48 protein-coding genes and 6 pseudogenes (2 of these 54 running past the window's edge) are annotated in these 57,671 nt (G+C 70.9%); 32 read left to right on the top strand and 22 right to left on the bottom strand.

Going from position 1 to position 57,671, the window contains the following annotated elements; all coding sequences use genetic code 11:
• Positions 1-992 carry the 5' portion of a PP2C family protein-serine/threonine phosphatase gene (locus IF88_RS45840; protein ID WP_051837874.1) on the bottom strand. The gene continues 127 nt to the left of window position 1, outside the view, so 992 of the gene's 1,119 nt are visible here — the first part of the coding sequence; it begins with the start codon at positions 990-992; its stop codon lies off the left edge, out of view.
• Positions 993-1,488: 496 nt separating this feature from the next.
• Between IF88_RS45840 and IF88_RS0130835 the strand changes: the two genes are divergently transcribed.
• The 4 genes from IF88_RS0130835 to IF88_RS48470 all read left to right on the top strand — a co-directional run bounded on the left by IF88_RS0130835 (position 1,489) and on the right by IF88_RS48470 (position 6,262).
• Positions 1,489-3,393: an ATP-binding cassette domain-containing protein gene (locus IF88_RS0130835; protein WP_030719785.1), complete on the top strand. Its 1,905-nt coding sequence runs from the start codon at positions 1,489-1,491 to the stop codon at positions 3,391-3,393.
• Positions 3,394-3,510: 117 nt separating this feature from the next.
• The gene (locus IF88_RS0130830; RefSeq protein WP_030719782.1) at positions 3,511-4,467 is read left to right on the top strand and encodes a GlxA family transcriptional regulator; all 957 of its coding nucleotides are present in this window, start codon (positions 3,511-3,513) and stop codon (positions 4,465-4,467) included.
• A 123-nt stretch (positions 4,468-4,590) separates the two neighbouring features.
• The gene (gene gap / locus IF88_RS0130825) at positions 4,591-5,589 is read left to right on the top strand and encodes a type I glyceraldehyde-3-phosphate dehydrogenase (RefSeq protein ID WP_030719779.1); all 999 of its coding nucleotides are present in this window, start codon (positions 4,591-4,593) and stop codon (positions 5,587-5,589) included.
• Positions 5,590-5,791: 202 nt separating this feature from the next.
• Positions 5,792-6,262 (top strand): hypothetical protein, encoded by a 471-nt coding sequence (locus IF88_RS48470; protein WP_030719776.1) that lies wholly within the window; start codon positions 5,792-5,794, stop codon positions 6,260-6,262.
• Between the two features lie 90 nt (positions 6,263-6,352).
• On the opposite strand, the gene IF88_RS0130815 is transcribed toward IF88_RS48470, so the two are convergent.
• On the bottom strand, positions 6,353-7,927 hold the full coding sequence (locus IF88_RS0130815) for a glutamate synthase subunit beta (RefSeq protein WP_030719774.1): 1,575 nt from the start codon (positions 7,925-7,927) through the stop codon (positions 6,353-6,355).
• Positions 7,928-8,132: 205 nt separating this feature from the next.
• On the opposite strand from IF88_RS0130815, the gene IF88_RS0130810 reads away from it, so the two are divergent.
• The 4 genes from IF88_RS0130810 to IF88_RS0130795 all read left to right on the top strand — a co-directional run bounded on the left by IF88_RS0130810 (position 8,133) and on the right by IF88_RS0130795 (position 11,816).
• Positions 8,133-8,666 (top strand): AAA family ATPase, encoded by a 534-nt coding sequence (locus tag IF88_RS0130810; protein WP_030719772.1) that lies wholly within the window; start codon positions 8,133-8,135, stop codon positions 8,664-8,666.
• A gap of 599 nt (positions 8,667-9,265) precedes the next feature.
• Positions 9,266-10,144 (top strand): MetQ/NlpA family ABC transporter substrate-binding protein, encoded by an 879-nt coding sequence (locus IF88_RS0130805; RefSeq protein WP_051837852.1) that lies wholly within the window; start codon positions 9,266-9,268, stop codon positions 10,142-10,144.
• Complete coding sequence (locus tag IF88_RS0130800) at positions 10,141-11,157, top strand: methionine ABC transporter ATP-binding protein (RefSeq protein WP_051837850.1); 1,017 nt, start codon at positions 10,141-10,143, stop codon at positions 11,155-11,157. Before IF88_RS0130805 ends, IF88_RS0130800 begins: the two co-directional genes overlap by 4 nt.
• Positions 11,154-11,816: a methionine ABC transporter permease gene (locus IF88_RS0130795; RefSeq protein WP_030719764.1), complete on the top strand. Its 663-nt coding sequence runs from the start codon at positions 11,154-11,156 to the stop codon at positions 11,814-11,816. The genes IF88_RS0130800 and IF88_RS0130795 overlap by 4 nt, the downstream gene beginning before the upstream one ends.
• Before the next feature lie 58 nt (positions 11,817-11,874).
• Here IF88_RS0130795 and IF88_RS0130790 read toward each other — a convergent pair whose 3' ends face one another.
• Positions 11,875-12,900, bottom strand: a complete 1,026-nt coding sequence (locus IF88_RS0130790) for a phytase (RefSeq protein WP_037807626.1) — start codon at positions 12,898-12,900, stop codon at positions 11,875-11,877.
• A 282-nt stretch (positions 12,901-13,182) separates the two neighbouring features.
• Between IF88_RS0130790 and IF88_RS0130785 the strand changes: the two genes are divergently transcribed.
• On the top strand, positions 13,183-13,497 hold the full coding sequence (locus IF88_RS0130785) for a VOC family protein (RefSeq protein WP_030719760.1): 315 nt from the start codon (positions 13,183-13,185) through the stop codon (positions 13,495-13,497).
• Between the two features lie 292 nt (positions 13,498-13,789).
• Here IF88_RS0130785 and IF88_RS0130780 read toward each other — a convergent pair whose 3' ends face one another.
• Entirely contained in the window at positions 13,790-14,581 is a 792-nt protein-coding gene (locus IF88_RS0130780) for an ABC transporter ATP-binding protein (RefSeq protein WP_078893250.1), read from the bottom strand.
• 218 nt (positions 14,582-14,799) lie between these two features.
• On the opposite strand from IF88_RS0130780, the gene IF88_RS0130775 reads away from it, so the two are divergent.
• From IF88_RS0130775 to IF88_RS0130765, 3 genes are all read left to right on the top strand, one after another.
• Positions 14,800-18,126: an FtsX-like permease family protein gene (locus IF88_RS0130775; RefSeq protein WP_051837848.1), complete on the top strand. Its 3,327-nt coding sequence runs from the start codon at positions 14,800-14,802 to the stop codon at positions 18,124-18,126.
• Between the two features lie 101 nt (positions 18,127-18,227).
• A complete protein-coding gene (locus tag IF88_RS0130770; RefSeq protein ID WP_051837844.1) occupies positions 18,228-21,026 on the top strand; it encodes a hypothetical protein in 2,799 nt (932 codons plus the stop codon).
• Positions 21,023-21,979, top strand: a complete 957-nt coding sequence (locus tag IF88_RS0130765) for an ABC transporter ATP-binding protein (protein WP_030719748.1) — start codon at positions 21,023-21,025, stop codon at positions 21,977-21,979. The genes IF88_RS0130770 and IF88_RS0130765 overlap by 4 nt, the downstream gene beginning before the upstream one ends.
• Before the next feature lie 14 nt (positions 21,980-21,993).
• Here the strand turns inward: IF88_RS0130765 and IF88_RS0130760 are convergent, their stop codons facing one another.
• Positions 21,994-22,548 (bottom strand): YbaK/EbsC family protein, encoded by a 555-nt coding sequence (locus IF88_RS0130760; RefSeq protein WP_030719745.1) that lies wholly within the window; start codon positions 22,546-22,548, stop codon positions 21,994-21,996.
• Positions 22,549-22,711: 163 nt separating this feature from the next.
• Here IF88_RS0130760 and rox point away from each other — a divergent pair, with 163 nt between their 5' ends.
• Positions 22,712-24,223 carry a rifampin monooxygenase gene (rox, locus tag IF88_RS0130755; protein WP_030719742.1) on the top strand — a complete coding sequence of 504 codons (1,512 nt, stop codon included), beginning with the start codon at positions 22,712-22,714 and terminating at the stop codon, positions 24,221-24,223.
• A 43-nt stretch (positions 24,224-24,266) separates the two neighbouring features.
• Here rox and IF88_RS0130750 read toward each other — a convergent pair whose 3' ends face one another.
• Both IF88_RS0130750 and IF88_RS0130745 read right to left on the bottom strand, forming a co-directional pair.
• Positions 24,267-25,457 (bottom strand): anhydro-N-acetylmuramic acid kinase, encoded by a 1,191-nt coding sequence (locus IF88_RS0130750; protein ID WP_051837840.1) that lies wholly within the window; start codon positions 25,455-25,457, stop codon positions 24,267-24,269.
• Entirely contained in the window at positions 25,454-26,779 is a 1,326-nt protein-coding gene (locus IF88_RS0130745; protein WP_030719738.1) for an MFS transporter, read from the bottom strand. Before IF88_RS0130745 ends, IF88_RS0130750 begins: the two co-directional genes overlap by 4 nt.
• Before the next feature lie 414 nt (positions 26,780-27,193).
• On the opposite strand from IF88_RS0130745, the gene IF88_RS0130740 reads away from it, so the two are divergent.
• On the top strand, positions 27,194-27,604 hold the full coding sequence (locus IF88_RS0130740; RefSeq protein WP_030719736.1) for a C40 family peptidase: 411 nt from the start codon (positions 27,194-27,196) through the stop codon (positions 27,602-27,604).
• A 70-nt stretch (positions 27,605-27,674) separates the two neighbouring features.
• Here the strand turns inward: IF88_RS0130740 and IF88_RS0130735 are convergent, their stop codons facing one another.
• Entirely contained in the window at positions 27,675-27,911 is a 237-nt protein-coding gene (locus IF88_RS0130735; protein ID WP_030719735.1) for a hypothetical protein, read from the bottom strand.
• Positions 27,912-28,096: 185 nt separating this feature from the next.
• Here IF88_RS0130735 and IF88_RS0130730 point away from each other — a divergent pair, with 185 nt between their 5' ends.
• The 4 genes from IF88_RS0130730 (at position 28,097) to IF88_RS46835 (ending at position 32,132) form a co-directional block, all read left to right on the top strand.
• Positions 28,097-28,372, top strand: coding sequence for a DUF6355 family natural product biosynthesis protein (locus IF88_RS0130730; RefSeq protein WP_030719732.1), 276 nt, complete (start codon positions 28,097-28,099; stop codon positions 28,370-28,372).
• A gap of 120 nt (positions 28,373-28,492) precedes the next feature.
• Positions 28,493-29,368 carry a YwqG family protein gene (locus IF88_RS0130725; RefSeq protein WP_030719730.1) on the top strand — a complete coding sequence of 292 codons (876 nt, stop codon included), beginning with the start codon at positions 28,493-28,495 and terminating at the stop codon, positions 29,366-29,368.
• 442 nt (positions 29,369-29,810) lie between these two features.
• On the top strand, positions 29,811-30,050 hold the full coding sequence (locus IF88_RS0130720; protein WP_030719728.1) for a hypothetical protein: 240 nt from the start codon (positions 29,811-29,813) through the stop codon (positions 30,048-30,050).
• A gap of 1,419 nt (positions 30,051-31,469) precedes the next feature.
• Positions 31,470-32,132, top strand: a complete 663-nt coding sequence (locus IF88_RS46835) for a hypothetical protein (RefSeq protein ID WP_158754677.1) — start codon at positions 31,470-31,472, stop codon at positions 32,130-32,132.
• Here IF88_RS46835 and IF88_RS44390 read toward each other — a convergent pair.
• Positions 32,078-32,937, bottom strand: a protein-coding gene (locus IF88_RS44390; RefSeq protein WP_420711013.1) for an IS5 family transposase whose coding sequence is annotated in 2 segments (ribosomal slippage) — positions 32,078-32,571 and positions 32,571-32,937 — 861 coding nt in all. Because the reading frame shifts where the segments join, the coding sequence is not laid out codon by codon here. The genes IF88_RS46835 and IF88_RS44390 overlap by 55 nt on opposite strands.
• 84 nt (positions 32,938-33,021) lie before the next feature.
• Here IF88_RS44390 and IF88_RS0130705 point away from each other — a divergent pair.
• Entirely contained in the window at positions 33,022-33,837 is an 816-nt protein-coding gene (locus IF88_RS0130705; protein ID WP_030719720.1) for a hypothetical protein, read from the top strand.
• A gap of 198 nt (positions 33,838-34,035) precedes the next feature.
• Here the strand turns inward: IF88_RS0130705 and mobF are convergent.
• Positions 34,036-34,841, bottom strand: a pseudogene (gene mobF / locus IF88_RS41125) (MobF family relaxase); the annotation flags it as partial.
• On the opposite strand from mobF, the pseudogene IF88_RS44385 reads away from it, so the two are divergent.
• Both IF88_RS44385 and IF88_RS44380 read left to right on the top strand, forming a co-directional pair.
• A pseudogene (locus IF88_RS44385) lies at positions 34,749-35,382 on the top strand (IS5 family transposase); the annotation flags it as partial. The pseudogenes mobF and IF88_RS44385 overlap by 93 nt on opposite strands.
• A 65-nt stretch (positions 35,383-35,447) precedes the next feature.
• Complete coding sequence (locus tag IF88_RS44380) at positions 35,448-35,801, top strand: ribosomal protein L7/L12 (protein WP_267884538.1); 354 nt, start codon at positions 35,448-35,450, stop codon at positions 35,799-35,801.
• Positions 35,802-35,916: 115 nt separating this feature from the next.
• Here IF88_RS44380 and IF88_RS0130690 read toward each other — a convergent pair whose 3' ends face one another.
• Entirely contained in the window at positions 35,917-37,056 is a 1,140-nt protein-coding gene (locus IF88_RS0130690; RefSeq protein ID WP_030719717.1) for a PucR family transcriptional regulator, read from the bottom strand.
• Positions 37,057-37,143: 87 nt separating this feature from the next.
• Between IF88_RS0130690 and IF88_RS0130685 the strand changes: the two genes are divergently transcribed.
• A complete protein-coding gene (locus IF88_RS0130685; protein ID WP_030719714.1) occupies positions 37,144-38,199 on the top strand; it encodes a ferredoxin reductase in 1,056 nt (351 codons plus the stop codon).
• A gap of 7 nt (positions 38,200-38,206) precedes the next feature.
• Positions 38,207-39,325 carry a fatty acid desaturase family protein gene (locus IF88_RS0130680; protein WP_030719712.1) on the top strand — a complete coding sequence of 373 codons (1,119 nt, stop codon included), beginning with the start codon at positions 38,207-38,209 and terminating at the stop codon, positions 39,323-39,325.
• A 1,158-nt stretch (positions 39,326-40,483) separates the two neighbouring features.
• On the opposite strand, the pseudogene IF88_RS48455 reads toward IF88_RS0130680, so the two are convergent.
• Positions 40,484-40,791: pseudogene (locus tag IF88_RS48455) on the bottom strand (Imm21 family immunity protein).
• 844 nt (positions 40,792-41,635) lie between these two features.
• On the opposite strand from IF88_RS48455, the gene IF88_RS0130665 reads away from it, so the two are divergent.
• A complete protein-coding gene (locus tag IF88_RS0130665; protein WP_030719710.1) occupies positions 41,636-42,112 on the top strand; it encodes a cupin domain-containing protein in 477 nt (158 codons plus the stop codon).
• 234 nt (positions 42,113-42,346) lie between these two features.
• Here the strand turns inward: IF88_RS0130665 and IF88_RS47430 are convergent.
• Positions 42,347-42,892, bottom strand: a pseudogene (locus IF88_RS47430) (IS5/IS1182 family transposase); the annotation flags it as partial.
• A 289-nt stretch (positions 42,893-43,181) separates the two neighbouring features.
• Between IF88_RS47430 and IF88_RS0130660 the strand changes: the two are divergent.
• Entirely contained in the window at positions 43,182-43,547 is a 366-nt protein-coding gene (locus IF88_RS0130660; protein WP_234323756.1) for a peptidase inhibitor family I36 protein, read from the top strand.
• A gap of 951 nt (positions 43,548-44,498) precedes the next feature.
• Here IF88_RS0130660 and IF88_RS0130655 read toward each other — a convergent pair.
• Positions 44,499-45,266, bottom strand: coding sequence for a 2OG-Fe dioxygenase family protein (locus tag IF88_RS0130655; RefSeq protein ID WP_030719706.1), 768 nt, complete (start codon positions 45,264-45,266; stop codon positions 44,499-44,501).
• A 664-nt stretch (positions 45,267-45,930) separates the two neighbouring features.
• On the opposite strand from IF88_RS0130655, the gene IF88_RS0130650 reads away from it, so the two are divergent.
• Positions 45,931-46,215 carry a hypothetical protein gene (locus IF88_RS0130650; RefSeq protein WP_030719704.1) on the top strand — a complete coding sequence of 95 codons (285 nt, stop codon included), beginning with the start codon at positions 45,931-45,933 and terminating at the stop codon, positions 46,213-46,215.
• Positions 46,212-46,916 carry a restriction endonuclease gene (locus IF88_RS0130645; protein ID WP_030719701.1) on the top strand — a complete coding sequence of 235 codons (705 nt, stop codon included), beginning with the start codon at positions 46,212-46,214 and terminating at the stop codon, positions 46,914-46,916. Before IF88_RS0130650 ends, IF88_RS0130645 begins: the two co-directional genes overlap by 4 nt.
• Before the next feature lie 133 nt (positions 46,917-47,049).
• Here the strand turns inward: IF88_RS0130645 and IF88_RS41110 are convergent.
• Positions 47,050-47,749 (bottom strand): annotated as a pseudogene (locus IF88_RS41110) (HNH endonuclease family protein).
• A gap of 207 nt (positions 47,750-47,956) precedes the next feature.
• On the opposite strand from IF88_RS41110, the gene IF88_RS46830 reads away from it, so the two are divergent.
• The gene (locus tag IF88_RS46830; protein WP_158754675.1) at positions 47,957-48,109 is read left to right on the top strand and encodes a hypothetical protein; all 153 of its coding nucleotides are present in this window, start codon (positions 47,957-47,959) and stop codon (positions 48,107-48,109) included.
• A 7-nt stretch (positions 48,110-48,116) separates the two neighbouring features.
• On the opposite strand, the gene IF88_RS0130630 is transcribed toward IF88_RS46830, so the two are convergent.
• On the bottom strand, positions 48,117-49,595 hold the full coding sequence (locus tag IF88_RS0130630; RefSeq protein WP_030719700.1) for an MFS transporter: 1,479 nt from the start codon (positions 49,593-49,595) through the stop codon (positions 48,117-48,119).
• A gap of 871 nt (positions 49,596-50,466) precedes the next feature.
• Positions 50,467-50,856, bottom strand: coding sequence for a TSUP family transporter (locus IF88_RS0130625; protein ID WP_234323755.1), 390 nt, complete (start codon positions 50,854-50,856; stop codon positions 50,467-50,469).
• Between the two features lie 306 nt (positions 50,857-51,162).
• On the opposite strand from IF88_RS0130625, the gene IF88_RS0130620 reads away from it, so the two are divergent.
• A complete protein-coding gene (locus IF88_RS0130620) occupies positions 51,163-51,354 on the top strand; it encodes a hypothetical protein (RefSeq protein WP_030719698.1) in 192 nt (63 codons plus the stop codon).
• 423 nt (positions 51,355-51,777) lie between these two features.
• Positions 51,778-52,758 (top strand): GNAT family N-acetyltransferase, encoded by a 981-nt coding sequence (locus IF88_RS0130615; protein WP_051837838.1) that lies wholly within the window; start codon positions 51,778-51,780, stop codon positions 52,756-52,758.
• On the opposite strand, the gene IF88_RS0130610 is transcribed toward IF88_RS0130615, so the two are convergent.
• The 4 genes and pseudogenes from IF88_RS0130610 to IF88_RS0130595 form a co-directional block, all read right to left on the bottom strand.
• The gene (locus tag IF88_RS0130610) at positions 52,734-53,036 is read right to left on the bottom strand and encodes a hypothetical protein (protein WP_030719691.1); all 303 of its coding nucleotides are present in this window, start codon (positions 53,034-53,036) and stop codon (positions 52,734-52,736) included. The genes IF88_RS0130615 and IF88_RS0130610 overlap by 25 nt on opposite strands.
• A 267-nt stretch (positions 53,037-53,303) precedes the next feature.
• On the bottom strand, positions 53,304-53,666 hold the full coding sequence (locus IF88_RS0130605) for a DUF6193 family natural product biosynthesis protein (protein ID WP_030719688.1): 363 nt from the start codon (positions 53,664-53,666) through the stop codon (positions 53,304-53,306).
• 85 nt (positions 53,667-53,751) lie between these two features.
• Positions 53,752-54,030 (bottom strand): annotated as a pseudogene (locus IF88_RS41105) (IS5/IS1182 family transposase); the annotation flags it as partial.
• 25 nt (positions 54,031-54,055) lie between these two features.
• A complete protein-coding gene (locus IF88_RS0130595) occupies positions 54,056-54,412 on the bottom strand; it encodes a hypothetical protein (protein WP_234323754.1) in 357 nt (118 codons plus the stop codon).
• Between the two features lie 262 nt (positions 54,413-54,674).
• Here IF88_RS0130595 and IF88_RS0130590 point away from each other — a divergent pair, with 262 nt between their 5' ends.
• Positions 54,675-55,229, top strand: coding sequence for a hypothetical protein (locus IF88_RS0130590; RefSeq protein WP_158754673.1), 555 nt, complete (start codon positions 54,675-54,677; stop codon positions 55,227-55,229).
• A gap of 394 nt (positions 55,230-55,623) precedes the next feature.
• Here the strand turns inward: IF88_RS0130590 and IF88_RS0130585 are convergent, their stop codons facing one another.
• Positions 55,624-56,118: a hypothetical protein gene (locus IF88_RS0130585; RefSeq protein WP_158754671.1), complete on the bottom strand. Its 495-nt coding sequence runs from the start codon at positions 56,116-56,118 to the stop codon at positions 55,624-55,626.
• Between the two features lie 578 nt (positions 56,119-56,696).
• On the opposite strand from IF88_RS0130585, the gene IF88_RS0130580 reads away from it, so the two are divergent.
• Positions 56,697-57,671 carry the 5' portion of a hypothetical protein gene (locus IF88_RS0130580; RefSeq protein WP_030719673.1) on the top strand. The gene runs 69 nt beyond the window's last position, so 975 of the gene's 1,044 nt are visible here — the first part of the coding sequence; the start codon lies at positions 56,697-56,699; the stop codon falls past the right edge of the window.

Here is a 57,671-nt window from a genome sequence, read left to right as displayed (position 1 = left end):
TCCAGGAACGCCGACCGCGTGTGGTCGCGCATGCTCACCATGGCCTCGGGGAGGTCGAAGAAGACGTTGTCGCCGTCCCGGGCCTCGATGACCCCGTCGGTGCAGAGCAGCAGCCGGTCACCCGGCGCGAAGGGGTAGCGGTCCGTCCGCCCGGGAGGTCCGCTGATGAACTCCTCGAGACCGAGCGGCGGCAGGGGGAGGGTGGGCATCAAGGAGACGACCGTGCCGTTGCTCAGCAGCAGCGGCGGCGGATGGCCCCGGTTGATCACCTCGACGTGCGGACCGTCCGAGACCTGGGCCACGATCGCGGTGACGAACGCCTCCAGGAGCGCGTCCTCACCTTCGGCCGAGCTCTCGCTGGCGCCCGCGACGGCGGCGTCCCGCCGCAGGGCGGCCCCGCAGTGGTTGACGACCTCCACCAGGTCGTCCTCGTAGTGCACCGACTCCCGGAACGCGCCCAGCACGACCGCGGCGGCCCGTACGGCGGGCAGTCCCTTGCCCCGGACGTCCCCGACGATCATCCGGATCCCGTACCGGGTCTGGACCAGGTCGTACAGGTCGCCGCCGATGAGCGCGCCCGTCTCGGCCGCCAGGTACATGCTTGCCGCCCCTACGGGGCCCAGTCGGTCCGGGACGGGCCGCAGCAGGGCCTCCTGCGCCGCGACGGCGATCCGGCGGACCTGGTTGAGCTCGCTCTCCCGGCGCGTGCGCGCGGCGCCGCTCGTCATGACGCTCGCCGCAGCGACCAGGGACAAGGCGAGGAAGTTGGTATAGACCTGCTGGCCACCCCAGGCGTTGTTGTGGGTGGCGGTGGTCACGCTGACCGCGACGGCCACCGCCGTCGCCACGAGCGTGCCCTTGGGGCCCATCGTCACCGCGGCCAGGGCGGGTGTCGCGACCAGCATCGGACCGGTGTAGACGACGTGGAGCGGCGTGAGCTCGATGAAGAGCACCAGCAAGGCGATCGCGAAGGGAACGCACTCCGCAATCACGAAAAGGACCTGGTGGTGACCGCCGGCTCCCGGCCCGGGGGCGAGCGCAAGGGCGCTCTCATGAGTACAGCCTGCCTTGCCCGGACGCGTGGCCGCCACCCGGTCGCCGGTCACCGGCTCCCCCGGCCGGGCGGCCACGCGGGGGCCCGTTCGTCCCCGGGCCGCAGGTACTCCGCGCAGGCGCGGGCCGCGTCGGAGCCCGCAAGCGATTTCCGAAGACCCGACCCCCGCACCGGCCGGTTCCAGCCAACCTGCGCTGCACCGCGCTCCGGGAGCCCGGCGGCACCCGGACACGATCAGCGGCCGTGCCAAGGGCGCCGCCACCGCGAGGTCGGCCAGATCCCGCTGCTCCGGCCGACGGCCTGCGCTGTACTCACTCCCCCAGTTGCAGCGACCCCGCGACGGCCCCTCCGCACACTGCGGCCCCGGGCCTCCTCGCCATGCGCGGGTGCAGCCGAACTGGCCTCCACAGCAACCCGGTTGAAGGAGAATGAGCATGTCCGAGCAGCAGGCCGAGGAAGAGAAGACCGTCACCCCACCCGCTCCACCCGCACCACCCGCGCCCCCGGAGTTCACGTACACCTGGGGCCAGCACAACGAGACCATGGAGGCGCTGTCGCTCGGCCACATGGCCCGCCGCGTCCCGTCCGCCCTACGGCAGACCGCGCGGCTCGCCCTCGCCGTCAACCGCACCGCCTTCCACGTCCTGGTCGCCGCCCAGATCCTCGGCGGGATCTGCACGGCGGCAGCGCTCGCCGCGATCTCCCGGGCGATGGTCCCGCTCCTGGCCGGCGACGGCGTCCAGGAACGCGTCGCGGCCGCCGCCTGGCCCCTGGTCGTCGCCGGTGCGATGACCGCCCTCGGCGCGCTGGCCTCCATCGCCTCCGGCAGCGCCGCCCGCCGCCTCAACCCCGGCATGGCCACCCTCGCCGACCTCGCCATGGTCGACGCCCACATGGACGTGGAGCTCGCCGCCTACGACGCCCCCGACTTCACCGAGCGCTCGGAGGCCGCCGAGACCGGCTCCGCCCGCTCCGCCATGCTCCTCCAGGACGCCCTCGGCTTCACCGGCGGCATGATCGACATGATCGCGGTCGCGTCCGTCCTCGCCGTGGTCCACCCCGTACTGCTGCCGCTGCTCCTGCTGTCGGTGGTCCCCCGCGGCCTGGGCTCCGTCTACGCCGCCCGCCTCGACTACCGCCTCCACAACCAGACGGTCGCCTCCCGCAACATCAAGCACATGATGCGCTGGCACCTGACCACCCCGAAGCTCGCCGACGAGCTGCGCGGCAACAGCATGCGGCCCTACGCCCACCACTGGTACGCGGCGGTCTGCGAGCGCATCGACTCCAAGATGGTCAGCTCCGCGCCCCGCTACCTCGTCGTCTACCTGATCGCCGCCACCGCGTCCGGGGTCTTCGTCGTGGCGACGTACGGGGTGCTCGCCGGGCTCGTCGTCGGCGGCTACATGGCCATCGCCGCCGCCGGCACGGCCATCGTCGCCATGCGCACCTCCACCGCCGCCCTGTCGCAGCTCGTCGTCTACGGGGCGGCCATGTTCCAGCACGCGCTCTACCTCGGCGACTACACCACCTTCGTCAAGGAGGCCGCCGACAAGTCCGGCCCGCGCGGCCCGCAGGTGATGGAGAACGCCCCGGAGAAGATCCGGCTGGAGGAAGCCTCCTACACCTACCCCGGCAAGGACGCCCCCGCCCTCGGCCCCGTCACGCTGACGCTGGCCCGCGGTGAGGTGGTCGCCGTCATCGGCGAGAACGGCGCCGGCAAGTCCACCCTCATCCGCCTGCTGACCTCACTGACCGCCCCGACCTCCGGCACCGTCTCCTGGGACGGCGTGCCCACCTCCGACGCGGACCAGCGCTCCGCCTGGGCGCACGTCGGCCTGGTCACCCAGTCCTACGGGTACTGGCCGTTCTCCGCGCGGGAGAACATCACCCTCGGCCAGCCGGACCCACGCGGCGAGGAGGCCGTGTGGGAGGCGCTGGACGCCGTGGGCATGCGCACGACCGTCGAGGAGTTCCCCAACGGGCTGGACACGCTGCTGGCCCGTTCGGTCTGGGGTGGCCACGAGCCCTCGGGCGGCCAGTGGCAGCGACTGGCCTGCGGCCGCGCCTTCCACCGCAAGCCGGGCCTGCTGGTCATGGACGAACCGACGAGCGCCATGGATCCCCGCGGGGAGCACATGGTCTTCTCCGGCCTGCGGGACATGAAGGAGGACCGGATCACGGTGATCGTCACGCACCGGATGGAGAACTGCCGCCTCGCCGACCGCATCGTCGTCCTCGACGGCGGCCGCATCGTGGAACAAGGCCCCTTCGACCAGCTGGTGTCCCTGAACGGCGGCCGCTTCCGCGAGCTGTACGAACTCTCCCAAGACCGCTGACGACATGAGGCGCTGCGGAGCCCGCCGGGTCACGGTGCGCTCCGCAGCACCCTGCCCGACCGCCGAGGGCGGTGGCGGCACGGGGTCCGGGATCCGGCGCCGCGTACCCTCGAGCCCGTGCCAGCCTCCCGTCTCCACCGTGTCGCCGTCCTCGTCCTCGAGGGCGCCAAGCCGCTCGACGTCGGCATCCCCGCGCAGGTCTTCACGACCCGGGCGAGCATGCCGTACGAGGTGCGGGTGTGCGGGGCGGCGCCGGGGCTCGTGGCCGGCGGGGACGGCCTGGCGTACCACGTGACGCACGGGCTGGAGGCCCTCGCGTGGGCCGACATCGTGTTCGTCCCCGGTTACCGCTTCCCGGACCGCGACGATCCGCCGCGGGCCGTCATCGACGCGCTGATCGCCGCTCACGAGCGGGGCGCGCGGCTCGCCGCCATCTCGACGGGCGCGTTCGCGCTCGCCGCCACGGGCCTGCTCGACGGCAGGCGCGCCACGACCCACTGGCACTACGCCCGTGCGCTCGCGGCGAAGCATCCGCTGGTCAGGGTCGACGAGAACGTCCTCTTCGTCGACGAGGGCAGCGTGCTGACCTCGGCCGGCGCCGCCTCCGGCATCGACCTGTGCCTGCACATCCTGCGGGGCGACATCGGCGTGTCCGCCTCCAACCACGCGGCCCGGCGCCTGGTCGCGGCCCCCTACCGCAGCGGCGGCCAGGCGCAGTACGTACCGCGCAGCGTGCCCGAGCCGCTCGGCGAGCGGTTCGCGGCCACACGCGAGTGGGCGCTGCACCGGCTGGGCGAGCCGCTCACGCTCGAATCACTGGCCCGGCACGCCGGGGTCTCGCCCCGCACGTTCTCGCGACGCTTCGCGGAGGACACCGGGTACACACCGATGCAGTGGGTGATGCGCGCCCGCGTCGACGTGGCGCGCGAGCTGCTCGAACGCTCGCAGCGCGGCATCGAGCAGATCGCCGCCGACGTGGGTCTCGGCACCGGAGCGAACCTGCGCCTGCACTTCCAGCGCATCCTCGGCACCACCCCGACCGAGTACCGGCGCACCTTCACCCAGGGCGAATAGCGCGTCGCCCGGCGACGGGCTCGCCACCGCCGTGGCGGGATCCTTTTGAACCATGGCGATCACGCCGCTGTCGCGGGCGCGCGCGGAACGCGAATCTGGTGGCGAACGAAAGGGACATCGCTCATGACTCGCATTGCCATCAACGGATTCGGCCGCATCGGGCGCAACGTGCTGCGCGCGCTCCTCGAGCGCGACAGCGACCTCGAGGTCGTCGCCGTCAACGACCTGACAGAGCCCGCCACCCTCGCACGACTGCTCGCGTACGACACCACCTCCGGCCGGCTCGGCCGCCCGGTGACCGTCGACGGGGACGTCCTCGTCGTCGACGGGCGCCGCATCAAGGTGCTCGCCGAGCGGGAGCCGGCGCAGCTGCCGTGGGCCGAGCTCGGTGTCGACATCGTGCTCGAGGCCACCGGCCGCTTCACCTCCGCCGAGGCCGCCCGCGCCCACGTCAAGGCGGGTGCGCGGAAGGTGCTCGTCAGCGCGCCGTCCGACGGCGCCGACGTCACCCTGGCGTTCGGGGTCAACTCCGACACCTACGACCCGGCGCTGCACACCATCGTCTCGAACGCCTCGTGCACGACCAACGCGCTCGCGCCGCTGGCCGCCGTACTGGATGACCTCGCCGGCATCGAGCACGGCTTCATGACGACGGTGCACGCCTACACGCAGGAGCAGAACCTGCAGGACGGCCCGCACCGCGACCCGCGCCGTGCCCGCGCCGCCGGTGTCAACATCGTGCCGACGTCGACCGGTGCCGCGAAGGCCATCGGCCTGGTGCTGCCGCAGCTCGACGGGAAGCTCTCGGGCGACTCGATCCGCGTGCCGGTCCCGGTGGGCTCGATCGTCGAGCTCAACACGACCGTGGCCCGCGACGTGACGCGCGAGGAGATCCTGGAGGCGTACCGCGCCGCCGCGGAGGGTCCGCTGGCCGGAGTGCTCGAGTACTCGGACGACCCGCTGGTGTCCTCCGACATCACGGGCAACCCCGCCTCGTCGATCTTCGACTCGGAGCTGACCCGCGTCGACGGCCGCCACGTCAAGGTGGTCGCCTGGTACGACAACGAGTGGGGCTTCTCGAACCGTGTGATCGACACCCTCACCCTCCTCGCGACCCGCTGAGCCGGCAGTACACACCCGTGGAGCTCCGGCCGGCCGCACGCGGCCGGCCGGAGGGGCGCCCGGGCCCGTTAGCGGGGTGCCCGGGCTCGGTAGCGGGGTGCCCGGCGGACGTCAAGCCACGGGATTCAGGGACGTGACCGTGCGGGGCGGGCCGGGGCCTACTGGATGTTCCCCCTCCACACCTCGAAACCCGGGAGCTTCCATGACTCACCTCTTCCGCACCCCTCGCTTCTTCGCCCTGGCCGCCTCGACCGCCGTGGTCGTGGCCGGCGCCGTGGTCCCCACCAGCGCGTTCGCCGCCGTCCCGGCGACCCCGCAGGCCGCTGTGGCCGATGACCGCGTCGTGGCCCCCGATGATCAGGGCGGCAGCGACAACAAGAGCAACCTGTTGCTCGTCCAACCCGGCGGGAAGTCCGTCTTCGGCGACGACGTCGACACGGGAGCGGGCACTGACGGGGGCGTCCGCTTCGAACCGCCCAAGAGCCATACCTGGGTCTGTGTCGCCGCCCCCTGCGAAGACCCGTGGGCCAAGCCCGCCCCGGAGACCCCCCGTGTCCCTGACTTCCCCGGTGTCCCGGACACCCCCTCCGTCCCTGACATCCCGGGCTTCCCCGGTGTTCCCGGCTTCCCGGGTGTCCCCGACATCCCCGGCCTGCCCCACTCCGCGACCTGACGATCCCCAACGCGTGACGCCGGCACGACGGTTCGCCGCGACGCGGGGCCGCCACCCATCCGGTGGCGGCCCCGTACCGCGTGCGCGTCGCTAGAACTCCCCGTAGCGCATGCGCCCTAGCGCCGTCATCGGCCGGTCGTGGGCGGCGACCGGAGCCGGGAGGCACGTGGAGCCGGTCAGGTAGCGGTCCACGGCCGCGGCGACCGCCCGGCCCTCGGCGATGGCCCACACCACCAGCGACTGGCCGCGGCCCGCGTCGCCGGCGACGAACACTCCCGGCGCCCTCGCGCCACCCGCCGCGAAGCCTGCGTCCCGCGCGAAGTTGCCGCGCTCGTCGAGCTCCAGCCCCAGCTGCTCGCGCAGGCCGCCGGCCCGCTCGGGGCCCGAGAAGCCGAGGGCCAGCAGTACCAGGCCGGTCGGTATGACGTGCTCGGTGCCGGCCAGGGGGCTGCGGGCCCCCGGCTCGACGGCGGTCAGGTGCAGCGCCCGAACCCGGCCCGAAGCGTCCCCCTCGAAGCGCAGGGTGGCGGAGGAGAACAGCCGCGGATCGCGGCCCTCGCACCCGCGCGCCTCCTCGTGGGCGTGGGAGATCCGGTACGTCTTCGGGTACACCGGCCAGGGCTCACCCTCGCTCCGGTCCGGGCCGGGCTCGGGGTTGATGTCGAGCTGGACCACGGAGATCGCGCCCTGCCGCAGGGCGGTCCCGAGGCAGTCGGAGCCGGTGTCGCCGCCGCCCACGATGACGACGTGCCGGCCCTCGGCGGTGACGGGCGACACGGCGTAGTCGCCCTCCTGCACCCGGTTGGCGCAGGTCAGGTACTCCATGGCCTGGTGGATGCCGCGCAGTGCGCGGCCGGGTACCGGTAGTTCCCGACGCTCGCCGGCACCGATCGCGACGACGACGGCGTCGCAACGGTCGCGCAGCTCGGCGGCGCTGGTGCCGGCCGCCCCGCCGCTGCCCTCTGCCGCGCCGGGGCGCACCGCGGCGCCCGCCGCGGGGCCGGTCGCGCCGCCGATGTCCGCGCCCGTGACGAACACCGTGCCCTCGGCCCGCATCTGCTCGATCCGGCGGTCCAGGTGGATCTTCTCCATCTTGAACTCGGGAATGCCGTAGCGCAGCAGCCCGCCGATCCGGTCGGCCCGTTCGTGGACCGTGACGGAGTGCCCGGCCCGGGTCAGCTGCTGCGCCGCCGCGAGTCCGGCCGGTCCGGAACCGATGACGGCCACCGTCTTGCCGCTCTGCCTCTCCGGCGGCCTCGGGATGAGGTAGCCGCGCCGCAGGCCCTCGTCCGCGATCGCCTGCTCGACGTTCTTGATGGTCACCGGGTCGGCGTTGATCGTGAGGACGCAGGCGTCCTCGCAGGGGGCCGGGCAGAGCCGGCCGGTGACCTCCGGGAAGTTGTTGGTCGCGTGGAGCCGCTCGTACGCCGCGCGCCAGTCGCCGTGGGCGGCGTACGCGTTCCACTCCGGTATGAGGTTTCCCAGGGGACAGCCGGTGTGACAGAACGGGATGCCGCAGTCCATGCAGCGGTCGGCCTGCCGGGAGACGAGCGGCAGCAACGCCTGGCCGGCGTAGACCTCGCGCCAGTCGCCCAGCCGTTCCTCGACGGGACGGGCCGGGACGGCCTCGCGGGGGATCCTCAGGAAGCCGAACGGATCGGTCACGCGCCGCCTCCCTGGATCGCTCGCGGCGGGGGCGCGGCGCGGGCGGCGCACCATGCTCCTCGTACGCGCATTATGTGGCGGTTCGACCAGGTTACGCCCCCTTCCCGGGAGTGCTCCGGGTGAACAGAACGGGGTGAACGGGCGGGTGCGGAACGTGACGACCGGCCCGTGCGCGGCGGCGCGGGCGGGTAGCGTTGCGCGGGTGATGGTGGGCACCTCGGACACCCGGCTGGTGGTGCTGCGCGGGAACAGCGCCTCGGGCAAGTCATCGGTCGCGGCCGGCCTGCGCGAACGGTTCGGCCGCGGCCTGGCCCTGGTCGGCCAGGACGCCATGCGCCGTGTCGTCCTGCGCGAACGCGACCGACCGGACGGCGGGAACATCGGCCTGATCGACACGGTCGCGCGGTACTCCCTCGACGCCGGCTACCACGTGGTCGTCGAGGGCATCCTCTACGCCGACCACTACGGCGCCATGCTCGCCCGGCTGCGCGCCGATCACCGCGGCCCGGCCCACGGCTACTACCTGGACGTGCCGTTCGAGGTGACGCTCGCCCGGCACGCGACGAAGCCGATCGCGGACGAGGTCTCCGAGGCCGAACTGTGTTCCTGGTACCGGCCGCTCGACCTGCTGCCCGGCGGGGTCGAGACGGTCATCGGCGCGGCGAGCGGACTCGACGCCACCGTCGGACGCATCCTGCGCGACACCGGCCTGGCCGGCCTGCCCGCGCGGGAGGAGTGACGGGGCGGGCGGGGGGTCGCGCGCGGCCGGCCCCGTCTCCGCGGCCGCCGGGGTCGGCCGCGCAGCAGGGCGCAGACGAAGTCCTCTTGGACCTCGCAGACCTGTGCGAGCAGGTCGGGGTTGACGTCCAGGGAGGTCTGCGTGCTGATCGAGAAGGTCAGTGAGCGCCGACCGTCGGCCGTGGCCGCCGCCAACTGTGTGTAGCCGGGCGTGTTGCCGGTGTGGCCGTAGACCGTTCCGCAGCCGTGGTGTAGCGGTAGACGGCCAGGCCCGCCTCGGTGCGGCCAAGGCCGGGGGGCTGGGACAGTGCGCCGGGGATGAAGGTGAACTGCTGCCGGCGGGTGCGCTCCGAGCCGGCCGCTCTCCACGTCGGCCACCCCCGCCCGGTAGACCTTCGTGCGGTCGCCGTCGCGCAGGACGGCGATGACGCGGGGGGCTCGTCGGGGCGCTCCACGAGCCGCCCTGCGGATACCCCACCGACACCCTTCCATTCATTGCAGATTCATGAATAGAACCTCGCATTCGAAGGGCGCGAGACGAGTTCGATCTACGATCCATTCATCGCTCGTTCGACTCTTCCTCTGCACATGGATCACACAATGATTTCTGCACTCCCGCGCCGGCGTACCCTGCTCGCCGCATCCACCGCCACCGCCCTCGCGCTCCTCGTGTCCGGCTGCGGCGTCGGCGGCGGGGACGCCCACCGCATCCGGGTCGGCGTCTCCGGCGATTCCCCGGAATGGGACGTCCTCGCCAAGGAGGCCAAGAAGGAGGGCCTGACCGTGGAGACGGTCGTGTTCGACGACTACTCGCTGCCCAACAAGGCCCTCAGCGCGGGCGACATCGAGCTCAACGCCTTCCAGCACCTGGTCTTCCTCGCGCAGTCGAACGCCGAGAACAAGACCGACATCGCCCCCATCGCCGCGACCACCGTGGTCCCCCTCGGTCTCTACTCCGGCAAGCACAAGCAGCTCGCGGACCTTCCCGCCCGGGCCGAGATCGCCCTGCCCAACGACCCCGCCAACCAGGGCCGCGGACTGCGCGTACTGGAGCAGGCGAAGCTCATCGAGCTGCGGAAGGACGCCGGGCTCTTCGCCACGCCCGACGACATCACCGCCAACCCCAAGCACGTCAAGCTCACGCCGGTCAACGCCCAGCAGACCCCCCGTACCCTCAAGGACACGGACGCCGCGATCATCAACGACGGCGTCGCCGAGCTCGCCGGCATAGCCGCCGACACCGCGCTGTTCAAGGACGACCCCGCCGCCCCGCAGTCCGTCCCGTACCTGAACGTCATCGCGGCCCGCTCGAACCAGAAGGACAACGCGGACTACCGGAAGATCGTCGAGCTGTACGCCTCCCAGGCCGTACAGGACGAGGTCCGCCGCACCAGCAACGGCACCGCGCACCACGTCGAGCTTCCCGCCGCCGACCTCCAGGCCGAGGTCGCCCGCATCCAGAAGCAGCTGAAGCGATGACCGCAGCCGTGGAACTGCGCGACGTCCGCAAGGAGTTCCCGGGCGGGGCGCGCGCCGTCGACGGAGTCACCCTCTCCGTAGAGGCGGGCACCGTGTTCGGGGTCGTCGGCCACAGCGGTGCGGGCAAGTCCACCCTGCTGCGCCTGGTCAACGGCCTGGAGGAGCCGACCTCGGGCAGCGTCCTGCTCGACGGGCAGGACCTCTCCGCCCTCGGCGAGCGCCGTCTGCGCCCCGTCCGGCGCGACATCGGCATGATCTTCCAGCAGTTCAACCTCTTCCGCTCGCGCACCGTCCTGGGCAACGTGCTCTACCCGCTGCGCCTCGCCGGAATGGACCGCGCGGCGGCCCAGGCCCGCGCCGAGGAGACGCTGGAGTTCGTCGGCCTCGCCGGGCACGGAAAGCGCTACCCGGAGCAGCTCTCGGGCGGCCAGCGCCAGCGCGTCGGCATCGCCCGCGCGCTCGCCACCCGTCCGAAGGTCCTCCTGTGCGACGAGGCGACCTCCGCCCTCGACCCGCAGACCACGGGCGAGGTGCTGGCCCTGCTGAGCCGCGTCAACCGCGAGCTGGGCGTCACGATCCTCCTCATCACCCACGAGATGGAGGTCGTACGGACCCTGTGCGACCGCGTCGCGGTCATGGAGGACGGCAAGGTCGTCGAGAGCGGCGAGGTGTACGAGGTCTTCGCGCGGCCCCGCCACGCGACAACCTCCGCCTTCGTCCGCTCCGCCCGCCACAGCGAGCCGGACGAAGCACTCCTGGAACGGCTGCGCGCCCGCCACCCCGGCCGGCTGATCACGCTGCCCGTCGCCGACGGCAGCGCCTCCCTGGACGGCCTGTCGGAGCTCCTGCACGTCCACGGCGTCGAGTTCACGTTCGTCCACGGAGGCATCGCCGAGGTACGGGGACGTCCCCTGGGCAGCGTGACCCTGGAACTGCGCGGTGAAGCGGCCGCGGTCGACGCCGTCGCCGCCGCGCTCTGCGTCCCGTACCTCGCGGAAGCGGGTGCCCGGTGAAGGCCGACTGGAGCACGTTCTGGCCCAAGGTCCTCGACGCCACCGGCGAGACCGTCTACATGGTGCTCATCACCCTGGCACTGTCGACCGTCAGCGGACTGGCGGTGGGGCTCACCCTGTACGCCACCCGCAAGGGCGGCGTCCTGCCCAACCGGATCGTGCACACGGTCCTGGGCCTGCTCATCAACATCATCCGGCCCGTCCCCTTCATCATCGCGATCGTCGCGCTCGCCCCCGTCACGCGCGGGGTGGTCGGCACGATGATCGGGACGAACGCCGCGATCTTCCCGATGACGGTCGTCGCGACGTTCGGGGTGGCCCGCATCGTGGAGTCCAACCTGCTGTCCGTCGAACCCGGTGTGATCGAGGCGGCGCGCTCCATGGGCGCGAGCCCGCTGCGGATCCTGCTCACGGTCCTCGTCCCCGAGGCCCTCGGACCGCTCGTGCTCGGCCTGACCTTCATGCTCGTCGCGCTGATCGACTTCTCGGCGGTGGCCGGCACGGTCGGCGGAGGAGGCGTCGGCAACCTGGCGATGACCTACGGCTACCTGCGTTTCGACACCTCGGTGATGGTGGTGACGGTGCTCGTGCTGATCGCGCTGGTCCAGTCGGCGCAGCTGCTCGGCAACGTGGTGTCCCGCAAGGTGCTCCGCCGCTGACACCCTGCGCGGGCACGGCCCGGAAGGGCGCCGGCGGGACCGCCGGCGCCCGGGGCGATCAGCCGAACTGGGCGGTGATGCGCTGGAGCGGGACGAACTTGAAGTTCTGGTTGCCGCTGGTGCCGGGGGCGCCGTTGGAGCCGTCCTGGCAGATGAAGACGCCCTCGGGGAAGGCGGGCCCGAGGTTGGCCGCGGTGGCGTCGATGCCGTCGGTGTCCTCGCAGTCGTCGGCCGCGGTGCCGTTGGAGACGGAGAAGCGGCCGAGGTAGGCGCGGGTGGTGCGGTCGTACACGGTGAAGTCGTTGCTGCCCTGGGAGGACACGTAGATGCGGTTCCCGGCGGCGGTGACGCCCTCGGTGTCGGCGGTGATGTGGCCGCCGGAGCCGGTGGAGTCGAGCTTGGTGCGGCTGGTGCCGGCGGTGGGCTCGGCTCCGTACACCCAGACGCCGACGTCCTCTTCTCCGAGGTAGAGCTTGCCGGTGGTCTCGTCGGCGTAGCAGCCCTCGACCGCGGAGCCCGCGTCCCACAGGCGGACGGAGGTCGCCGTCACGGAGTCGCCCTTGACGGCGAGTTCCCACTGCTCGACGCGGCCGGAGGTGGAGTTGGGGAAGGCGTAGAGCTTGCCCGAGGCCGGGGAGGTGTAGAGGCAGATGCCGTGCGCGGTGACCTCGGTGGGCACGTCCTTCAGCCGCTTGAGCTGGCGGGTCGCGGGGTCGATGCGGTAGATGTGCATGGCGCCGTTGCCGTCGGCGGCCTCGTCGTCCGCCGAGACCACGATGTTGCCGCGCAGGTCGACGTTGTTGCCGTAGTCGCCGGTGATCCGCTGGATGCGGGCGCCGGTCATGTCGTAGACCTCCAGCGCGCCCTTCTTGTCCGTGGCGACGACCACCGATTTGGCGGGGTCGGTCGGGTGGACCCAGATGGCGGGGTCGTCGGCGGCGTCGCCGCCGTGCGAGACCGGGGTGGTCTCCACGGTGGCCGTGACGGATACGGCCGCGGCGTGGGCCGAAGCGGCCGGCAGGGCCAGTGTGGCCAGGACGGCGGCGGGCAGGGCGGCCGTGCGGACGGAAAGGGCGAAGGACACCGGATTCCCCTCGGTCGGGTGAAGGACAGGAGGAGGGTAGAGAGGCCCGGCGAGCGGTGCGTGAACGGCAGTTGAACCGGCTGCGGCCTTGTCGCCGGGCCGGGCGGGCACCGCGGGACGAACCCTCGGGCGCCTGAGGCTCCGAGCGGTAACTATGCTGGCAAGGCTCGGACATCGCACCCACGGCAGCGCCGCCGGACCGACAACGCGCCCCGTCCGTACGGCTCTTGCCGCATCAGCCCGAAGCCGATTCCCCTCGACGCCAGGACCCTCAGGAGCCCCGTGAGCGACCCGATCGGCATCCGCGCGACCCTCCTGGTCCTCTACTCGCCCCGGCTCGAGGAGTGCCGGCGCTTCTACGAGGACCTGGGTCTGCGCTTCGCGAGCGAGCAGCACGGGCGTGGCCCCCTCCACTACGCGGCCACGCTGGCGGACGGCGCGGTCCTCGAGATCTACCCCGCGCGCCCCGACCGCGAGACCGGCGCCCTCCGCCTGGGACTCGCCCTCACCGGCGCCGCCGCGACCCCACCGCTCACGCCCGGCCGACATCTCCTCACGGACCCCGACGGCCGGACCCTCGACCTCCACGCGACCTGACCAGGACGGCCTGGGAAGAACGCGTGAGGTCGTCTGCCACGCACTCCATCACCAAGAAGCTCGCCGCGGGAGTCGGAACAGCCGCGGCGGCGCTCGGCTGCGTCACCGCCACGGGACCGTCCGCAGTGGCGGACGGCAAGTGGTGCAACCAACCACACCAAGGTCGAGGACGTCGCCGAGTTCAGGACCTACCGGGTCCAGGCGTACCCACAGCGGCACTTCCCCGCGGGCACCCGGATCTGCGCGGAAGGCTTCCGCGGGAACGCCGGCATGGGTCTGCCCTGAGTCACCATCACCGGCTGACCGCCTCGGCCGCCTCGGCCGCCTCGGGCGCCTCGCCCGCGCCGGGCCCGACGACGACACGGCCGTCGCGCAGTTCCACGACCCGGTCGGCGAGTTCGATCAGGTTCGGGTCGTGGGTGGCGACGAGGATGGTGACCGACTCGCTGCGCACGACCGCACGCAACAGTTCCATGATCGACCGGCCCGTCTCCGAGTCGAGCTGACCCGTGGGTTCGTCCGCGATGATCAGGTCCGGCTCGTTGGCCAGCGCGCGGGCCACCGCGACGCGCTGCTGCTGGCCGCCGGAGAGTTCGCCGGGGCGCTGCTCGGCGTGGTCCGCGAGGCCGACGAGGGCGAGCAGGGTACGGGCGCGCTCCTCGCGCTCCTTGGCGGGCATCCGGCGCAGTCGCATCGGGACGCCGACGTTCTCGGCGGCGGTGAGGACGGGGATCAGGCCGAAGGACTGGAAGACGAAGCCGATGCGGTCGCGGCGCAGGGCGAGCAGGTCCGCCTCGTCGAGGGACGCCAGATCGGTGCCGTCGAGGGTGATCCGGCCGCTGGTGGGGGCGTCGAGGCCGCCGACGAGGTTGAGCAGGGTGGTCTTGCCGGAGCCCGACCGGCCCCTGAGGGCGGTGAGTTCGCCGCGGCGGACCTCGAAGGACACGCCGCGCAGGGCGTGGACGGCCTGGGGTCCGCTGCCGAAGCTGTGGTGCAGGTCGTCCACCACCACGATCGGAGTGGTGGTGCCTTCCCGGGCCGCCGGTACCGCAGCCGTCACCGGTTCCTGGTGGTTGTCGCTCATCGCCTGTACTCCCCCGTCGAGTTGTCCGCATCGTTCGCGTGGAGCGCCCGGCCCGTCGGTCCGCACCCGCACCCGCACCCGCTCTCGTTGCAGCTTTCTGATCGCATTTGCGCATCTGCCGCACCCATCACGCAAGCCCCTTCCCTCTCTGGCTCGAATCTGACAGCATCGTCCGCTATCCGGTGCCGAAGGTCCGGACGGGGGAGGGAATTCAACACGTGCTCGGCTTCGTCGTGCGCCGGCTGCGCGGGCGATGGCCGCTCGCCGTCGCCGTACTGCTCACCGTACTGATCACCGCGACCGCTCTGACCGCGCTGACGGCATTCACCCGTGGCGTGGAGGAGGAGGGGCTCCGGCAGGCCCTGACCGGCTCGGAGCAGGCCCGGACCACCGTCGTGGTCACCAGCGGCCACCCGGCCTCCTCCCGCGCCAAGGACGACGAGTCCCTCCGGGCCTACGCGGACGAGGTGTTCGGGCGGCTTCCGGTCACCACCGAGAGCGTGGCCCGCAGCCGTTCCTACGGACTGCCCGGTGCGGCCGCTTCGGGCCACGACGCCGACCTGACGCTGCTCGCCGCGCTCGGCCGGGAGCACGTACAACTGCTCGCCGGCCAGTGGCCCGCGCCGGTCACCGCCAACGGCACCGGCACCCCGGCCGCGCCGATGCAGGTGGCCGTGCCGCGCGCGGCCCTGGCCCGGCTCGGCCTGACCGAGTCCGCGCTGCCCGCACCGGTCCGGCTGGACGACCGCTTCGACGGCGCCGCGCTGACCGTACTGGTCACCGGCGTGTACCGGGCCTCCGATCCGGACGCCGGGTACTGGCGGCTCGACCCGCTCGGCGGCCGGGAGATCCAGTCCGGCTCCCTCGCCACCTACGGCCCGCTCCTGGTGGACGACAGCGCCTTCACGACCGGCGGCCTCCTGCAGAACTACCGCCTCACGCTGCTGACCCCGGACCTGGGCACGATCCGCGCCTCCGAGGCCGAGGCCGTCCGGACCGCGGCGAAGCCCGCCGCGGACGGCCTGGAGCGCACCACCTCCCTCCGGGCCGCCACCGAACTACCGAAGCTGCTCACCGAGTTGGACTCCGGCATGCTCGTCGCCCGGTCCACCCTGATGGTGGGAGCGCTCCAGCTCGCCGTCCTCTCCACCGCGGCACTGCTCCTCGTCTCCCACATCCTGACCGTGCGCCAGGAGCCGGAGCGCGTCCTGCTCACCGCGCGCGGCGCCTCCCGCCGGCGCCTCGGCGCGCTCGGCGCCGCCGAGTCGCTGCTGCTCGCGCTCCCCGCCGCCGTCCTGGCACCACTGCTCACACCACCCCTGCTGCGCCTGTTCGGCCGGTTCGGACCGCTCGCGCAGGTCCACCTGGAGATCCCGGACACCTGGCTGGTCTGGCCGGTCGCGGCCGGCTGCGCCCTCGCCTGCGTCCTGCTGACGACCCTGCCCTCCGTCCTGCGCGGCGCCTCGGCCGCGGTCCTGCGCCGCGCCGGCGGCAGGCAGGCCCTGGTGACGGGCGCCGCCCGCTCCGGCCTGGACCTGGCCGTGATCGTCCTCGCGGTCCTCGGCTACCAGCAGCTGTCGCAGTACGGAGGTACGGACGCGCAGGTGCCCGACGCCCCCGCCGACGGCGGGCTCGGCATCGACCCGGTCCTGGTCGCCGCCCCGACGCTGGCCCTGTGCGGGGGCACGCTGCTGGTCCTGCGGCTGCTGCCGTTCGCGGCGCGGGCCGGCGGACGGCTGGCGGCGCGCGGCCGGAGCCTCGGCCCGGCCCTGTTCGGCTGGCAGCTCGCCCGCCGGCCCGGCCGGGCCACCGGGCCCGTGCTGCTGCTCGTCCTCGCCGTCTCCAGCGGGATCCTGGCCCTCGGCCAGCACACCGCCTGGTCCGAGTCCCAGCGCGACCAGGCCGACTTCACGACCGCGGGCGGCCTGCGGATCTCCGGGAGCACCATGGCCCCGATGGGGCAGGCCGGACGCTACGGGGCACTGCCGGGCGCGGACCGTCTGATTCCGGTGGTCCGCCGGACGCAGCCGCTGCCCGGCGGGGGCACCACCGACGTCCTCGCGGTCGACGCCGCCAAGGTGGCCGAAGGCGTACCGCTGCGCGCGGACCTGCGCGGCGGCCACGGGATGCGGGAGCTGTTCGCCCCGCTCGCCGCGCAGGGCCCGGACGCCCCGGCGGGGTCCGCGGCCACCGGCGCGGCCGCAGCCGCCCCCGGGCAGGCTCCCGGTGTCGCCCTGCCCGGCTCCCCCCGCCGGATCGAGCTCGGTGTGACGGTACGGTCCGCCGGCACGAGCTGGGCGGCCGTGAGCCTGCTGCTGCGCGACCGGTTCGGAGCGACCCACGGGACGCCCTCGGTCACGCTGCCCACCGGCGGCGACGCCACCCTCGCCTTTCCCCTGGACGCCCTGACCGGTGCGCCGATCGGTTCGGCCGCGGCCCCGCTGACCCTGGCCGCGATACGGCTCTCGTACGCCGGGGACGAAGGCCCCGCGGGCGACGGCAGCGAACTGACCCTGCGCCGGATCGGCGTCTCCGACACCGCGGACGGCACGGCGACGGCGGTCGCCGCGCCGGGAGCCGCGGCCACGGGCGGCTGGCGGTCGGCGCCCCCGCAGGGACCCCGCAGCCTGCGGGCCCCCGCGCTCTCCCCGCTCCCGGCCGGTTCCACGGATCACCTGCAGGTGCGGTTCTGGGGCGGGGTCGGCACCGAGAAGGGTGTCAGCGCCGTGCTGTTCCCGGCGCCCGCCGCCGCGGCCCCCGCCGCGGTCCCGGCGGTCGCCACCACCGGCTACCTGCGGGCCATCAGTGCCTCCGTGGGTGCGACCGTCCCCGTCACGCTCGACGGCGCGACCGTCCCGATGCGGATCACCGCCGCCGTCGACTCCCTCCCGGTGGTCGGACGGTCGGGGCTCGCCGTCGACCTGCGCACGCTCGGCCGGTTCCTGGTGGAGTCCGCCGGCCAACTGCCGGCCCCGCCCACCGAGTGGTGGCTGCCCCCCGCCTCGGCCGCCGATCCGGTCCCGGCCCGCGCGGCGACCGCGCTGCGCGAAGGGTCCAGGACCGAGCGCGTCGAGCTGCGTGAGGAAATCGCCGCCCGGCTGCTGGAGGACCCGCTGAGCGCCGGCCCGCAGAGCGCGCTGGCCGCCCTCGCCGCCGCGTGCGCGGTGCTGGCGGCGATCGGCTTCGCGACGTCCAGCGCCGCCGAACGGCGCGTGCGCGGACGGGAGTTCTCTGTCCTGCTGGCGCTCGGCACCCCACGGCGGTCGCTGGCCCTGGCGGCCGCCGCCGAAGGCGGGGTGCTGATCGCCGTCGGGACCGCGGTCGGGACCGGACTGGGTGTCGCCCTCGACCACCTGATGGCGCCCCTGGTCGTGCTGACACCCGCCGCCGGGCGGCCGTTCCCGCCCGTACGGGTGGACCTGCCCTTCTGGCAGACCCTGTTGACGGCCGCCGCCATCGCCGCCGTTCCCCTGCTGTCGGCCCTGCTCAGCGGCCCCCGGGGCCGCGACATCGCCGCCCGGCTGCGTCCCGTGGAGGAGATGTGACCACCCCGCCGCCGTCCGCCACGCCGCCGCCGTCCGCCACGCCGCCGCCGGCAGCCGCCCCGCGGTCCCGGCCGCGGCCCGCGCCCTGGGTCAGGACCCGCTTGCGGGCGGCTCCCCTGGGCACCCTGCTCGCCGCCGCGCTGGCGTTCGTCGCCGTCCTGCTGGCCGCCGCGCTGCCGCGGGCCCAGGACCGGGGCGCCGACCAGGCCCTGCGGTCGTTCCTGGAGCGCAGCGGGCACACCGACACCAGCCTGCAGGTGACCGCGCCGGCCCCGGTGGCCGGGCAGAGCGCCGAAGCCCTGGACGGGACGCTGAAGAGCCTGCTGTCCCATACCGGAGGCACCTTCCGCGTCGACCCGGAGGCGGTGGTCCACGGCACGCGGACCACCAAGCGGCAGCCGCTGCTGAATCCGGAACTCTCCCGCCCGTCCGGCTTCCCGCCCGCGATGTCCCTGCTGTACGTCCAACAGGCCCCGGCCCACGTGAAGCTGGTGGAGGGGCGCTGGCCGAGCGACGCACGCCCGCCCGCGGGCGCCCCCGAGGGCGCCACCGCGTACGATCCGCCGTTGCAGGTCGCCCTCTCGCAGCGCGCCGCCGAGACCCTCGGTGCGCGCCTCGGATCCGTGCTGAGGAGCACGCCCCTGGTCAACGGCACGCCGTCCGTGGAGGTCGTCGGCCTCTACGCGGTCCCCGACCCGACCGAGGACTTCTGGGTGGGCCTCGACTGCCTCCCGCGCGCCTGCGAGCACTACAACGGGGAGAACCTCTCCTGGCACGTCGACGCCCTCATCGGAGCCGGCGGCCTCGGCCGGATGGACACCTGGGGCGACACCGCCGAGGACTTCTGGCGGCTTCCGGTGGACGTCGGCAGCCTGCGGGCCGACCGCCTCGACGCCACGACGAAGGACATCGCCTCGTACGTGGCCGGGCCCACCGCCGCCGCCCTCACGCGGGAGACCGCCCGCCAGCGGCTGCGGACCACCTCGTGGCTGCCCGAACTGTTCGAGCAGGCCCACGACCGCAGACAGGCCGCGGCGCCGCTCGCCCTGATCGGACCCGCCGGGGTCGGCGGGGTCGCCTTCGTGGTCCTGTGCCTGGCCGGCGCGCTCGCCGGGGACCGCCGGGACGCCGAGCTGCGCCTGCTGCTGGCGCGCGGCGGCTCGCGCGCCGGCATCGTCGGCCGGCTCCTCGGGGAGGGGGCCGTCACGGTGCTCCCGGCAGCCGCGGCCGCCACCGCGCTCGCCGTACTCCTGTTGCCCACGCCCCGGCTCGCGCCCGCGCTGCTCTCGGCCGCGGTGGTCGCCGTGCTCGCGCTCCTGGCCTTCCCCGTGCGGGCAGCCGTACTGCTGACCCCGACGCGTCCGGCCGGGCGGTGGCGCAGGCCCGTGGCTGAACTGCTCGTCCTCGTCGCCACGGCCGCCGCCGTACTGGAGGTCCGCCGCCGCGGGGTGGCCCCGGCCGGCAGCGACCCGGACCCGCTGCTGATCGCGGCTCCGCTGCTGCTCGCGCTGTGTGGCGGGCTGCTGCTGGCCCGGCTGCAGCCGGTCGTGACCGGCTGGCTCGCACGGGCGGCCGGCCGCCGCTCCGGGCTGGTTGGCTTCCTCGGGCTGGCGCGAGCCGCCCGCGGCTCGGGAGCGGGCGGCAGGCAGGCCCGTGGCCGCAGCGGCCCCTCCGTCCTGCCGATGGTCGCACTGCTCCTCGCCATCACCACCGGTGGATTCGGTGCCGCGGTCCTCGACTCGGTCGATGCGAACCGGCTGGGCGTCGCCCGGCTGGCGGTCGGGGGCGACGCGGCGATCACCGCGTTCGGAAAGGCCTCGCTCCCGGCCGGACTCGCGAACGCCGCGGGCGAGCTGCCGGGCGTACGGACGTCGGTGCCGCTGTGGATCGACCACGACTCCTCGATCCTCGGCATGACCCTGCGCTCCAGCCAGACCTCCGTGATCGTCGCCGAACCGGCCGCCTACGCGGAGCTGTCGCGCGTCCTCGGCTGCGGCTCCTTCGACCCCGCCCTGCTGGCCGCGGGCGGCGCGCGGTCCGCCGACGCGCCCGTGCCCGCCCTGTTCAGCGCCGGGCTGGCACGGCTGGCGGGCCCGGGCACCTTCACGGTGCGGCCCGGCAACGGCGGAGAGGTGAAGGCACAGGTCGTCGGCGTGATCGACTGCACCCCGGCCCGCCCCGCCCGGGACGCCGCGACCGTGGTCCTGCCGGCGGGCCCGGCGACGGCCCTCATCGGCGCCGACCAGCCGAACCAGTGGCTGGCCCTCGGCTCCGTAGACGGGGACCGGCTGCGCGCGCTGGTCCGGGCCGCGCTCCCGCCGGCGTCCTCGGCTCAGGCTCCCTCCCCGTCGCCGTCCCCGGCACTCGCCGCGGGTCGGGATCCGGCCGCCCCGGCGCACCCCGCCGACGACGTGTATCCCGTACGCACCAGTGCGGAGGCCGTCGCCGAGCTGGGCGCCGATCCGCTGCAGCGGTCGGCCGAGCGCCTCTTCTGGGCCTCCGTGGCGGGAGCCGCCGGCTTCGCGCTGCTGGCCGTTCTGCTGACGCTGATGCGGACCGTCCCCGAACGTGCGGCGCTGCTGGCCCGGCTGCGCACCATGGGGCTGCGCCGCCGCCAGGGCGTGGCGCTGATCCTCGCCGAGACCCTGCCGCAGACCCTGGCCGCGACGCTGGGCGGGGCCCTGGTCGCGTCGGCCGCGGTGGCGTTGCTGGGCCCGGCGATGGACCTGTCCACGCTGGTCGGCGCGAGCGTGCCGACCGGGGTACGGCTCACCGCGGGGCCCGTACTGACCCAGGCCCTGGGCCTGGCCGCCCTGGTCGCCGCGGCCGTGCTCGTCGAGGCGGCGACATCCGGGCGACGGCAGATCACCACCGAGTTGAGAGCGGGAGACCAGCGTTGAACACCGACCAGCCGACGTACGAGGAGCTGCGCCGCCGGGCGACGGCCGCCGCGGAGCCGCGCACCCCGGCGGTGGACGCCGCGATCGCCTGCGACCGTCTGGTCCGGATCTTCAGCACGGACGGCATCGAGGTGCAGGCCCTCCAGGGGCTGGAGCTTACGGTCGCCCAAGGCGACCTGGTGGCGCTCGTGGGCGCCTCGGGCAGTGGCAAGTCCACCCTCCTGAACATCCTGGCGGGCCTGGACGTCCCGACGGCGGGCAGCGCGGCGGTCGCCGGCTACGACCTGTTGGAACTCTCGGCGCGGGACCGGCTGCGCTACCGGCGCGAAGCGGTCGGGTTCGTCTTCCAGCAGACGGCCCGCAACCTGCTGCCGTTCCTGACGGCCGCACAGAACGTGGCGCTGCCGATGCAGTTGAGGGGCGCTGGCGGCCGGCGCGGCGCGGGCGCACGCCGAGCCGCCCGGGTCGCGGAGATCCTCGACGCCCTCGGCATCGGCGAACTGGCGCACCGGCGCCCGGCGGAACTGTCGGGCGGTCAGCAGCAGCGCGTCGCGATCGCCGTGGCGATGGCGAACGACCCCAGGGTGCTGCTGGCCGACGAACCCACGGGCGAACTGGACTCGGAGACGGCGGCGGCGGTCTTCGAGACCTTCCGCACGGTGAACAAGGAGCTCGGCGTGACGGTGGTCATTGTGACGCACGACCCCATGGTGGCGGGCGAGGTCCGGCGCACCGTGGCGATCCGCGACGGCCGCACCAGCAGCGAGGTCCTGCGCCGCCTGGTCACCGACGAGCACGGCGAGGAGTCGATCAGCGAACGCGAGTACGTCGTCCTGGACCGCTCCGGCCGCGTCCAGCTGCCCCCGAAGTTCCTGGAGGCCCTGGGCATGGAGCACCGCTTGGCGGTCGACCTGGCCCCGGACCACATCGAGCTCCGCCCGGACCGCAGCTAGCGGTCACGGGAGCGTCAGGGTGCGAGACCCTCGACGAGTTCGGCTCCGGGGAGTTCCGCGAACAGTTTCCCGGGCGCGATGAGCTTGCCACGGCGGCGTCCGCTGCCGACGAGTACGTACGGCATGTCGGCGACCGCGGGGTCCACCAGGAGCGGCCAGCCGTCCGGCAGACCCAGCGGCGTGATGCCGCCGTACTCCATGCCCGTCTGCTCCACGGCCGTCTCCATCGGCGCGAAGGACACCTTGCGCGCGCCCAGGTGACGGCGGACGGCGCCGTTCACGTCGGCCCGGCCGGCGGAGGGTACGAGGCAGGCGGCGAGGGTGGTCGCGCCGCCGCGCTTGGCGGCGACCACCACGCAGTTCGCCGACCGGCCGAGCAGCTCCTGCCCGTAGTGCGCGACGAAGGCGCCGGTGTCGGCGATGGCGGGGTCGGTGTCCACGTACAGGATCTGCTGAGCGGGGACGTGCCCGGCCCAGCTCCGGACCGCTGCGGCCACGGGCGGGACGAGGTCCGCGAGGCAGTCGGGGGCCGGTACCGCGTGGTCGAAGGGCCCGATGGGAGCGCGCATGACCGCACGCTAACACCCGACATGACAAAGGCAAGGAGGTCACCACTCCTTGCCACTCTCAACATATAGCGCACGGGGGGGCTTGCGGCAAGGCCCCTGCCGTGGCGCAGAATCGTCGGCCGAAGCCGGAACCTGCGGAAACGGGGCTTTCGTGAGGAACACGATGAACGCGCTGAACACGGTCGACGTGATCGTCGTCGGCGCTGGACCGACCGGCCTGATGCTGGCCTGCGAGTTGCGGCTGGCCCGGGTGCACGTGGTCGTGCTGGAGAAGCTGACCGAGCCGACGGGGCAGTCCCGCGGGCGCGGCATGCACGCGCGCAGCGTCGAGCTGTTGGACCAGCGCGGCCTGCTGGACCGGTTCCTCGCGGTGAGTGAGAAGTTCCGGGTCGGCGGCTTCTTCGGCGGCGTCATGAAGCCGTGGCCGGAGCGGCTGGACACCGCCCACCCGTACGGCCTCACCACCCCGCAGCCGGTCACCGAGCGGCTGCTCGAGGAGCGCGCCCTCGAACTGGGTGCCGAGATCCGGCGCGGCTGCGAGGTGGTCGGGCTGAGCCAGGACGGGGACGGGGTGACCGTCGAGCTGGTGCGTGGGGCCGTGAGCGGGGGGAGCAGCGCCGATGAGGGCGGAGCCGGCGGGGAGGGCATGCGCCTGCGGTCGCGCTACCTCGTCGGGTGCGACGGGGGCCGCAGTGTGGTGCGCAAGCTGACCGGCATCGGCTTCCCCGGCGAGCCCTCCCGCGTCGAGACGCTGCTGGGCGACATGGAGGTGACCGAGGATCCGGCGACGATCGCCGCCGCCGTCGAGGAGGTCCGCAAGACCCAACTGCGGTTCGGCGCCATCCCCGACGTGGACGGGGAGCAGGGGGTGTACCGCATCGGCGTGCCCGCCGACGGCGTGGCCGAGGACCGTACGACCGCGCCGACGCTCGACGAGTTCAAGCGGCAGCTGCGGGCCTTCGCGGGCACCGACTTCGGTGTGCACTCACCCCGCTGGCTGTCCCGGTTCGGCGATGCCACCCGGCAGGCCGAGCGCTACCGGGTCGGCCGGGTGCTGCTGGCGGGCGACGCGGCGCACATCCACCCGCCGACCGGCGGGCAGGGGCTCGGCCTCGGCGTGCAGGACGCGTTCAACCTCGGCTGGAAGCTGGCCGCGGAGGTCAACGGCTGGGCGCCGGGAGGGCTGTTGGACAGCTACCACGCAGAGCGGCACCCGGTGGGCGCCGCCGTGCTCGACAACACCCGCGCGCAGATGACGCTGCTGGGGACCGATCCGGGTGCGACCGCGCTGCGGAAGCTGTTGTCGAGGCTCTTGGACGTCGAGGAGGCGAACCGGTACGTCACCGGGATGATCACCGCGGTCGACATCCGCTACGACTTCGGTGAGGGCCACGCACTGCTCGGCCGCCGGATGCGGGACCTGAACCTGAAGCAGGGCCGGCTCTACGGGCTGATGCACGACGGCCGTGGTCTGCTGCTCGACCAGACCGGCCGGCTCTCGGTGGAGGGCTGGGCGGACCGGGTCGAGCACGTCGTCGATCTCGTCGACGCCGACGAGGAACTCGACGTGCCCGCGGTGCTGCTGCGGCCGGACGGCCACGTGGCGTGGGTCGGCGACGACCAGCGGGATCTGCTCAACCACCTGCCCAAGTGGTTCGGGGCCGCGGCGAGTTGAGGCGCCCGGGCGAGTCGGTCACGCGGTCGTGGGGCCCGTGGTGTCAGCGCGGTACCGGGGCGGCCCGTACGGTCAGGGAACGCGGAGCAACGGTGGGCTCCGTGGGCAGCCGGAGCGGGCTGCTGCCCGGCGTGATCGAACCGAGGACGCGGGGGCCGTCGGCTCCGGTGCATCCGGGAGCGTTGCCCGGGAGGCCGTGCAGGGTGAGGTACCCGAGCACGGCGAACGCGTACGCCTCCTTCGCCGCGGCCGGCAGCCCGAGCTCCTCCGAGGTGTGCAGCGCCGTGCCGCCCAGCTCGGCGCGGAGCATGCCCGTCAGCGTCGGGTTGCGCACGCCGCCGCCCGACGCGTAGACCTCGGTGGCGCCCAGCGGCCGCAGCGCGTCGGCGACGGTCCGGGCGGTGAGACGCGTGAGCGTGGCGACCAGGTCCTGCGGCGGGAGCTGCCCGAAGCCGGTCAGCCGGGAGCGCAGGTAGCCCTCGTGGAACAGTTCCTTGCCCGTGGTGCGCGGCGCGGGCAACCGGTAGTACGGCTCCGTGAGCAGCCGTTCCAGCAGGGCCTCGTGCACCCGTCCGGCGGCGGCGAGCTCGCCGTCCTCGTCGTAGGCGAGCCGCCCGCCGGTCAGCTCGCGCACCGCCGCGTCGATCAGCGCGTTGCCCGGGCCGGTGTCGAACGCGACGGGGTCGCCGTACCGCGGCAGCACGGTGACGTTGGAGATGCCCCCGATGTTCAGGGCGGCCGGCACACCGGGCCGGCCGCGCAGCAGCATCAGGTCGATCAGGCTCACCAGCGGCGCGCCCTGGCCGCCGGCGGCCACGTCCCGCGGGCGGAAGCCGGAGACGACGGGGCGGCCGGTGGCCTCGGCGATCCAGGCCGGTTCGCCGAGCTGGAGGGTGCCGTGGACCCGCCCGTCCGCCGCCCAGTGGTACACGGTCTGGCCGTGTGAGGCGATCAACTCGGCCCGTCCGTCGCACAGTTCCCGGTCGGCGCGGACGGCGAGCCGTCCGAACGTCTGCCCGATGTGCGTGTCGAGCCGGCACACGTCGGCGAGCGTGGTGGCGGTGGGCGGCAGGGCCGCCGCGAGCGCGCTCCGCAGCCCGGCCGGGTACGGCTCGCTCACCATGCCCAGCGGGGTGAGGTGCAGCGTGTCGTCCCCGGCCGGGACGCCCAGGTCGCAGGCCGCGGCGTCGACGGCGTCGTACGAGGTCCCCGACATCAGGCCGACCACCCTCATCGCAGGGGCTCCCGGTGGTCGTTCCCGCGCAGGGTCAGCAGTGCGAGTGAGCTGATGGCGCAGGCGCCGGCGGCGTAGTAGGCGGGGATGGCGGTGTCTCCTGTCCGTGCGGTCAATGCGGTGATGACGAGCCCCGCGCAGCCGGAGAACACCGCGTTGGTGAGGGCGTAGGCCAGCCCGAGGCCGGTGCAGCGCACTCGTCGGGGGAACATCTCGGCGAGCATGGCCGGCCCCGGTCCGGCCAGTAGTCCGACGAGCGCGCCCGCCGTCAGCACGGCCGCGGCCCGGGCTTGCGGGGAGGCGTCCGGGGACTGGAGCAAGTGCAGGAGGGGAAAGGCGAGTACGGCGATCCCGAGCGCGCCGCCGAGCATGACCGGGCGCCGCCCGTACCGGTCGCTGAGCAGCCCGGCGGGCAGGATCGAGGCGGCGAACCCCAGGTTGACGAGCGTGGTGGCCAGGAGGGCGTTGCGGAAGGAGGCCCCCAGTGTGGACTGGAGGTAGGACGGCAGGACGACGAGGAAGGTGTACCCGGCCGCCGACCAGCCCATGATCCGCCCGATGCCGAGGACGACCGCACGGGCCTGCACCCCACCGCCGGGCGGCACTTGGCCGCCGCGGGCCGCGGACGCGGCCTTGGCCGGGGGCGCCCCGGGCGGTTCCTCCAGCGCCGTGCGCAGCCACAGCGCGACCGCCCCGAGCGGCAGGGCCAGCAGGAACGGGATGCGCCACCCCCACGCGTACAGCGCCGGGGCGGGCAGGACCGTCGCCAGGGCGGCGGCCGTACCGGCGCCGGCCAGCAGGCCGAGGGCGACGGTGAAGGACTGCCACGCCCCGTAGAGGCCCCGCCGGCCCGGTGGCGCGTACTCCGCCAGCAGGGACACCGCGCCGCCGAACTCCCCGCCCGCGGAGAGTCCTTGCAGTACGCGCAGGAACGTGAGGAGCCAGGGGGCGGCCGGGCCGATGGCCTCCCGGGTGGGGAGAAGGCCGATCAGGGTGGTGGTGAGCGTCATGAGGCCGACGACGAGGACGAGGGTGGGACGCCGGCCGAGACGGTCGCCGAGGCGGCCGAAGAGCAGCGCGCCGACGGGGCGGAAGAAGAAGGCGAGCGCGAACGAGGCGTACGTGGCGACGAGCGCCTCGACACCGCTCCCGGATCGCGCGCCCGTGGGCGGGGTGAAGAAGTTGGCCGCGATGACGGTGGCGAAGCAGCCGTAGACGCCGAACTCGTACCACTCGACGAGATTGCCGGCCGAACCGGCGAGCAGGGCCCGGCGGGCAGCGGCGCGAGGCGGTGGCGCCGGGAGCACTTCGGTCGAGGTCACCCGTGCTGAGTTCCCGCTCGGCGGTGGCCCGATGCCTCGTGGCGGCGCGGTTCAGCCGTATGCGCCGGGGAGTTGGCAGGCCGGTTCCGAAGTTCCCGGATTTCGGCGGGGTTTGGGACCGCGTTCGGAAGTCATGCATAACTATTATCTCGAATCGAATGGAAATTCGGGACAATTCGCGCCGTGTCCGAGGCCGTCAGTCGCATTGTGTCGGTGAAAACTGGTCCGCCGTCAGAGCCAAGCCACGACGTATTCCACCGAGAACAGGACCGGACCGCTGATCTGAACCGAACTGCCGCCTGCCAACCGATTGCGGAGGTATCACGATTGTCCTGCTTCGGGACCGACTTCCGAAAGGCCCCCAAGGGCTCTCTCCTCACGGGCTGTTGCCCCAGAGCGCGTGCCGTCTTCTCCATACTGCTGCTCACCGCCGTCGCACTGACCGGCTACGCGGAGCCGGCCGAGGCGGCAGCCCCCTACGGCGCGAGAGCCGTGGAGGTGGCCGCCTCCAAACAGGGCTCGCCGTACGCCTACGGCGCCACCGGGCCCAAACGCTTCGACTGCTCGGGGCTGACCCTCTACGCCTTCAAGAAGGCCGGCAAACGCCTTCCGCGCACCGCCGAGCAGCAGTACGAGCACACCCGCCACATCCCCAAGTCCGATCGCGTGACCGGTGACCTGGTCTTCTTCCCCCGCGGCGCGACCATGGGCCACGTGGGCATCTACGCGGGCGAGGACAGGATCTGGCACGCTCCACGCCCAGGCACCTTCGTCCGCCTGGAGCGGATCTGGAGCACAGAGGTCCGCTACGGCCGGCCCACCTGAACCGGCGCCCGGCCCCGAACCCCCGGCGCCCCGAAGCTCCCGCAGACCGTCCCGCGGGGCGGCCAGGGCGCTAGTGCAGCCGCCAGGTGAGTTTACCGCCGCCCACCCAACGGACCGCGTCCGGATCGTCGAGGTCGTGGATCGTGATTCCCGCGGCCGCGGCAGCCAGGATCACGTCGGTCATGGACTCCGCCATACGGACCATCTCCCCGTCGATCTCCACGATCCGGAAAGGCGGATCGCCGGGCTGCACTGCCAGCACTGTGACCCTCGGCGAGGAGATGTACGGGCTCGAGCTCTCTGTCATGCGGAGATCGTTCCATGCCGACGCCCACGTAATGCGATTCGTCGGCGCGTCTACCGCCGAGTGGACGCAGCCGGTTCCGGCTTCACACTATCGGTGTGTCGGGTCACCGCTGAATCGATTCGGCCAGGTGGGTGGCGCCTAGGGTGATCGCATTGTTGTCAGCAACCGAATTCCGAGGAGTTTCCGTGCACGCTCGTCGCCTCGCCACCGCCCTGCTGTCCGCCGGCCTGATGATCGCGGGCGGGCTGGTCACCGCCACGCCCGCGACCGCCGATCCGTGCGGGTACTTCGCCACGGGCTCCGATTCCTTCTACAACCACTGCACGAACGACGGCTCCCGGGTCATCATCGAGGTCGAGGTCTTCGGGCCCAACTACGAGAAGTGCGTGGCCCCCGGCAAGACGTGGCTCGGATCGCGCAGCAAGGTGAGCAACGCCCACTACGTCGGACGCACCTGCTGAGCGGACGGGCGCTGCGCCGGCCGACACGGGTGCGAGCGGGTCCGTAAGGGTCCGCGCCCGGCGCCGGCGCAGTTCCCAACCTCCCGGGGGGATGTCAGTGCTCTCGTGCATGATCGATCCATGACGCACGCTCCCGCCGAAGCCCTGCACGAGCTCGCCCACCGCCTCCTCTCCCCCGACGACGCCGCGCGATGGCTCGGGATGCTCGCCCCGGGCCTGCGCCTGGCGCACGCGGGTGACGGACCGCGGGCGGGGCAGCTCGGAGGACTGCCGGAGCTGCCCGCCGACACACCGTGGCCGGTGTGGGAGGGGAACGGCCCGCTCTCGCACATCGCGTCCCTCGACTGCGCGGCCCTCGCGGCGGCGGGCGACGTCGGCCTCTCCCTGCCCACCTCCGGGACGCTCCTCTTCTTCCTCTTCGACGGGCGCCTCGACGGCGAAGACCCCCTCGTCCACCCCGAGGACCCCGAAACCCGACCGGGCGCCCAGGTGCTGTACGTCCCGGCCGGCGCCGCCACCCACCCGCACCCCGCCCCCGCCGGGCTGCCCCCGTACCCCGAGGTGCCGCTCAGCGCGCAGGCGGGGCTCACCGTGCCGGCGGACGACGCTCCGAGCGTGCGCGCTGCCTTCGGCGACGTCGTCGGCTCGCGCGACTGGCGCGGCCACCCGGTCAACGCCAGGCCCTTCTCCAAGGCCCTCAGGGCCCTCGACCCCGATCCCAGGGGCGCCCGGCACCGGCTCGGCGGCCACGCCGTGCCCGTACAGGGGGCGGTGGAGTGGGAGATCGCGGGCGCGCTGCTCGGCCCCGGCACCTCCTGGCAGGACCCCCGCCTGGCCGACGAGGCCGCCGGGTGGGTGCTCCTCGCGCAGATCGACACCGATCACGAGGCGGACATGATGTGGGGGGACGTCGGGACCCTGTACTGGCTGATGCGCCCGGCCGACCTGGCGGCGGGCCGCTTCGAGGAGGCCCGCTTCACCTGGCAGTGCTGCTGACACGGCCTCGGCGGCGGGGGAACACCCCGATACTCCCCTCTCGTGGGGCAGTTGGCAGCGTGAAGTCCACGCGCTCGGGGTACTTGTCCCTCACGGTGAGCACCACACGGCCCGGCCGGCTTCGACACTCCGCTGCCGAGTGACGCTCCCCGGGGCATGGCGTCCGCGGCCACAACGGCCGCGCCGCTCACGATCGTTGCCCGAAGGCGGTTCATGGTGACTCTTCTCGTCGCAGATGTATCGGCGTTCCTCGGCGCGTGTGCCTTCTTCGGCGCGTGTGCGCACCTCGGCACCGGCGGCAAGGACAACGCATCGTGCTACGCGGCGAGTCACCCCACCGTCCGGCGGCCGCGGTCGAACCCGGTGCCCCCGGCCCGCATGCCTCCGCCGGCGGCCGTCTCCCCTGCCGCTGCTCCCGCCGACTCCCACCCGAGGAGCACCCGTGGCCGTCCTCACCACGATCGCCGTGATCCTCGGCGCCTGGTGCGCCGTCGGCGTCGCCACCGCCGCGCTGTACGCAGTACTGCGCGCCCGCCACGTCCGGCGGCAGCGGGCGCTGGCGTCCGCGCCCGAAGGCACCGTCTGCCGGTGCGCCCGCACGGCCGGGTCCGGCGAACGGGGCTCGCCTGCGGCGCGGACCGCTCCGATCGTCGCGCGTACGACCGCGCCGGACGGGGCGTGATCGCGCCACAGGTCGCACGAACACCCGGGCGCCGCCCACTCGTCCGGGCTGCTCGGCGGTCCGGACGCCGACCGCGACGCCGTCACCCCGCCTTGCCCGAGGTCAGGCAATAACGCTGGGCTGGTGAAAGGCACGACCGGGATGGCCTGGAGGCACGCCTGCGCGCGATGGAGGAGGCTCTCGCGCAGGTCGGCACGTCGTCCGACGAGCGGGAGCCTGGCGGGAGCTCGCCGGGTTCGTGTTCCGGACCATGTGCGACGCCGCGGCCGTGGACCTGACCTCCCGCAGCGGCAGGAACGAACGGGTGGCCACAGCCGGCACGACGGATCTCCTGGACGGCCCCACCACCGAGACCGCCCCCGCGGTCCGGGCGCTGGACGAGGGGCATCCCGTGCACGCGTACACCCGCCGGGGCGCGGAGGGGGCCGTCCACGTCCTGTCGGTGCCCGGACACCCCGGTCAGCGCGCGTCCGATGCGTCACGTTCGTACAGCCCTGATCGCACTCGCCGACGGGGGTACGGAGCGAGTCTGCTGGCGCTGCGAGCGAGTGGGGCGGCTCCGGCGTGCGGGCCCTGGCCTCCGGCGACTGCGAAGGCAGTCTCAGCGCCATGGCGGCGTCGTACTCGGAGCCGCCCGAGAGGGCTCGGCAGTGCCAGAAAACCGTCAAGTACGGAACGGGAATTACGGCAGGGCGGAGATTCGCCACAGAGGCCAATTTCGTCAGCACTTCATTGCGCGCAGCCACTAAATAGCAAATGTTTGAAGCGGCAACCCTTGAGGCCGCGTGAAATCACCAAGATTCTGGCTGTATCGGGTGCGACTGCCGCCCTGACTGCAACCAGGGGGCTGGGGTGTCCCATGCGGAAGGTAGTTCTCCGTTAGGCGTCCCCACCAGCTCGACCTCCGCGGACGGCAAGTTCTTCACCCCGGGCCCGAACACCGTGGTCGAGCGGACTGAGGCACCGGCCGGAAACAGTCAGCTGTCGGCCGAGACTGCTTCTCCGGTAGCCCCTGCACCGACAGGCGCGGACGTCTTCTATCGAATCAAGAACGGCCACTGGATCGCCCAGTCCTGCGGAACCGACATCATTCGTCCTGTCGGTCGACAAGAGCGTGGCCGCCACCGTCACGAGGGAGATCAACGTCGACCTCAAGTACATCTCGGCGGGCCTGGGCTGGAGCGTCACCAGCACCTACGGTGTCAAGAACGAGTCGCGTTCCGAGGTGCTCGAAGGCGAGTGGGGGCCATCCAGGCCTTCCCGCTCTACCACATATAGGAAGGCGAGGCCTGGTCCGGTGCCGGCGGCGACCTGCCTACGGGGAAGAGGGTCTGGGCCTACAAGCCTGTGGGCGTCTGCTTCAATCAGTGGACGCAGTAACGAAGCGCTGAAGATACGACCTGAATGAGGTGCAGCCCCATGGCTCGAAATCATCGGACTCTAGCCATCGGGGCTGCCTTCATTTTCTTCATCGCAGGGTGTGAAAGCGGCGGTCGCCGCGACGGTGAAACGCCCCCGAATGGCATCCAATTCGCCCCTCTGGCTCAACTTGAAGCGATTTCCGTCTCTGGCGATCCACTGGCCGACATATCAGACCCCGTCAAGATTCTTTCCGAGCTTCAATATGGCCAGAATCGCCTTATCGCCTACGTGAATAACGATTCCTGTGGAATCCTGGCCGCTTCCAAAGGAGACCCTAAGGTGAATCAAATTCATCTGGTCTCGAAGTGGCCTGCCAATGGCCAGGGAAGCAACGGTTACCCGGCAGGCCCCTACAACAGCGCCTCAGGCCCCGGAAACCAGAGAGTCTGGGCATCCCTCCTGTGCAGTAAGAACGCCATGGTGATTGAATACGCCTCCGGTGAAGGTGCCCCGGAACAAGCTCGCGGTCAGGTCACCGTCACACAAGCCGCCAACATCCCAGCAACCTCGCGGATCACCATCGGGGATTCCCAGACGCGAAAGCAGATCGAGAACTGGGTGAAAGCGTCGGGCAAGCCGGCCGACACAGACACTAGGGTCCACCTTCAAACCGATCTTGCCCAGAGCAGGAGCGATGCGAGTGTGACCGCTGCTTCGTAGGAGGTGGCTGTCTTCTCGTAGCGGGTGGCGATGCCTCGGAAGCCTTTCAGTCGATTGAAGCAGCGTTCGACCGTGTTGCGACGGCAGTAGATCTTGCTGTCGAAACCCGTCGGTCGGCCGCCTCGCCGGCCTCGGTTGTGGCGGTGCCGTTTCTGGTCTCTCTTCTCCGGGATGGTGTGCCCGATGCCGCGTCGGCGCAGGTAGGCGCGGAATCCCCGCGAGCTGTAGGCCTTGTCGGCGATGACGTGGTCCGGTCGGCAGCGGGGCCGGCCAAGGCCGGTGCGGGGCACCCGGATGCGTTCGAGCAGAGGTCGTGCGCAGATGCCGTCGTGCCGTTGGCCGGGAGTCAGCAGTACGGCCAGGGGCCGGCCGCGGCCATCGCAGGCGAGATGGATTTTGGTGGTCAGGCCTCCGCGGGATCGGCCGAGGGCGTGATCGTCCGCTTCGTCCGCCCGATGTTTCCCCCTTTTCGCCCCGTGGCGGCGGCGTGCTGGTGGGCGCGGACGATGGTGGAGTCGATCTGGACCAGCCAGTCGATGTCACCAGCCGCGTCGGCCTGCGCCTGGATCTGCTGCAGGGCCCGGGTGAACACTCCGTCGATGGCATAGCGGCGGAAGCGGGTGTAGACCGACTTCCACGGGCCGTAACGTTCCGGCAGGTCACGCCAGGAAACCCCGGTCCGGATCTTGTAGACCATCCCGTTGATGACCCTGCGGTCCTCCGCCCGAGGCCGGCCCCTGCCGGCCCTCGGTATCAGCGGGGCCAGCAACTCCCACTCGGCATCAGTCAGTTCATGACGACGAATCACGAGACCATGATCCATCATCGAACGATCATTTGAAGACGGACCCCCTGAGCAGCACCGGATCTGCGCTCATATCCTGAGCTGATGTATGAGACCTCCGCCGCTCTGGCGACCGCCCGCTGGCCGCTCGCCGCAGCCGCGGAGACTGACTGGCTTCGTGCACTGGCCGCCGACGACGGGCTCACCGGTTTCATGCCGCCACCGCTGCCTGATGCGGCCTGGGTGCTCCACGCCATGTACGAACACGAACTCGGGCCCTTCGAGATGTCGTACGTCGAGTACCAGCGTGCCTTCCTGAACTGGAACGCCACCAGCCCGGAGATCATCCCGGGTCTCGACCCGGCGGACGTGTTCACCGACCTCTCGAACACCTTCGCCAAGCGGACGGGCGAGGACCCCGGACCACGCTACCGCCGTCTGCGCTGGGCGGAACTCTCCATGCGGACCGGAGACCCCGTGGCCCCCGAGGGGTTCCTGCCCTGCCCCAGGTCCTTCCCTTCGCTCCACGAGACGGACGGTTGGCCGGTCGGTATCGCGTCGCCCTCCGAGGGCAGCCTGGACCGTGCCGACTGGAACCGACTGATCGAGATCCTCACCGAGCACAGCCCTCAGGGCCCGGACACCCGCTGCCTCGCCTACTACACCCCGCTGGGGCAGAGGGCCGAGGACTTCGACAACCTGCACGTCCGGGCTGGCCGGCTCACGGACGCCAAGGCCTTGTATGACCACCCCGAGGAGGAGTTCTGGAGCCCGTCCAACCTCTGGGCCCACGACCGGTCCTGGGCCCTGTGTACGGATTACGACTTGTGGGCCACCAAGGTCGCCGGCCCGGCGCCGCTCGTCGAGGCCCTCCTCAACGACTCGGAGATCGAGGCCGTACGACTGCCCTGGGCTCGCTGATCCGACCGCCCGACCTGGGGTGGCGGCGGTCGCCCATTCTCCCCACCTCGGTCAGTTCGGCGTGAGGTAGTTCCCCGTCCAGGTGGTCACATTCCCTCATGAGGACGCTGACGGCCGCCTGCCGCCTCCTAACAGGAAGTCACACGGCCGCGAGATAGGTAACCGTCAATGATGGGTATGGGCTTCGGCCTCCCACACTGTGCGCTTGGGCATGCGGGTCTGGTCGGCGGCCTGGCAGGCCGGCGCGTAGGCGGCATGCTCCCCCGGTGGGTGCCCCTGCCGCCCCTCGTACTGGGCCGTGAGGACGGGCAGCGCGTCCTCGATCTGCTGGCGGCGGGTGGACGGCCAGCCGATGAGCCGCTGGTCGATCCCGGCGATTTCCACGACCGGGCGACGGCCGGGCGTCACCTCGCGCGGTTCCCACGCCCACCCGAGCCCGGCCGAGACCTCCTCCATGAAGAGCAAGGTGTAGAGGGCGTCGGCCGCGACGATGTGTGTCATCAGGGCGCCCGCCGAGAGGTTGCCCCACCTCCCGTCCGGCCGCCGGCCGCGGATGGACACCACGGCATGATCATGAAGCAGGGGCCTCGAATCGACGGCACGGGACTCGTAGTGCCGAAAGACCGCAACGATCAGTCCGTCGCGGATCCGGGCGCGGCTCTTGCCACCGCTCTTCCACCGGATCTCCGCGACCGCGTCCTCGAGCCACGCCAGCGTCTTGTCCCGGGGCGATGTCCTGGCACAGCTCCAGCACCAGCCGGGGCTCGTCATCCCCGAGCGCCCACGCGATGTGCGCCGTCGACGGGGCCCGGAACACCAGGTCCATCGCCAGCCAGGGCCTCCGCTGCTTGGCCTCTCGGCCGACTGGTTGTGCTCGATGGCCTGCCCAGCACCGTCGCCCGCCGCGCCTTCGCCGGATCGGCGCCCACCTCCAGGAGCTCGCGTTCGATCCGGTCGGCGTCCGGGTGCCGGCCCTCGCCGAGGAGGGCCGGGCGCACCAGCATGCCGCCTTTACCAGGAAGAGGGGGCGCCCGGCCGGTCGGAACCCGACCATCACGCACTCGGACGCTCCCGCGGCGGTCTGAGTACGAAAGTCCATCTCGCCAGCGACAGCCACGCCCGGCCGCTGGGCTTCCATGCCACCGCAGGTCAGGCCGGTGATGCCCCAGCCTTCGAGGCCGTCATGGCAAGGATCCGGGTCCCGCGGGGCGGCCTCGGAAGACCGAGAACCCGACCGGTCGCCGTTCTTGCAGATCGCGCCTACTCATCCCGCGCCATTCGCGGACACCTACGTCGGCGTGGCATCCAGGCTGTCAGTCCCCAGCCCGCTGACCAGGTCGGTCACCGCCTGCAGCGGGGCCGTGCCGGAGGCCGGCCGCCAGGTTTCGACGGCGAGGCCCACAAGCAGCGGAACGCCGTTGAACGATGCATCAACCGGCTCAAGCAGTGGCGAGGTCTGGCCATGCGAACGGCACCGCCAAGCTCGCCATCACCTACCAAGCCGCCCTCCACCTCGCCGCCATCCTGATCTGGGTCCGGCGATAGCCCGGCTGGGCCTATCGTCCACAACACTCAACGGCTGCGGTGATGGTTCACTTACCGGACAGCTCGTGGACGGCCGGGGAGGGTGTGTGGAAGAGCCAGGATTCCGTGTGCTGCTGACAGAAGCAGGAGACCGGAAAATGGAGGCAGTCCGTGCCATACGGACGGTCACCGGCCTCAGTCTCTGGAACAGCAACCGTCTACTCGCCAGCGCACCTGTAGAGATCACGACAGCCGGATGGCTCGAAGCCGCTGACGAGACGGCTCGGATCCTTGAGGACGCAGGCGCCCGCACCGCGCTGCTCTGCGATTGCTGCGGCCGCACCGTCAGGCGGGGAGCCTTCCCCGTCAACTCGGCGCGGCACACGGAAACGTGGTTCCTCGAGATCTGCTGGGCGAGTTCCCCACCCGCGGCGATCTGAGGTAGGCCCAGTTCAGTGGGCCTACCTACGGCCCTACACCTCAAACGACGAGCGCACCGAACCCTAGGATTCACCCGCGTGGCGCGGACGCGGCCGTGGACGGTCGAAGTACGCGTCAGCTGACCCGAAGACCGACCGCCAGCGTCAGTTCAAGGACCCGGTGTGGCGATGCGAGATCCGGAAACAGCTCCCGCAGCTGCGACATCCGGTACCGGACTGTCTGGGGATGGACGAACAACGCCGCCGCCACCTCGTCCCGCCTGCCCTGGTGCAGCAGCCACGCTCGCAACGTCTCCTCCAGCCGCCGTGCGGTCGCGACAGGCAAGGTCCGCAACGGTGCGAGGGCTCGGGCACGCAGGTCTGCGAACGCGTCCGCGTCCGCGCTCAGCACCAGCTCGGGCAGGTGGTCCTCTGTGTCGCGAATATCAGAGGAGAGGGAGCGCGCGCGTACGGCTCGTGCGTACGAGGCGGACGCACGAGTCCATGGCCGGGCCGGGCCGACCACGGCGGTGCGGTCGGTCAGCTGCCGCAAGAGATGTGATCGGTCGGCATCGGGGACGAGCAGCACACCGGTGGCGTCCGGCAGATCGTCGAGGACGAGGGTGCTCGGGTCGAGCGCGCGGTAGGCAGGCCGGGCCTGGGCGGCGGGCAGCAGGACTGCGGTCAGCGAAACCGGAGGCTGCCACCCGGCCCGTTGAACAGAGGCCAGCAGCACGTCCGGGCTCGCGCCGGCGAGGAGGTCCCGGGCCAGGTGTTCCAGGTGGCGCTCGTGGGCCCTGCCCCGGGCGGCCAGTTCGTCGGCGTGGCCCGCGGCGCTCGCGGCAGAGAGCTCGTCGATGTAGGCGAAGGTCAGCTCGGCGAACTTGGCGACCTCGGCGGCGGGTAGACCTACGGGTACGGCACCCGCTGCCAGGCATCGCCAGGCCACGCGGGCGCCGACGCGGTAGGCGCTGAGCAGGGCGTCCATCGAACGGCCGTCGCGCACCTCGCCGCGGCCCAGCTCGTAGGCTGCGTCACCGGCGTCGCCGCCTGTAGCGTTCCCGCTCGCGAGGTCCAGGTAGTGCCCCAGGGCAGTACGGACGGCTCGGCGGATGGTGGCGCCCATGTGGCCTGAAAGGGCGTTGGCGTAGGGAGGGACCTCGTCGATGATCGCCTGGACGACCTCGTCGGCGGTGGTCTTCAGCGCGGCCCGCAGTGCGGTGACCGTCTTCTCATCCAGGGCCAGCTCGCTGGCCCTCTGGATTGCATGGCTCATGTTTTTGTTCCCTGCGAACAATTCAGCCGACCAGATTTACGTCCTGCGGTCAGGACTTTACGCCTTGCGGCGCAGCAAGCTGGAGTCATGACGAGTACAGCCCTCCGCAGCAGGGCGTGGAAACTGCTGGAGATAGTCACGACGCCGCTACTGCCGTCGGACTACCTCGACCTGGTCAGCCCGCTGCGTGCGGGCGCTGACCTGCGTGGGCGCATCGAGGCCGTGCACCCCGAGACGGGTGACGCCGCGACCATCGTGATCAGGCCGGGACGGGGCTGGCGCGGCCACACAGCCGGTCAGTACGTGCGGATCGGGGTCGACGTCGACGGGGTGCGCCTGTGGCGTGCCTACTCCCTCACCTCGCCGACAAACCGCCAGGACGGCCGCGTCACGATCACCGTGAAGGCGATCCCAGACGGCAAGGTCAGCAACCACCTGGTCCGCAGGGCGAAACCGGGCACGCTGATCCAGCTCGACCAGCCGACCGGTGACTTCGTGCTGCCGCAGGCCAAGCCCGTCAAGGTGCTCTACCTGACGGCCGGCAGCGGCATCACGCCCGTGATGGGCATGCTGCGCGACACCGAGTTCGACGACGTCGTCATGGTCCATTGCGCGCCACAGCCGCAGGACGTGATCTTCCGTAACGAACTGCACGACCTGGTCGCGGACAAGAAGCTGCGGCTCACCGAGGTGCACACCGACACGGACGGCATGCTCGACATCGCCCGTCTCGACGAACTCGTGCCCGACTGGGCCGAGCGCGAGACCTGGGCTTGCGGGCCCGCGGGCCTGCTCGACGCCGCCGAAGAGCACTGGACCGAGCACGGCGTCAAAGAGCGTCTGCACACCGAACGCTTCCGCCCCGGCATCGTCGTCGCCGGCGACGGCGGCGAGGTCACGTTCAGCGCCACCGGCAAGACCGTCGACGCGGACGGCGCCACGCCGTTGCTGGACATCGGCGAGGAGGCCGGCGTGCTCATGCCCTCCGGGTGCCGCATGGGCATCTGCTTCGGCTGCATCACGCCGCTCAAGGCGGGCGCCGTCCGCGACCTGCGCACCGGCGAGATCACCGAGGCCGAGCCGGGCGTCCTCATCCAGACCTGTGTGTCCGCCGCGGCGGGCCCCTGCGACATCGAACGGTAGGAGCACCTTGACCGCCATTGACCCCACCGCCCACCTGACCGCGGAACAGATCGAGGAGCTGGGCCGGGAGCTGGACGCGATCCGCGACGAGGTGATCGCCGGCCGCGGCGAGAAAGACGCCGCCTACATCCGTAAGGTCATCTCGGCGCAGCGCAAGCTCGAGCTGGTCAGCAGGGGTGTGCTGCTGTTCTCGATCTTCCCGCCCGCGTGGCTGCTCGGCACCGCCGGGCTGTCCGTGGCGAAGATCATGGACAACATGGAGATCGGCCACAACATCCTGCACGGCCAGTGGGACTGGATGCGGGACCCGAAGATTCACTCCACCACCTGGGAGTGGGATCACGTCTCGCCGTCCGAGCAGTGGAAGCACTCGCACAACGAGCTGCACCACACGTACACCAACGTGATCGGCAAGGACAACGACCTCGGCTACGGCATCATGCGCGTCGACGAGGACCAGAAGTGGCACCCCTTCCACCTCGGCCAGCCGCTCTGGAACTTCCTCAACGCCTGCTTCTTCGAGTACGGCATCGCCGCGTACGACCTGGAGCTCGGCAAGAACCTGCACAAGCGCCGCCGCAAGAACCCGGAGTTCCGGGCGCGGGCCAAGGCCGTGGGCCGCAAGATCCGCAAGCAGGTGCTCAAGGACTACGTGATCCACCCGCTGCTGTCGGGCCCGTCGTTCCTCACCACGCTCGCCGCCACGTTCACCGCGAACCTGGTCCGCAACATCTGGTCCCACTCGGTGATCATGTGCGGGCACTTCCCCGAGGGCGTACAGGTCTTCGAGCGCCGGTCGATCAAGGGCGAGACGCGCGGCCAGTGGTACCTGCGCCAGATGATGGGCTCGGCGAACATCAGCGGCAGCAGGGCCATGCACTTCATGACCGGCAACCTGTCGCACCAGATCGAGCACCACCTGTTCCCGGACCTGCCGAGCAACCGGTACGCCGAGGTCGCGGTGAAGGTGCAAGCGCTGTTCGAGAAGTACGAGCTGGAGTACGTCACCGGGCCGCTGCCCAAGCAGGTGTTCTCCGCGTGGCACAAGGTCTTCCGGCTCTCGCTGCCGAACAAGAAGCCCAAGGTCAAAACGCCGGACCGCGAGCAGGAGCTCGTCGCGGCCTGATTCCCGGTATTGGGTCGGATCTTTCGGCCGTACCGGCGGCACCGCCGGTTTCGGTGAGATCCGTTGCGGACGGTGAGCAGCCGCGGCATCGGACTGTACGGCACGGGATCCGGGCAGCCCGGTGTCCGGCCGCGCTGCCTGGACGTGCGCCAGGAGCTCAGCACACAGCCCCGGCGAGGTGTTGTAGTGCACTGACCTGCCGTGGTCGGGCCGGTGGCCGGGCGGCTCGTTCGTCATTCCGGCCCGGGAGGAGCCGACCGGCGGCCTGTCACTCCCGGACGAGAGCGGCGTAGATCGGCGGCAGGTCGGGGCGGAGAACCCTTTCTCCGTGTTCCCGCTGTCCGCCGGTGGCCGGGGCCGGCCGCACCCTCGTGGCCATATCCCGTTTGACGCGCAACCACCCGGCCGGTTACCGCACTACGGGACTGACAGGTACTTTCGCAGGCTACGGCGCACCCGCGCTCTTCCCCCTGCCCGCGGCACCGCTCGGCCGGCTGGGGTGACAGGCCGAGATGGACGGTGGTGCCGGTGGCGTCCAGGACGCGGGCGACGGCGGGCTGGAGCGGGCCGCACAGGTGGAAGCCGGCTCCCGCTCGGCCGCTTCGGCCTTCGCCTACAGCCGGGCGCCCATCAATCTGTCGTTAGCCACGCCAACCGCCCAGCCTAGTGAACGCCCAGCGCAGCACCTCCTGGTCGGATGATCGCGCCCTGTCCGTTCGAGTGCGGTCAGAGTGTGGGCCGTCAGCCGAGCCAGTTACGGAAGTTGCCATGCCCGACCCCCGGTCACACGCTGACAACCAGACCGCTGCCACCACCCCACCCATTCACAGCCGCCAGCTCGTGGCCCGGCTGGTCCAGCTCGCCCAGAAGATGCCGCCCGGTTCGACCGGATCCTCGTCGTCGCCGGGCACTGCCAGGGCTACAGCCAGACCCTCTGCAAGAACTGGAACAAGGGGCTCAACGGGACCGACGTGTGCAACACCCGCAAGGAGGTCATCCCGGCCGAAGCCGTCGAGGCACCCCAGATAGCGGCCGGCTCCGCTCGTGGACCACATCTGCCGGCTTCTGGCCACCGGGACCAAGTTTTCCGGGGCGAAGGCCGCCGTCGGGAACACCGCAGTGATCGCCGACGGAGGCTACCCAGGTGCCGCACTCCTCCTACACCGTGGCCGGGTCTGCGACGACAGTGTCTGCCGCGGCTCTCAGTCCGGCCTCGGTTTCGGCGGAGCGCCACCGCAGGAACGCCCGGTACTGGGGCAGATAGCAGCTGGTCGCCGGCTCGTCCGCCAGCACCAGTGCCTGCGTCCGTTTTCGTCGATGGGGATCACACCGGCCAGATCGTCCACCGCGCAGGCCCGGTCGTAGTCGTCTGGGGCGGTGGTGTCTCCCGCCATGAGACCACCCTCCGTACACCCGCCCCAGGAGGCCAGGGCGGAGACGGGGACGACGATCAGAAGGCCGCCCATCGACTCCACCCAGACAAGGGAGGGGCCGGAGGCATCGTCTGCGGTGGATGCAGAGGTGATCATGCAAGTCAGTGTGCCCTCGCCCACTGACAACGTCCCCGCGCTCACCGGAACCCAGCACGGGGAAAGGCGCAGCGCCTGTGGCAAGCAGCAGTTACGGGACGGCTCTTAGGCTCCTGGGCCGATCCGGCGCACGCCGACTTCGTCGCCCCTCAACAGCGCGAGCGCAGCTTCGCGTAGCTGTTCAGTGCTACGCGCCCCCTTGGCCGTAGCCACACGAAATCAGGGGCTCATCGCGATGTATGCGATCAGCGCGAGGGGCTCGCCGCTGGAAATCCTCCGGCCTGGCGGGAGCCAGCGACGTGCTGTCGGCATGCTCGGAGCGGGCCCGCCCCGAGCGCGTCGACTGCCGCAGAATCTCACCAAGCTCTACTAGTAACCGGAATCTGAGGTTTGGCGTTAGTTCGGCGTGAGTCGTCCTGGTCCGAAGATTCCGCCGTTGTCGGTAACCGATGCCCAGCGGGCTGTGCCGGAGGGCTGCGTGTGTCGTCGTACAACGGCCCAGGTTCTGGCTCGGCGGTCGCGGATCGTGCTGGAGTGCGCGGACAGGCACTCGATCATGGCGGTGTCGCGTCGGCGCTTGGCTGGCGAGACTGTCATCGACTGCACGAACCCGGTCGACTACACGACCGGACGCACGGAGGAATGTGGCAAAGGGTCGCGGCCGCTTGTGCGGTAGCGGCTCGCGTGTTTGTGGCCAGAAGAGCCCAGGGCTCTGAGAACGCTGACGTGGGCTGGGGCAAGAACGCGAACGCGTACCGCCTTCGTTGACCGGGAGAGAAATATGACCATCAAGGACATCGGGCCGGAACCTCAAAGCTTCGACCTCGAGAAGGCGACACTCGAGAACACGAACTATCGCGCGGTCGCCTGGTCCGGGAAGTACCTCCAGTTGACCCTCATGTCGATCCCGGTGGGTAAGGACATCGGCTTGGAGGCCCACCCGGAGACTGACCAATTCCTACGACTCGACGCGGGCCGAGGCCGCGTCCAGATGGGCCGCACGAAGGATCGACTCGACTTCGACCGGGAGGTCGAGGATGGCTGGGCGATCTTCGTGCCCGCCGGCACGTGGCACAACGTCACCAACATCGGTGACGAGACCCTGCAGCTCTACGCCGTATACGCGCCGGTCCACCACGCGTCGGGCAAGATCCATGCGACATCCGCCGACGCGGAGCGCGACGAGGACTCAGACAACGACGAGCCACCAGGCTGGTCGGTCCAGCCTGCCCAGCCGCCATCGGACGAGCACGCCTGACCAGCGAGGGCTTGTCGCGGCAGCAGTTCCTTGCCCTGAGGCGAATTGAGAGGATCACGATCCTCCCCGCTCCAGCAGCTGTCCGTCCTGAGCCACGCCGTCGAAATCCTCGGCCAAGCCCGGGAGCCAGCGGCTTTCCCGCCGAGGGCCCTGCCTAGCATCCGCTTCATGGCTGGAACCGGAGATCACGCACGCCCGGCCCGTTGACCTGGGCACGCCGGGGCCGACACGAGATCAGTAGGCAGTGACTGATGGCTCTTTGATGAGGTCACGGAGCCAGATCACGATGGCGGCTGTGGCCGGGGTGCCGTTGAAGATGTAGTCGGTTCGTCGTACCGAGTCGCGACGGCCCGGTGCTGTTTCAGCTTCCCGATGCAGCGTTCGACGGTGTTGCGGCGGCGGTACTGCTCTTGGTCGAAGGCCGGCGGGCGACCGCCGGCCCGGCCGCGCCTGCGGCGCTTTCGCCGCGCTGGCCGGGCGAGGTCAGCCAGACCAGGGGCCGGCAGCGGTCGTCCGCCAGCAGATGGACCTTGCTGGTCAGCCCGCCCCGGGAGCGTCCCAGGGCCTCACGGCCATCTGGATCCACACGGGTGCCACCCCTTTTTCGGGGTGGTCGGCCGGGGGCGCGTGGCGGGCTCCGGCCGCGTGCTGACGGGCCCGGCAGGAGGTGGAGTCGACATTGACCGCCCACGACCCGTCCGCGTCCGGGGCGGTGGAATCGGCTCCGGCCTGCAACGCTCGCAGGATCCTCGACCAGGTGCCATCCGCCGACCAGCAGCGGAGCTATGCGATCCCACTGAGCATTCGTCAGTTCATGCCGACGCACCATCACCAACACCTGCCCGGAACAGCGAGAGATCCACCACCCGGGCAAGAGCCATCAGACACTGCCTAGTCCGCACGTACGGAAACAAGCCGCAAGATGTGGACGGGGGACATGTTTTCGGCCGGACTGGACAGGCGCTGGTTTCCAGGTTCGGACAAATTTTATGCTTCTGCAGCACCTCGGGAAGCACCCTGCGTCAACGAAGGGCTCAAGATGACATGGGTTCGTAAGGTTACTCTCGCGATGAGCGCGCTCGCGATGACTGTCGGCGGTCTCGCCTCCACCACAACGCCGGCGGCCGCGGTCGGCGGCTGCCCGTCCGGAAAGCTATGCCTGTACAACGCCCCCGACTACCACGACCTCCGGCTGACCTCGACCAGCACTAAGGCCTGTTACGGCCTTGGATCCCAGCCGTACTTCATGTATTCCGTGGCGTCGTATGTGAATAACCTGCCGGTCAACGCAGCCATATGGGAGTACGAGTTGTCCGGGTGGAAACTGGTCGGCACGATCGGCCCCGGCAAGTTCAGCAGTAACGCGGGCCGCAGCTTCGGCGTAGGCGGGGCCGTCTGCATGGGTGGTGTGCACCCCAATGTGCTGATGACGTAACGCAGTAGGGGACCTCGGCCGGTGAACCGGTCGCGGCCCCCACCAGTCCGCGGCCGAGGCGGGTGTTCGCCCCGCCCGCGCTCCCGTCCACCTCACCCGCCCTCTGCGCGCAAGGACGCTGTCAGCGGACAGACCAGACTCGGACGACGGACAGACCAAAACCCTGTCCATAACTTCTGCTCCGCCGCAAGGCCGGTCGCCAGGACGCCGGAGCCGGTGACGCACTCGGCGGCCTGGGCGAGCATCGGCTCCAAGGGGGGAACAGAGCCACTCGAGGATGGCCTCCTCACCGCCCATCCCGAACCTGGCACCGATAGCCTTTGCCGGCGCGTGACGGGCGTCGGTCGTGTATTCGGCCAGTGGGCCCGGGGCCCTGCCACGTCAGGCTCCATGGTGGGCTGGACAACGGACGTCACCTCGGCAGCGCACCGGACCATCGTCCGCGTGACAGCCGTGAATCCGACCGCCGAGGCGCTACTCGCCGGCATACCCGCCCTTGCCCCCTACGCCCGCAAGGCCACCCTGCTGCGCCCCCGGACGGGTGAGCCGTCGCCGCACAGCAGCCACGTCGGTGGCCCGCTGCTGTGGCCGGCCGACCAGGGGTGGCCCCGGTGTCAGGGGCCGCACATGGTCGAAGTACGGGAAGAGCTTTCCGACGCGGATCGAGAGACTCTGCAGCGTATCGACCGGGTTGCGCGAGCCCGGTGGCAAGCAGAGCCGGAGGACCGTACGAGGTCATCAGGGAGGACACCCGCATCCGTTCCCGGATCATGGACGGCGCCACCGCGCTCGACAAGATCACGCGGGAGCGGATCCGCCAGGTGTCGGTCCCTAGCGACCTTCCGGACCACTCCCGACATCTCGAAGTACACCGGCCCCGGCTCACCGCCGCCGACGAGCACACCCACCACGCCCGCATGCGCCGTTCGGCGAGCTCGGTGGGTGCCGGTGTCACAGCTGGGGTACGTAGGGGGCGAGACCGACGATGAGGATGGACCGTTCGCCCGGCCCTGGCTCGGAACCCGCGCGGACTGGGCCGACGTAGTGGCTGACTCTGTGGTCGTGGACGGCGTAGCCATCCAGTGGTTCGGTGAGGGTGAAGTCGGCGTGGATGTCCGCCCACGGGTCCTCGGGCTGGAGGCCTGCGCTGGCCGGTGTGGCGATGACGTTCTGCCCGCCGGTGACGTTGGTACGGCTGATCAGGTGGGCGAGGGTGAACGTGCTGGCCGAGCCTCCGTCCTGGTGCAAGCAGTTCGGGGAAGAAACGGCGAGCTGGCCGGGACGGTCGACGGCGAGCCTGATCAGGTGGACACCAGCCCACAACGGCCGTCTCCCCAGATTCCTCATGGACAGGACCTGCTCAATGTCCCAGCGCAGGAGTCGCAACAGCAGAGCGTTGCCGCGCAGTGCCTCAGGGATGTCGGGGAGCACGCGCCGCGTCCGCGGGTGCTCAGGGTCTTCCTCGTCCTGGGAGAAGTCGGTGACCGTACCGTGTACGGGGTCGGGGGTTCCGGGAATCCAGGACAGTTCGTCCTTCCACGGCAGGTACACGGCATGGGAGTACCTGCGGAACCGATTCGTTCCCGGCGCGTACGGGTCGGGCGGCAGAGCCGCGAAGACCTCCCGGATCCTGGCCAAATCCCCCGCAGCGGACCCGGCCGGGATACCGAGTTGCTCAGCGCCGTAGCGGACGAACCCGCGCTCGCGCAGACCGTCCATGTCCTCCCCCGGTCCTCCCGCATCGGAGTGCGATCGCCGCTTGGGCTCAGTGTTTTCCATGTGCTCCTCCAACGGGTCACCTCCGGAGCCATGGCGCCGGCGGCGCCCGCCACGTCCCGGGGCTCGACGCGGCTTTGCGATGCAAGCCCCAGCCCTTGCGGCGAGCTCGTCGAACGGCGAGGGCTACGGGCGGTCCGGCTGCTGAGCGTCCTACGGGACGCGGAAGGAAGCAAATTCGATCTTCCTCCCGAGGACGCGTGCATGGGTCGTGTACCCGCTGAGGGCGCTCATCCAGCTCGGCGGCGAAAGGACCAGTTCACCCTCGAAACCGCTCCCGCATCGAAGTACACCGGGCCCGGCTCACTGCCGCCGACGAGCACACCCACCGCGCCCGCGTGCGCGTCCAGTGGTCCGGCCGGGGCGGGTCCGGTGAGCGCAGTGGTCAGGAGTGGCGAGGGCCATGCGGCGGTAGCTGGCTGGCATGGGCGGCGCGGTGCACGCGCCGCCTTCCCCTACACATGGCGCGGCCTCGCGCAGGTCAGCTGGGCAGCCCCCAACCAGAAATGATCACCTGAAGTCATCGTGCAGTGACGTGGTGTCAGACCCAGGTGCTTTCATGGAACCGCTGTGCGGGAAGCGCAGCCTGACTGGGAGGGGACTCTGAATGCCGACTGTCCGGGAGCACTTACGGAACGGATCGATCGTACGGGCGCACTGGCGGAAGCCCGCCGGTTCCAGCAAGCAGGTCGGCCTGCTCGTCATGTTCGTGCTGGCGATGTTCGTCCTTGGCAGCAAGCCGATGGGCGGCGCTGCCCCGGTGGAGCAGGTTCCGGGGCCGCAGTCGACGGTGTATCCGATCAAGTGGCCCGGGTGGGACACGCCGGTGGTGGTGCCGACGCCGACGGTCTCGTATCCGATCGTCTTCCCCAGCCCGGGGAGCACCCCGTGAGCCGGCGCCCGGCCGTACGGCGGTCGAGCCGGGGTCGACGTCCCCGCAGGCGTCAGAACGCGGACCTGGAGAAGCTCGGGCTGATCGCCCTGGTGGGCGTGGTGGGACTCAGTTTGGTGGTGGGGGTGCTGCGGTGGCTGGCCGAGCATCCCTGGGTGGTGGTGCTTGTGCTCCTGGCGGTGGCGGCCGCGGGTGGGGTGTGGGTGTGGCGGCGGAGGGAGGCAGCGCAGTGGGAGCGGGTGCGCTCCCAGGGCCTGCGCTACGCGGTCGAGCAGCTCGACCGGCTGCACCACCGGCAGTTCGAGTTCGCCGTGCGGGACCTGATGCACCGCGACGGCTGCACGGACGCCCTCCAGGTCGGCGGCCGCGGCGACAACGGTGCGGACGTGAAAGCCACCGATCCGTACGGCCGACGCTGGGTGATCCAGTGCAAGCATCGCAAGGCCGGCTGGTCCGGGAAGCCTGTCGGCACACCCGACCTCCACGTCCTCAACGGCACCGGCCGCCAGGTTCACGGAGGTGACGTGCTGGTCATGCTCACCAACGGCCGCATCACCAGCAACGCCGTCACCTTCGCCAAGTCACAGCGCCTGCACCTGGTCGACCGCCGCCTCCTCGCCCAGTGGGCCGCCGGCTCCCGTCCCCTGTGGGAACTGCTCCGCGCCGTACCCCCGCCCCGCAAACCGACCCCTCTGTCCTGAGCCCCCGGCGACAGCAGCCCGGATCACCGCCACCACTGACAACACCCCTCGCGCTGGCACGGCGGCCTCGACCGGAGCATGCGCAGGGCCGCCACCCCGGTCGCGGCGACGCCACTTCTCTCGTGCTCCCGGTCTACGGGGCGGGGGCGAATTCGACGTCGGTGCCGCCGCAGCCGGCTGCGATGTCCAGCAGCTGGTCCCGCTCCGCCTGGTCGACCGCGAGGCCCCAGCGGAGTTTCGTTGCGGTCCACTCGGCGCCGTACCGGCACAGCGCGTCCGGCGCCGGCGGCAGCCACTGCGCCGGGTCCTGGTCCGCCTTCGACCGGCTCGAAGGCGCCGTCACCGCCACCAGCGACGCCTGGCTGGCCCTGGTCGTTCGCGTACGCCTCCCGTCGTGCGGGCGTCCAGGCCGACGCCCCCGAGTCCCAGGCCTCGGCGAGCGGGACCACCCACGTGGTCGATGTCCAGCGCACTGCCAGGCGTGACCTCCCGCTCGTCGCAGTACGACCACCACACGCCGCCGGTCAGGGTGCAGCCAGGCCCGATCTCCGGATACGCCACGCCTCGGCCAGGAGGACCTCGGCGCGGGTGTTGCAGCCGTCGGCAGGGACCTCGCCGGCGTTCCAATGCCGGAAGGAGGTTCGCCGGTAGCCGGTCCGGTCCTCCACACCGGGAGGCCGCCCTCGCGGAGCGAAGAGACCCGTGATCCCGATCGGCAGGGCCTGCGGCACGGCTGCGGCCGGGGTGGCGAGGTGTCCTCTCGCCGGGGCGGCCGCGGGCAGGGAAAGAGTCACGGCAAGGGCGACGGCGGCCGCGACAGCGGACCGCTTCATGATCATAATGGGCCGGTTTCTACCGGCCCCACGCCGTCAGCGACAGGCCGTGCGGACCGGGTTCACCCGCCCGAGCACGCCGGTTCACCGGCGAAACGCCACTGCACACTCCCCTGTCCGTCACCCGGCGGCCGCGGCCGGGCCCTCGCCGAACCGGGGTACGTCCTCGAGCCCGACGTCCAGGCGCAGGCGCTGGAATCGGAGGGGGTGGCGGAAGACACCGCCGTGGTCGATGGCGCGGTCGGCGCTGACCTCGGCGACCAGGGCGGGGTGGACGAGAGTGGTGTCCAGGACGTCGCGGCTCCCCCAGCGACGACGAGGATGGCCCAGGCCCCGGCCGTCGTCGTGGCCGGGACCTGAGGGCCGCTCAGTCGGTCTGGTTGTTGGTCTCCTTGGGCAGGCAGAACATCAGGGCCCACATCAGGGCGAGGAAGCCGGCGACCCACCACAACACGGTGATGAACGCCTCGCGGTTGAGTCCGGCGTCGGGTGAGCCGCCGGTGGTGGCGAAGAACACCAGGGCGGTCAGCGCGGTGCCGAGGGCGATGCCCAAGTGCATCGCGGTGTTGAACAGGCCGGAGGCGGCCCCGGCATCCTCGTGCGGGACCCGGGCCAGCGACAAGTCGGCGAGCGGGCCGCCGACCATGCCGAGACCGACGCCGATCAGTACCACCGGCGCGGTCATCGCCAGCAGGGTCAGGTCCTCCTCGCCTGCAGCGGCCCGGAAACCGTAGGCGGCCATCGCAGCAATCGTGATGAGTGCTCCGGCCTGAGGCAGACGGCGGGCGAAGCGCCCGGCGCTCTTTGCCGCGAGCGTTGCGCCAACCAGCTCTCCCAGGGAGAGCAGAACGAAGGCCAGGGCCGCGTGGACGGGGCTCATGCCCAGTCCGCGCTGGAGGTAGAGGGTCCAGGTCATGAAGAACAGACCGCACAGCAGGCCGTGCATCAGCTGCGCGGCCGTGCCGCCGGAGAACTGCCGGCCCCGGAAGAGGGACAGGGGCACGAGCGGCGCGCCGTCCTGCTTGCGACACTGGTGGCGTAGGAAGACGACCAGCGCGAGGAGGCCTGTGCCAAGCATCGCGAAGCACCACAGCGGCCAGTGATGCAGGTGCCCCTCGGAGAGGGGGAAGACGATCAGGACGATCGCCAGCGCGGACAGCGCCATGCCGGGCAGGTCAAGCCAGTCGGCCTTCTTCACGGTCGACTCGGGGATGAACTTGCGTCCCACCAGGAGCACGGCGAGGCCAACGGGCACGGTGACCAGGAAGATCAGCCGCCAGGACAACCCGAACAGGTCGGCCTCGGTGAGCAAGCCGCCCAACACCGGACCCAGGACGTTGGCGATGGAGAGGACAGCCCCGTACAGACCAAAGGCCTTGCTGCGGCTCGCGCCGTCGAAGGTGACGTGGAGGGTGGCCAGGACCTGCGGGATCATCAGCGCCACCCCCACCCCCTGGAGCATGCGGGCGCCGATCAGCACGCCCGGCCCGGCAGCCAGGCCGCACAGCAGCGAGGCCGCAGTGAACACGACGGTGCCCATCAGGAGGATCCTGCGCCGTCCGTAGAGGTCGCCGAGGCGCCCGCCAGTGATCAGCCCGACGGCGACGGGCAGTGAATATCCGGTGGTCAGCCACTGCAATGCGGACGGTCCGGCGCTGGTCGATTCCTGGATCGCGGGCAGGGCGGTCAGGACGACCGACTGGTCGAGGAGGTCCATGAGCTCGGCGGTCAGCAGGACCAAGAGGGCGATCCGGGCCGCCAAGGCCATGTTCGGGTGGTGAGGTGCTGGGTCGTCCGGGGACGGGGTGGTGTGCTGCGGCTCGTTGTCGAGCGCGGAGGAAGACACGACGGGAAACTCCTGATCCGAAGGAATCGGGGAGCCAATGCCGACAGCCGCACCGGGGCCGGAAAACACAAAACCCGGGGCAGACGGCAGAGCTGCACCCGGGAAAAGACCGAAAACAGGGGGAGGGTGACGCAACTCAGGCCAGCGCGACGTCCGCCCCCGGACACGTGCGACACAACAGCACGCGGGGAACACGGACGACTACATGGCCTGGTTAATAGGACGTCACCTCAAGATCGGCACACAGAAGGAACAGGGAAACCAGTCACTGCCGCCGACGCCTCGGCACAGGAACCGGTCCACCATACGACACGCCCAAGACCCACCGCACACCAGATAACGGACCCGACCCGCTGGCCCAAGCGACGCAGAGGATGCGTCACCGTCCACCCCGCACCCACCCGGCCCGCCGGGGCCTCGCACGCCGCGGTCCCGGAAGACCACAAGCACCCCGTCGACCCCCGGCCCGCACGCCCGGACACGGGGGCGGCGCTGCCCCTCTCCCCCCACGCCCGACCCTGCGGCCGCGCCTCCCACCGGCGCCGTTCCCCGAAGCCGGCCGTGCTCCCGCGCCGGCCCGTCCCGCACCCGCGGCCCGCAAGGCGTCCGGCGAGACGCAACCCGCCCGGCGGGGTCCCGACCACAGGGGCGAAGGCCCGGTACGGTCGCGCAGGACGACCCCGCCCCGGCCTGCCGTACGCCCCGCCGTCAAACCAAACCCAAGCCCAGGAAAGGTGAAGCGGCCAAACCGTACGCACGCCCCGCACCGTCCGGTACGAGCCCCAGGGGCGGGGACCGCGGACATGACGGAGCTGTGCCGCGCCGCACACGGCGTCACCAGCCCTGCCGTGGCCACGCTCTGCCACCAGACCTACGTGTGACTGAGCGTTCTACTTGGCCAGTCCTTGTAGAGGGCGGCGGAGCGCATGCGGACCGCCCAGGAGGCTCCGACCCACGCGCCGAGCAGGCTGCCAGCCAGCAGGTTGACCGCGACCGGCCAGCGGGCAGCCACCTCGGCTGCCGGGACCGCCACCAGGCGGGCAGGCAGCGCGACCAGGACAACGACCAGGCTCATCGCCTTGTTCAGGATGACCGCCGAGAGCGCGGCGAACCCGAAGAGGCTGATCAGTAGCGGCAGACGGAACTCTGCGCCTCCCAGGCCGATCATCCCGCCCAGGGCGCCGATGGCGGCTCCCGCAGCGAAGACCACGGGTGCCGAGTGCGTCGAGCGGAGCGGGACGAGATGCTGGTCGGGGGTCATGAAGCGCATCCTCGCTCGTGACCGCCCCCGCCTACTACGGCACGGGCCCACCTTCAGGGAAAGGCACGGGGGCTCCGACCCCCGATTGGTCAGGCCCTCTGAAGCGCCTGCGCCGACCGCGATACTCAACTGGCCCCTCGCGCTCAGTGGCCAAGTAGAACGCTCAGTCACACTACGGCCGATGACCGGGGCGTGGTATTCGCGGAGGAAATCGAACATGCGTTTCGCTGAGGGTGGGATACCACCGTTCCGTTCCGTTTCCCCGAGAACCCGATCACGCTCCAATGGGCGTGGCAGCAGACCTACGTGGAGCTCGCGCAGTCCCCCGCCGGGACCGGTACGACCGTGCTGCGGCGCCGGTTGATCGCCCTCTCCGGGAACCTGTGCACCCAGCCCTCCTGGGCGGCCTCCGCCGCCTGGCGGGCCGGCAGCGTCGAGCTGCGGCGCGCCGCCCGCACCCCCACCTCCGCACCGGCGGACGGGGAGGCAGCAGCATGAGCGAGCAGACCACCACCAAGCCCCGCCCGCAGGTCGTCACCTGGGCGACCAGCCAAACCGGCCCCTGTGCCCGGTGCGGATCTCCCTGAGCCCGGTGCGTCGTCCTGGCGTCACCGGTCTGCCACGCGTGCCGCACTCAGCTGCGCGAGGCGCAGCAGAAGCCGGCCCACTCCGGAGCCTGACCTCACGGAGCCTTCTGGCCGGCTCCGACGTCTCCCGAGGCGATCGGGAAGATGTTCGAGCGGCTCAGGGAGCAGGCCGGGCTGTACCGGTCAGGACCGGCGGGGGCGGCTTGCGGCCGCCTGGGTGACCTCTGGCCCGCCCACAGCGCTGTACCGCCGCACCCTCCCTCGCCACTACCGCGCAGGCCGCCCCGAGCTGCTCATGGTGTGATGAAACGGGGGGTCCGAGAAGGAGAGAACGATGACCTCACCGGTAGCGGAGCGGAAGACCGTCGCGGGCCTGGTGTCAGTCCGCCCGTTGGCCGAGGCAGACCTGGATCAGGCCGATGAGATCTTCCGGGTCGCCTTTGGGACGTTCCTCGGGGTCCCCGAGCCGAAGACGTTCTTCGAGACCGCCGATTACGTCCGCACACGCTGGGCGGCCGATCCGCACGCGGCTTTCGCAGCGACGATCGAGGGTGAACTCGTCGGATCGAACTTCGCCGCCAACTGGGGCAGCGTCGGGTACTTCGGACCGTTGACCGTGCGTCCGGACTTGTGGGACCAGGGCGTCGGCAAGCGCCTCATGGATCCGGTCATGGACTGCTTCGACACCTGGGGGAACAGCCACCTGGGACTGTTCACCTTCTCGCACAGTCCCAAGCACCTTGAGCTCTATCGCAAGTACGGTTTCTGGCCCCGATTCCTCACCGCCATCATGAAGAAGCAAGTCACAGGCAGCCCCGCGGTCCCGGGCCGGGTGATGTACAGCGAGCTGCCTGCCGCCGAGCAGCCCGCCTGCCTCAGTGCCTGTCGCGCACTGACCGGGGCCGTGTACGAGGGGCTGGACCTGGAACGCGAGATCGTTGCCGTGCACGCGCAGGGACTCGGTGACACCATCCTGCTCCAGGGCGGCGGCTCCGAGCTCGATGGCCTGGCCATCTGCCACTGCGGAGCCGGATCGGAGGCCGGCGAGGACGTGTGCTTCGTCAAATTTGGCACCGTACGCCCTGGCCCGGAGGCCGCCGACCGCTTCGAGCGGTTGCTCGACGCATGTGAACAACTGGCGGCCGAGCGCGGGCTGAGTCAGCTGGACGCCGGGATGAACCTGGGCCGCCCGGATGCCTATCGGCGCATGATCGACCGTGGTTTTCGAACTGGGTTGCAGGGCGTCACGATGCACCGGCCCAACGAGCCCGGTTACAGCCACCCCGACGCCTATGTGATCGACGACTGGCGCTGAGACGGTACGCGCATCCTGAACGGCTTCGGAGCGGTAGGCGCCCCGGCCCGGCCCTGGTAGGCGGCGACGAACTCCTCGATCGCGGCGAGGGCCTGGCGCCGGTGGGCGGTGTCCTGGCGGGCGATGCGGATGAGCGAGCGGACCCCTGCGGTCTGCGCGTCTGCGTCTGTGCCGGACAGTGCGCGGACGGCTTGCTCCAGGTCCTCGTGGGCGTGGGTCGTGCAGGCAGTGAAGCAGTCGGCGCTGACAGCCCGCAGGCCGTCCTGCCGGGGGTTCACCCGGAGCGGTGGTTGGGGCGGCGGGGCAGAAGCGGGAGCCGGAGCCGTGCTGGATGCTGTCGACCGGGGCGGTGACCGGCGGCGTGTGACGGCTGCCGGACCTGCCCGCGGTCGACAGCGCCACGGGGCCGGGAGCAGCCCATCCGAAGGTGGCTCCCCGCAGTCGCTATTGCACCCCTCTTGTGGCTGGGCTGGCAGGAACGCGGCGGAATTTCGGGGGCGGTGGTCTGGGTGAGAGGGCGTTTTGTCCCTTTAATTCGATCTATTTCAGAGCGTGTTCGGCCCCTGCCAGGGCCCCTCCACGGCGGCCCCGCAGTCGCTCGGGAGGTGCGCGACGACGAGCGCGGCGGCCGCTTGGGGTGTAGCCACCTCGCCGAGGAGTTCGGCGTAGCCGGCGGCATACACCAGGTAAGTCTTCTCCCCGCCAGCTATGAAGGGAAGGTCGTTGCTCCAAGGGAAGTCTGTGTTCCGGTGAAAGGTCAGGCAGCCGTGGCTCGGAAAGGGGAACAGCTGGCGCAGACGCAGCTCTGCGAACGCGGCTTCGATCACCTCAGGACCCCCGCGGCGGGCATCAGGGTGGCGCTCCAACAACATGCGCCAGGTCTTCTCGACCACGGTTTCCGTACTCATGTCATCGATCATGCGCAGTAGCGCCCGCCGGAGCAACCCTCAGCGCTTGCCCGCGGGTCGGTGTACTGAAGTTTGCGGTGCGTCGTCAGGTGTCGCGCCATGTGCGTGTGGATTCGCCGGTGAGGCGGCGGGTCATGAGGTTGATCATCGCGAGGTGGATCATGGCTTCGGAGCGGTGCGGGTGGGCTTCGTAGTCGCGGGTGAGGCGGCGGTGGTTCATGAGCCAGCCCAGCGTCCGCTCGGCGGTCCATCGGCCGGGAAGGACGGCAAATCCCCTGGTGGCAGGGTCGCGGCGGACGATGTGCATGTCGATGCCGAGGGTCGCGGCGTGTTCGACGAGGTGTTGGCGGTAGCCGCCGTCGACGCCTTACGTTGTTATGCCGTCAAGTTCAGGCGATGAGGCCCCCGAACACGGCGCGGTCGTAGAGGCGCTGATGCCACTCGTTTGCGCCAGGAGCGGGCTTGCTGGTCAGCACCGGGTTCGGGCCGGTCTCGATGAGATGCAGCAGGGTCCAGGCCACGCCGTAGCAGTCGTCGGGGCCGAAACATGAGGCGAGAGCCTTCGCCTCTTCCGCGGTGACCGGCTTGGCGATCGCGCGGAGCTGCTGATCACACCGGTCGATCTCTTCTTCGCTCGCGTCCCAGTCGGGGAGCGGGCCGTCAGCAACGAACGCCTGCACTTCGGGTCTCATGTTCGAATGATCGGTCGCCGTCGCCACCGCGGGCAAGGCTTCTTCGCAGGTCACGCGGCTCGTGCTGCTGCCGCCAACGGTGCCGGGAACGCGGACTGCTCGTCGAACAGCTTGTGGTGCTGAAGGCAGTGGTAGAGCTGTCCGATCATGCGGTTGAAGAGGTTGCGCTAGGCGGCCGCGTGCCAGTTGCCTCGTTCGCGTCGAGGCGGCGATGGGCGAGTACGGCCGGGGCATCACCGTCCTGACCGGCCCGACGCCGTCCGCGGACATCCAAGGCCTGCTGAACGTGCGGCTGCGAATGAGCAGGTTCCCCTGCTTGCGCGAGTCTGGGGAGTCGGGCAGGGACGAGATCTTCTGGGCGGTGAGCGCGGGCAGTGACACCACCGCGAAGAAGTCGTTCATCACCCGCGAGTACGGGGCCACCTCGAGCGGCGACTGGCACAACTTCGATTACGACTTCAACGCCAGGACGACGTATCTGTTCGACGGCACCGTTGACCAGCACATCTCGACCGAGATCGAGCGCTGGGAAGCCGACGACAGCAGCGGCGGCTTCTACAACTCTCTCCGTGACGCTCTGGGATGGTTCTCCGACCGGGCCGCCGACACCTCGATCGAGATGCCCCGGTCCGGCGGCCAGCAGAAGGCCGCCGCCTGGTCCGCCCTGATCGCAATCGGCGCCGGGCTGCTCGACGAGATCCTGGGATGGCTCACCAACGACGACGACCTGGTGTGTTCCAGGCTCATCAACCTCGACCGCGCAGCCCTGTACGCGCTGCGCGACCGGCCGGGCAACGAGGACTACTGGAACTTCAACGGCGGCGGGGGCGGCCACCACCGCCTCTATCTGATCAGCAACGACTTCGTCTAAATCCGGGTCCTGGCCGTCTCGAACTCGGACACTCAGCGGTCATGCAGGCATCCTGCCGTATAGCGCAGCGCGCAGGTTCCGTACCGGAGAACATCACCGCGACGCGCCTGCACGCGAATGGCCGGCCCAGCAACCAGGCCCGTCCACGGGCCAGACGCCGGCCACTGGCAGAGTATCGAAATGAGAGCATCCAGTCGGCTGAGAGTCACGGACAGCGGCGCGCCATCGCGTATGGTCGCTGAATGCGAATCAGCCCCGGCGACATGGCTAAGCCAGCAGTCACCGGGGCCTCCACACTTATGCAGTCACCGCAGCAGTGATCCCCTTATGGCTTCGTCCATGATCCGCTACATGATGCCCAGCCACCTGTACGCCGGTGGTCTACCTCACTGGGTCAGGAGGTAGAGCTGCTCCAGGTGCCAGCGATCCGGTCGTAGGACCAGTGCTGTTCACGATCGCGGTTGTCGAAGATGTACGCGCGGACGTGCATGACGCCCTCGTTGTCCTTGAAACCTGCGCCGGATTCATCGTTCATGGCGAGGTACAGCGTCTTACTGATGTCCGACGCGGTGCCATCGGTGAAGATCCTGTGCTTGCCGACCTTGAATACCGAGCCGTCCGGCCCCCACTTCCCGATCAGGGTGCCGAGATAACCATCGGGGGCGGCGTGGAGGTACCCGGCCCTGCCTTGAGTCCGCAAATGGTCATAGGTGGCCCCTTCGTAGCCCTTCTGGACCCCGTCCGCATCGACGGCATGCAAGTCCTTGCGGTACTTCCACTCACCCTCGGCCCGGATGCTGAGGCCCTTGCCGGTTTCCGCTACTTTGCGGATCTCCGTCGGCTGCCATTCGAGATCCGCCCGGATGTCGTACTGCCACGAGGTGCTCATGCGACGGACCGTAGCCCGTGCCACGCTCCACTGATCACCGTCCGCGTCGTGCTCCCCTGACAGCACTGGACGCACGTCACTCGAAAGCGTGAACGGGACTTTCCTCGCCGAGCACGACCATGATTCTCCAGAAGTGTCCGGCTAGTCGCGTGTGCCCGGTGCGGGCGGGGGCCGATAACGGGACTCCGGCGATCGCCACCGGATCCCCAGGGTGGTCACGACGCTCTCACCGCGCGGGCGGCTGCGCCGGGAAGCCAACGGGCGAGTGGCTCCTCCCCTCCCTCCGAGCCAATGCCGGCCCATGGCGCCGAGCGCATTCCCGGGCCGGTGTCCTGGCGAGCGTCCTCGCACTGAAGCAAAATTACGGGCTCGCCTGACGGCGGTCCGCGAACACCTGGTCCTACGGGTGGGGTACCCAGCCCTCTGCTGATGTGATCCGCGGCGACTGGGGCTGACAGGCACCTACTCGTGATTTACCACTCGAAGGAGTGGCAGTTCGGTTTTCCGGCCGGGAGGACCCCCTAGGCTCCCCCGAGGCGCGTCCAAGGGGCACGTCCGGATTGACGAGGAGCATGGCTATGACAGACGCGGTGCCGGGCGTGAGAGAAGCCGACGGAACACTCGGCCATGACCTGCTGTCCCACACGCGATGGATGACGGCGTTCTGGCATGCCAGCAGAATCGTCGGGAAAGTGCTCACCAGGGCCAGCACTGACGCACTGCGCTATGTTGCGCCGAAAGACCAAGAATTCCTGGAAACATTTTTCGGCTGGTATTGCCACAGGTTCCCTGTCACCCGGCACCTCAACCCGAAGCACGTGAAGGACCAGACGCACCTGACCGTCATGTCCTTCCCGAAGGTACGGGATTTCAGCACGCTGGCCACACTAAACCACGCCATGCTGGTGACTTTCTACGTCGATGATCATCGCCACCTGCTGGATCTGGTGCGGCTGCTCGACGACACCATGGCAGACCCGGTGGTGCACGCATTCCATGAATACATCAGGCACGAGCTCCCGGACGCCCACGAAGGGTACACGGATGTGTTCCGGGAGTTTCTTGCCGGAAGCCTGCTGCAAGGCAAGGTCAAGCGGAGCGAACTCTTCTACAGCAGGGTGAAAAGCGTGACCATGGGAATCCTTCCCGTGCACTACATCCGGTGGTGTCTCTACGGGCTCCCGGACGAAAAATTTGGCGCCCTGAAACTCCACAATTACATGCATTGGCTGGAACTCGACACCGTGCTGGTCAACGACCGGTATTCACTCGGCAAGGAGTCGGACTCCTGCGAGTGGAACTCAATCGCGGCACACGAGCTCAGCCACGAAGAGCTGACCTCCATGATCGACGACAACTATGCCCACCTAATCACGGCCTTGGGGGAACTGCTGGCGGTCGAGGAAGATCAGACATGCGTAGCGGCATATGAAGATTTCAAAATTTGCGCGGATGCCACCAAAACCTGGGAAGAATTCTCACCCAGGTACCACACCGCCCCAAGCGACACGGAGACCGAAGGACCGCGAAGCAGCCGGCCTGCGAATTATCGA

It is taken from the genome of Streptomyces sp. NRRL F-2580 (assembly GCF_000720115.1).
Classification (GTDB): domain Bacteria; phylum Actinomycetota; class Actinomycetes; order Streptomycetales; family Streptomycetaceae; genus Streptomyces.
This window is presented reverse-complemented; position numbering and strand designations above follow the sequence as displayed.

What these genes read in the sequence shown, in the direction of transcription:
- IF88_RS0130835 (WP_030719785.1), top strand. Translation starts at nt 1,489, where the DNA reads ATGTCCGAGCAGCAGGCCGAGGAAGAGAAGACCGTCACCCCACCCGCT.
- gap (WP_030719779.1), top strand. Translation starts at nt 4,591, where the DNA reads ATGACTCGCATTGCCATCAACGGATTCGGCCGCATCGGGCGCAACGTG.
- IF88_RS48470 (WP_030719776.1), top strand. Translation starts at nt 5,792, where the DNA reads ATGACTCACCTCTTCCGCACCCCTCGCTTCTTCGCCCTGGCCGCCTCG.
- IF88_RS0130810 (WP_030719772.1), top strand. Translation starts at nt 8,133, where the DNA reads ATGGTGGGCACCTCGGACACCCGGCTGGTGGTGCTGCGCGGGAACAGC.
- IF88_RS0130805 (WP_051837852.1), top strand. Translation starts at nt 9,266, where the DNA reads ATGATTTCTGCACTCCCGCGCCGGCGTACCCTGCTCGCCGCATCCACC.
- IF88_RS0130800 (WP_051837850.1), top strand. Translation starts at nt 10,141, where the DNA reads ATGACCGCAGCCGTGGAACTGCGCGACGTCCGCAAGGAGTTCCCGGGC.
- IF88_RS0130780 (WP_078893250.1), bottom strand. Translation starts at nt 14,581, where the DNA reads ATGAGCGACAACCACCAGGAACCGGTGACGGCTGCGGTACCGGCGGCC.
- IF88_RS0130760 (WP_030719745.1), bottom strand. Translation starts at nt 22,548, where the DNA reads ATGCGCGCTCCCATCGGGCCCTTCGACCACGCGGTACCGGCCCCCGAC.
- rox (WP_030719742.1), top strand. Translation starts at nt 22,712, where the DNA reads ATGAACGCGCTGAACACGGTCGACGTGATCGTCGTCGGCGCTGGACCG.
- IF88_RS0130750 (WP_051837840.1), bottom strand. Translation starts at nt 25,457, where the DNA reads ATGAGGGTGGTCGGCCTGATGTCGGGGACCTCGTACGACGCCGTCGAC.
- IF88_RS0130735 (WP_030719735.1), bottom strand. Translation starts at nt 27,911, where the DNA reads ATGACAGAGAGCTCGAGCCCGTACATCTCCTCGCCGAGGGTCACAGTG.
- IF88_RS0130725 (WP_030719730.1), top strand. Translation starts at nt 28,493, where the DNA reads ATGACGCACGCTCCCGCCGAAGCCCTGCACGAGCTCGCCCACCGCCTC.
- IF88_RS46835 (WP_158754677.1), top strand. Translation starts at nt 31,470, where the DNA reads ATGGCTCGAAATCATCGGACTCTAGCCATCGGGGCTGCCTTCATTTTC.
- IF88_RS0130705 (WP_030719720.1), top strand. Translation starts at nt 33,022, where the DNA reads ATGTATGAGACCTCCGCCGCTCTGGCGACCGCCCGCTGGCCGCTCGCC.
- IF88_RS0130690 (WP_030719717.1), bottom strand. Translation starts at nt 37,056, where the DNA reads ATGAGCCATGCAATCCAGAGGGCCAGCGAGCTGGCCCTGGATGAGAAG.
- IF88_RS0130685 (WP_030719714.1), top strand. Translation starts at nt 37,144, where the DNA reads ATGACGAGTACAGCCCTCCGCAGCAGGGCGTGGAAACTGCTGGAGATA.
- IF88_RS0130665 (WP_030719710.1), top strand. Translation starts at nt 41,636, where the DNA reads ATGACCATCAAGGACATCGGGCCGGAACCTCAAAGCTTCGACCTCGAG.
- IF88_RS0130660 (WP_234323756.1), top strand. Translation starts at nt 43,182, where the DNA reads ATGAGCGCGCTCGCGATGACTGTCGGCGGTCTCGCCTCCACCACAACG.
- IF88_RS0130655 (WP_030719706.1), bottom strand. Translation starts at nt 45,266, where the DNA reads ATGGACGGTCTGCGCGAGCGCGGGTTCGTCCGCTACGGCGCTGAGCAA.
- IF88_RS0130650 (WP_030719704.1), top strand. Translation starts at nt 45,931, where the DNA reads ATGCCGACTGTCCGGGAGCACTTACGGAACGGATCGATCGTACGGGCG.
- IF88_RS0130625 (WP_234323755.1), bottom strand. Translation starts at nt 50,856, where the DNA reads ATGACCCCCGACCAGCATCTCGTCCCGCTCCGCTCGACGCACTCGGCA.
- IF88_RS0130615 (WP_051837838.1), top strand. Translation starts at nt 51,778, where the DNA reads ATGACCTCACCGGTAGCGGAGCGGAAGACCGTCGCGGGCCTGGTGTCA.
- IF88_RS0130605 (WP_030719688.1), bottom strand. Translation starts at nt 53,666, where the DNA reads ATGAGTACGGAAACCGTGGTCGAGAAGACCTGGCGCATGTTGTTGGAG.
- IF88_RS0130585 (WP_158754671.1), bottom strand. Translation starts at nt 56,118, where the DNA reads ATGAGCACCTCGTGGCAGTACGACATCCGGGCGGATCTCGAATGGCAG.